At 69.6% G+C, this 57671-nt stretch carries 42 protein-coding genes (1 of these 42 running past the window's edge); 27 read left to right on the top strand and 15 right to left on the bottom strand.

What is annotated here, in order from left to right:
* The 7 genes from yjgA to HFP89_RS15215 all read left to right on the top strand — a co-directional run.
* Positions 1-363: the 3' portion of a ribosome biogenesis factor YjgA gene (gene yjgA, locus HFP89_RS15245; RefSeq protein ID WP_168718535.1), read on the top strand. 156 nt of this gene lie to the left of the window's left edge; 363 of the gene's 519 nt are visible here — the last part of the coding sequence; its start codon lies beyond the left edge, outside the window; the stop codon is at positions 361-363.
* A gap of 64 nt (positions 364-427) precedes the next feature.
* Positions 428-1420 carry a nitrilase-related carbon-nitrogen hydrolase gene (locus HFP89_RS15240; protein WP_206212408.1) on the top strand — a complete coding sequence of 331 codons (993 nt, stop codon included), beginning with the start codon at positions 428-430 and terminating at the stop codon, positions 1418-1420.
* The gene (locus HFP89_RS15235) at positions 1417-4719 is read left to right on the top strand and encodes a tetratricopeptide repeat protein (RefSeq protein WP_168718534.1); all 3303 of its coding nucleotides are present in this window, start codon (positions 1417-1419) and stop codon (positions 4717-4719) included. Before HFP89_RS15240 ends, HFP89_RS15235 begins: the two co-directional genes overlap by 4 nt.
* Positions 4719-7574, top strand: a complete 2856-nt coding sequence (locus HFP89_RS15230) for a multiheme c-type cytochrome (protein ID WP_168718533.1) — start codon at positions 4719-4721, stop codon at positions 7572-7574. The genes HFP89_RS15235 and HFP89_RS15230 overlap by 1 nt, the downstream gene beginning before the upstream one ends.
* On the top strand, positions 7571-9436 hold the full coding sequence (locus HFP89_RS15225; protein WP_168718532.1) for an FG-GAP-like repeat-containing protein: 1866 nt from the start codon (positions 7571-7573) through the stop codon (positions 9434-9436). Before HFP89_RS15230 ends, HFP89_RS15225 begins: the two co-directional genes overlap by 4 nt.
* Positions 9437-9536: 100 nt before the next feature.
* Complete coding sequence (locus tag HFP89_RS15220; protein ID WP_168718531.1) at positions 9537-10070, top strand: sigma-70 family RNA polymerase sigma factor; 534 nt, start codon at positions 9537-9539, stop codon at positions 10068-10070.
* Between the two features lie 2 nt (positions 10071-10072).
* Complete coding sequence (locus HFP89_RS15215) at positions 10073-10459, top strand: DUF6768 family protein (protein ID WP_168718530.1); 387 nt, start codon at positions 10073-10075, stop codon at positions 10457-10459.
* Positions 10460-10477: 18 nt separating this feature from the next.
* Here the strand turns inward: HFP89_RS15215 and HFP89_RS15210 are convergent, their stop codons facing one another.
* On the bottom strand, positions 10478-11584 hold the full coding sequence (locus HFP89_RS15210) for a DegT/DnrJ/EryC1/StrS family aminotransferase (protein ID WP_168718529.1): 1107 nt from the start codon (positions 11582-11584) through the stop codon (positions 10478-10480).
* Positions 11581-12798 (bottom strand): UDP-N-acetylglucosamine 2-epimerase, encoded by a 1218-nt coding sequence (gene neuC, locus HFP89_RS15205; RefSeq protein WP_168718528.1) that lies wholly within the window; start codon positions 12796-12798, stop codon positions 11581-11583. The genes HFP89_RS15210 and neuC overlap by 4 nt, the downstream gene beginning before the upstream one ends.
* A 91-nt stretch (positions 12799-12889) precedes the next feature.
* On the opposite strand from neuC, the gene HFP89_RS15200 reads away from it, so the two are divergent.
* Both HFP89_RS15200 and HFP89_RS15195 read left to right on the top strand, forming a co-directional pair.
* Positions 12890-14608, top strand: a complete 1719-nt coding sequence (locus HFP89_RS15200) for a CRTAC1 family protein (RefSeq protein WP_168718527.1) — start codon at positions 12890-12892, stop codon at positions 14606-14608.
* 4 nt (positions 14609-14612) lie between these two features.
* On the top strand, positions 14613-16211 hold the full coding sequence (locus HFP89_RS15195) for a tetratricopeptide repeat protein (RefSeq protein WP_168718526.1): 1599 nt from the start codon (positions 14613-14615) through the stop codon (positions 16209-16211).
* 89 nt (positions 16212-16300) lie between these two features.
* Here HFP89_RS15195 and HFP89_RS15190 read toward each other — a convergent pair whose 3' ends face one another.
* A complete protein-coding gene (locus HFP89_RS15190; protein WP_168718525.1) occupies positions 16301-20143 on the bottom strand; it encodes an IPTL-CTERM sorting domain-containing protein in 3843 nt (1280 codons plus the stop codon).
* A gap of 129 nt (positions 20144-20272) precedes the next feature.
* Between HFP89_RS15190 and HFP89_RS15185 the strand changes: the two genes are divergently transcribed.
* Complete coding sequence (locus tag HFP89_RS15185; protein WP_168718524.1) at positions 20273-22132, top strand: sulfotransferase; 1860 nt, start codon at positions 20273-20275, stop codon at positions 22130-22132.
* A gap of 12 nt (positions 22133-22144) precedes the next feature.
* On the opposite strand, the gene HFP89_RS15180 is transcribed toward HFP89_RS15185, so the two are convergent.
* Positions 22145-23461, bottom strand: coding sequence for an Nramp family divalent metal transporter (locus HFP89_RS15180; protein ID WP_240956451.1), 1317 nt, complete (start codon positions 23459-23461; stop codon positions 22145-22147).
* Between the two features lie 394 nt (positions 23462-23855).
* Between HFP89_RS15180 and HFP89_RS15175 the strand changes: the two genes are divergently transcribed.
* The 6 genes from HFP89_RS15175 (at position 23856) to HFP89_RS15150 (ending at position 34264) form a co-directional block, all read left to right on the top strand.
* Positions 23856-26018, top strand: a complete 2163-nt coding sequence (locus HFP89_RS15175; protein ID WP_168718523.1) for an Ig-like domain-containing protein — start codon at positions 23856-23858, stop codon at positions 26016-26018.
* A gap of 17 nt (positions 26019-26035) precedes the next feature.
* Positions 26036-27874, top strand: coding sequence for a DUF1302 domain-containing protein (locus HFP89_RS15170; RefSeq protein ID WP_168718522.1), 1839 nt, complete (start codon positions 26036-26038; stop codon positions 27872-27874).
* A 26-nt stretch (positions 27875-27900) separates the two neighbouring features.
* Complete coding sequence (locus HFP89_RS15880) at positions 27901-29844, top strand: DUF1329 domain-containing protein (protein ID WP_206212407.1); 1944 nt, start codon at positions 27901-27903, stop codon at positions 29842-29844.
* 86 nt (positions 29845-29930) lie between these two features.
* Positions 29931-31013: a hypothetical protein gene (locus HFP89_RS15160; RefSeq protein ID WP_168718521.1), complete on the top strand. Its 1083-nt coding sequence runs from the start codon at positions 29931-29933 to the stop codon at positions 31011-31013.
* Positions 31006-33468 carry an MMPL family transporter gene (locus HFP89_RS15155; protein ID WP_168718520.1) on the top strand — a complete coding sequence of 821 codons (2463 nt, stop codon included), beginning with the start codon at positions 31006-31008 and terminating at the stop codon, positions 33466-33468. The genes HFP89_RS15160 and HFP89_RS15155 overlap by 8 nt, the downstream gene beginning before the upstream one ends.
* Before the next feature lie 127 nt (positions 33469-33595).
* Positions 33596-34264: an ATP-binding protein gene (locus HFP89_RS15150; RefSeq protein WP_168718519.1), complete on the top strand. Its 669-nt coding sequence runs from the start codon at positions 33596-33598 to the stop codon at positions 34262-34264.
* Here the strand turns inward: HFP89_RS15150 and HFP89_RS15145 are convergent.
* Together HFP89_RS15145 and HFP89_RS15140 are read right to left on the bottom strand one after the other, a co-directional pair.
* Positions 34221-35093 carry a helical backbone metal receptor gene (locus HFP89_RS15145; protein WP_168718518.1) on the bottom strand — a complete coding sequence of 291 codons (873 nt, stop codon included), beginning with the start codon at positions 35091-35093 and terminating at the stop codon, positions 34221-34223. The genes HFP89_RS15150 and HFP89_RS15145 overlap by 44 nt on opposite strands.
* On the bottom strand, positions 35090-37180 hold the full coding sequence (locus HFP89_RS15140) for a DUF255 domain-containing protein (RefSeq protein ID WP_168718517.1): 2091 nt from the start codon (positions 37178-37180) through the stop codon (positions 35090-35092). The genes HFP89_RS15145 and HFP89_RS15140 overlap by 4 nt, the downstream gene beginning before the upstream one ends.
* Before the next feature lie 134 nt (positions 37181-37314).
* Between HFP89_RS15140 and lgt the strand changes: the two genes are divergently transcribed.
* The 4 genes from lgt to HFP89_RS15120 are packed head-to-tail and all read left to right on the top strand — an operon-like array spanning position 37315 to position 39988.
* Entirely contained in the window at positions 37315-38163 is an 849-nt protein-coding gene (gene lgt / locus HFP89_RS15135) for a prolipoprotein diacylglyceryl transferase (RefSeq protein ID WP_168718516.1), read from the top strand.
* Positions 38160-38993, top strand: a complete 834-nt coding sequence (locus HFP89_RS15130; protein WP_168718515.1) for a thymidylate synthase — start codon at positions 38160-38162, stop codon at positions 38991-38993. Before lgt ends, HFP89_RS15130 begins: the two co-directional genes overlap by 4 nt.
* A 13-nt stretch (positions 38994-39006) precedes the next feature.
* The gene (folA, locus tag HFP89_RS15125) at positions 39007-39540 is read left to right on the top strand and encodes a type 3 dihydrofolate reductase (protein ID WP_168718514.1); all 534 of its coding nucleotides are present in this window, start codon (positions 39007-39009) and stop codon (positions 39538-39540) included.
* Positions 39533-39988, top strand: coding sequence for a DUF192 domain-containing protein (locus tag HFP89_RS15120; RefSeq protein WP_168718513.1), 456 nt, complete (start codon positions 39533-39535; stop codon positions 39986-39988). The genes folA and HFP89_RS15120 overlap by 8 nt, the downstream gene beginning before the upstream one ends.
* 4 nt (positions 39989-39992) lie before the next feature.
* On the opposite strand, the gene HFP89_RS15115 is transcribed toward HFP89_RS15120, so the two are convergent.
* Entirely contained in the window at positions 39993-40220 is a 228-nt protein-coding gene (locus tag HFP89_RS15115) for a DUF6116 family protein (RefSeq protein WP_168718512.1), read from the bottom strand.
* A gap of 82 nt (positions 40221-40302) precedes the next feature.
* Between HFP89_RS15115 and HFP89_RS15110 the strand changes: the two genes are divergently transcribed.
* Together HFP89_RS15110 and HFP89_RS15105 are read left to right on the top strand one after the other, a co-directional pair.
* Positions 40303-41502 (top strand): hypothetical protein, encoded by a 1200-nt coding sequence (locus HFP89_RS15110; protein ID WP_168718511.1) that lies wholly within the window; start codon positions 40303-40305, stop codon positions 41500-41502.
* A complete protein-coding gene (locus tag HFP89_RS15105) occupies positions 41499-42248 on the top strand; it encodes a metallophosphoesterase (RefSeq protein WP_168718510.1) in 750 nt (249 codons plus the stop codon). The genes HFP89_RS15110 and HFP89_RS15105 overlap by 4 nt, the downstream gene beginning before the upstream one ends.
* Positions 42249-42304: 56 nt before the next feature.
* Here HFP89_RS15105 and HFP89_RS15100 read toward each other — a convergent pair whose 3' ends face one another.
* Positions 42305-42457 (bottom strand): rubredoxin, encoded by a 153-nt coding sequence (locus HFP89_RS15100; RefSeq protein WP_240956459.1) that lies wholly within the window; start codon positions 42455-42457, stop codon positions 42305-42307.
* Between the two features lie 366 nt (positions 42458-42823).
* Between HFP89_RS15100 and hemL the strand changes: the two genes are divergently transcribed.
* Positions 42824-44110, top strand: a complete 1287-nt coding sequence (hemL, locus tag HFP89_RS15095) for a glutamate-1-semialdehyde 2,1-aminomutase (RefSeq protein ID WP_168718508.1) — start codon at positions 42824-42826, stop codon at positions 44108-44110.
* A gap of 16 nt (positions 44111-44126) precedes the next feature.
* Here the strand turns inward: hemL and HFP89_RS15090 are convergent, their stop codons facing one another.
* Entirely contained in the window at positions 44127-44948 is an 822-nt protein-coding gene (locus HFP89_RS15090) for an NAD(P)-dependent oxidoreductase (protein ID WP_168718507.1), read from the bottom strand.
* 69 nt (positions 44949-45017) lie between these two features.
* On the opposite strand from HFP89_RS15090, the gene HFP89_RS15085 reads away from it, so the two are divergent.
* Positions 45018-47015: a VTT domain-containing protein gene (locus HFP89_RS15085; RefSeq protein ID WP_168718506.1), complete on the top strand. Its 1998-nt coding sequence runs from the start codon at positions 45018-45020 to the stop codon at positions 47013-47015.
* Here HFP89_RS15085 and HFP89_RS15080 read toward each other — a convergent pair.
* The 5 genes from HFP89_RS15080 to HFP89_RS15060 all read right to left on the bottom strand — a co-directional run bounded on the left by HFP89_RS15080 (position 47005) and on the right by HFP89_RS15060 (position 52982).
* A complete protein-coding gene (locus HFP89_RS15080) occupies positions 47005-48108 on the bottom strand; it encodes an AAA family ATPase (RefSeq protein WP_168718505.1) in 1104 nt (367 codons plus the stop codon). The genes HFP89_RS15085 and HFP89_RS15080 overlap by 11 nt on opposite strands.
* The gene (locus HFP89_RS15075; protein WP_206212406.1) at positions 48105-50372 is read right to left on the bottom strand and encodes an ATPase, T2SS/T4P/T4SS family; all 2268 of its coding nucleotides are present in this window, start codon (positions 50370-50372) and stop codon (positions 48105-48107) included. The genes HFP89_RS15080 and HFP89_RS15075 overlap by 4 nt, the downstream gene beginning before the upstream one ends.
* Positions 50373-50501: 129 nt before the next feature.
* Positions 50502-51131, bottom strand: coding sequence for an LON peptidase substrate-binding domain-containing protein (locus HFP89_RS15070; protein ID WP_168718504.1), 630 nt, complete (start codon positions 51129-51131; stop codon positions 50502-50504).
* Positions 51124-52491 (bottom strand): UDP-N-acetylmuramate:L-alanyl-gamma-D-glutamyl-meso-diaminopimelate ligase, encoded by a 1368-nt coding sequence (mpl, locus tag HFP89_RS15065; RefSeq protein WP_168718503.1) that lies wholly within the window; start codon positions 52489-52491, stop codon positions 51124-51126. The genes HFP89_RS15070 and mpl overlap by 8 nt, the downstream gene beginning before the upstream one ends.
* On the bottom strand, positions 52488-52982 hold the full coding sequence (locus HFP89_RS15060) for a hypothetical protein (protein WP_168718502.1): 495 nt from the start codon (positions 52980-52982) through the stop codon (positions 52488-52490). Before HFP89_RS15060 ends, mpl begins: the two co-directional genes overlap by 4 nt.
* 73 nt (positions 52983-53055) lie before the next feature.
* Between HFP89_RS15060 and HFP89_RS15055 the strand changes: the two genes are divergently transcribed.
* Complete coding sequence (locus HFP89_RS15055) at positions 53056-53349, top strand: sulfurtransferase TusA family protein (RefSeq protein ID WP_168718501.1); 294 nt, start codon at positions 53056-53058, stop codon at positions 53347-53349.
* 4 nt (positions 53350-53353) lie between these two features.
* Here HFP89_RS15055 and HFP89_RS15050 read toward each other — a convergent pair whose 3' ends face one another.
* The gene (locus tag HFP89_RS15050; RefSeq protein ID WP_168718500.1) at positions 53354-53920 is read right to left on the bottom strand and encodes an adenylate kinase; all 567 of its coding nucleotides are present in this window, start codon (positions 53918-53920) and stop codon (positions 53354-53356) included.
* A 204-nt stretch (positions 53921-54124) separates the two neighbouring features.
* On the opposite strand from HFP89_RS15050, the gene HFP89_RS15045 reads away from it, so the two are divergent.
* Positions 54125-55390, top strand: a complete 1266-nt coding sequence (locus HFP89_RS15045) for a 6-phosphofructokinase (protein ID WP_168718499.1) — start codon at positions 54125-54127, stop codon at positions 55388-55390.
* Positions 55299-57206 carry a phosphoenolpyruvate carboxykinase (GTP) gene (locus HFP89_RS15040; RefSeq protein ID WP_346775268.1) on the top strand — a complete coding sequence of 636 codons (1908 nt, stop codon included), beginning with the start codon at positions 55299-55301 and terminating at the stop codon, positions 57204-57206. Before HFP89_RS15045 ends, HFP89_RS15040 begins: the two co-directional genes overlap by 92 nt.
* Positions 57207-57671: the final 465 nt, after the last annotated feature.

Raw genomic sequence — 57671 nt, 5'->3', positions numbered from 1 at the left:
CGCGATGCGATCGAGCGCTACAACGCGACCCGCGCACACGGCGCGAAGAAGCGCGAACTGCAGTACCTCGGCAAGCAGATGCGTCGGGTCGACCCCGCGCCGATCCGCGAACTCGTCGAGGCCCGAGCCGCCGGTCGCCAGGCCGATGCCGCGCACCTGCACCGACTGGAGCGCTGGCGGGACCGCCTGATCGAGGACGACGAGGCGGTCACCGAATGGATCGACGACCATCCGGGCTGCGACGTCCAGCAGTTGCGCAGCCTGGTTCGCGCGGCTCGCCGCGAGGGCGGCGGCGACCCCGAACAACGCCAGGGAAAGAGCTATCGAGCGCTGTTCCGGTTCCTGCGCGAATCCACCGGCTGAGTCGACCGGACGCTGTAACGGCGGTGCTATTCTTCGCTCGATCACCCCGCCGTCGATTGAGCCCGTGTACTACGCCGCCGCCTGCCAGACCGACTTTCCCGCCCCGCGTCACCGCGACGAGATCGCTGCGCGGACCAGGCGCATGTGCGAGCTCGCCGAGCAGACTCTGGTCGGCTACGAACCGTTCTTCGACGTCCGTCTTCTGGCCTTTCCGGAGTTCGCCCACGCGGTGCCGATCCACGACGATCCGGCCAGGCTGCTGGCCGACCTGGCGGTCGAAGTGCCCAACGAGCACACCGAGGCCTACGCGAGGCTGGCGAAGAACTACGGCTGCTGGATCCAGACCGGCAGTTTTCTCGAGCGCGACGAGCGCTTCCCGGGCGCGGTGTTCAACACCACGGCGCTGGTCGGTCCCGCCGGCGTGCTGGCGAAATACCGCAAGCTCAATACCTGGATTCCGTGGGAAGTCCACACCAGTCCGCATGACCTGCCGGACTACCCCGACGAGATCTTTCCGGTCGTCGATACCGAGATCGGCAAGCTCGGCGTGGCGATCTGCTACGACTGGCTGTTCCCCGAGACGATCCGCGAGCTGGCCTTCCGCGGCGCCGAGGTGCTGATCCGGGTGTCGGCCTACATGGACCCCTGGGGCACCCAGCAGCCGATGGACTGGTGGACGCTGATCAATCGGACCCGGGCGCTGGAGAACACCGCCTACGTGCTGGCCGCCAACCAGGGCGCGCGGATGGAACACTACCCGCCGTTCTCGTGGCCCGGCGGCAGCATGGTGGTGGACTACGACGGCCGCATCCTGGCCCAGGTCGACCCGGGCCCGGGCGAGAAGGTGGTCGTCGCGCCGATCGACATCGATACGCTGCGCGCCGAGCGGCAGCGGCGGCGCGGGCACGACATGCGCAGCCACCTGCGCACCTCGGCCCATCGCTACATGAGCCGCGACTACCTGCAACCGAACGGCCCCGGCCCGATCTCGATCGACGGCCTGAACGAGCGCATCGCCGCCGGCCGGCGGAGCCTGGACGAGACCGACGACGAATGAGCCATCGAAACCGCCTCGCGGTGCTGGTCGCCGCCCTGATGCTGCTGGCCGGCTGCGCCGAGCGCACGCCGCCGATTTCCGACGCGGAGATTGCGCGCAACAACGAAGGCGTGGCGTTGATGGGGCAGTACCTCAACGAGGAGGCCCGCCAGCGCTTCGCCGCGCTGGCCGAGGCTCGTCCCGACTGGCACGAGGTCCGCGTCAACGAGGCCATCGCCACGCTGAATCGCCAGACCGAGGGCGACGAGCAGCGGGCGCTGGCGATGGCGCAGGAGGTCCTGGCCGCCGACCCCGGCAACGCCCGCGCGGCCTACGTCGCCGGATTGATGCACTTCTACCTCGGCGACGCCGAGGCCGCGCTGCCGCGCTTCGAGACCGTCCGCGCCGCCGCGCCCGGCGACGCCCACGTGGCCTATTTCACCGCCCAGGCGCTGGGCCAGCTCGGCCGCCACGACGAGGCGCTGGCGCTGTATCGCGAAGCGATGGACATCGATCCCTACCTGCGCAGCGCCTACTACGGCGCCGCGCTGACGCTGCGCCAGCTCGGCGACGCCGACGGCGCGCGCGCCATGCTCGAGGACTACCAGCGCTTCGCCAACAACCCGCGTGCGCACCTGGCCGAATTCCGTTACACCCGGATGGGGCCGCTGGCCGAGGCGCAGGCGGTCAGCCGAGTCGCCGGCGATGCCGCGCCGGTCGCGCCGGACGGGCCGCTGTTCGGCGAGCCGATCGACGCCGGCGACGGCGGCCCGGTCGGTCGGCCGGTCAGTCTGACCACGGCCGATATCGACGGAGACGGCGCGCAGGACCTGCTGCTGGCGGCCGGCAGCGGACAGGGCACGCGGGTGTGGCTGCAGCGCGACGGCCGCTTCGAATCGGTCGAGGATCACCCGCTGGCCGGGATCGAGGCGGTCGATGCGGCGGCGTGGGGGATTCCCGACGTGACCGAGAACCCGTCCGTCTACCTCTGTCGACAGGGCGAGAACCGGATGCTCCAGCGCATCGACGGCGCCTGGCAGGACGTCCGGGACGCAACGCTGGCCGACGCCGGTGCCTGCGCCGATGTCGCGGTTCTCGACGCCGATCACGACGGCGACCTGGACTGGTGGCTGGCCAACGCGGACGGCCCCAACGACCTGCTGTCGAACAACCTCGACGGCAGTTGGCGCAGCCTGGCGACCGAGGCCGAGCCCCTGCTGGCCGGCCCGGCGCGGGCTTCGTCGCAGCTGTTGGCCGCCGATGTGGACGGCGATGGCGACGTCGACTTGATCACGCTGCAGGCCCAGCCGCCGCACCAGGTGCTGGTCAACGATCGCTTGTGGCGGTATCGCGAAGTCGAAGGGTTCGAGGCCTTCCTGGCCCATCCGGTCACCGCGGTCGTCGCCGGTGATCCGCAGGCCGTCGGTCGAACCCGCCTGTTTTCCGTGGATTCGGCCGGGGACCTGCACGCCTGGTCGGCCGGTGACGACGACCGGTGGACGGCGACACTGCTGGTCGAGGACGTGAGTCGGGACCCGGCGCACGCAGCGCTGGCGCTGCAGGACTTCGACGGCGACGGGCGGCCCGATCTGCTGCTGCACGATGGCGACGGCTTCCGGGTGTTCGACCTGGGCGCCGAGGCCACGACGATGATTGCTCGTGTCGAGGCACCGCTGCGCGCGCTGGTCCCGGTCCTGCTGGATCCGGCCCGCGGTCCGGCGCTGGTCGGCCTGGTCGCCGACGGCGAACAGAACCGGCTGACCGTCTGGCCGGACGGACCGGGGCGACATGCGTTCCTTGCCATCGCCCCGAGCGGCCGGTCCGATGTCGCCGACGGGATGCGCTCCAATCCGTCGGGCATCGGCACCGAACTCCTGCTGCGGGTCGGCGATCGCTGGACCCGGGTCGACGCGTACGGAAACCATTCCGCACCGGGCCAGAGCCTGCAGCCGATTTCGCTGGGCCTGGGCGGCGCCGAGCGGGCCGACTTCGTCCGGCTGCGCTGGACCGACGGCGTGCTGCAGACCGAAATGGCGCTGGCCGGCGGCGAGCTGCACGCGATCGCCGAGTACCAGCGGCAGCTGTCGAGCTGTCCGGTGCTGTTCGCCTTCAACGGCGAACGCTTCGAGTTCGTCAGCGACGTGCTCGGCGTCGGCGGGATCGGCTTCTTCGTCGAACCCGGGGTCTACGCCGAGCCGCGGCCGTGGGAGTTCTTCCGTTTCCCCGACGGCACGATGGAGCCGATGGACGGGGCCTACCGGCTGAAGATCACCGAGCCGATGCAGGAAATCGCCTACATCGACACCGCCCGGCTCGACCTGTACGACCTGGCGCCGGGCTGGAACCTGGTGATGAACGAGCGGATGCCGACCGGCGAACCCGTGGCCGATGGCCGTCCGATCTTCTACCGCGAGGCCGCGTCGCTCGCGCCGATCCGGGCGACCAACGACCGCGGCGACGAGGTCGGCGGCGCGCTGGCGGCGGGCGACTTCGAGGCCGCCGACCCGGGCCGGCGCGACCCGCGCTTCCTCGGCCTGCTCGAGCGCGAGCACGTGCTGACGCTGGACTTCGGCGAGGTCATCAACCCGCCGGGAACGCGACCGGTGCTGAAGGCCTTCGGCTGGGTCGAGTATCCGTATTCGCAGACCGTGTTCGCCGCCTGGCAGGCCGGTGAGCGCTATCGCTCGCCGACGCTGGAGGCGCGCACGGCCGAAGGCTGGCAGGTGGTTCACCCGCAGTTCGGCTACCCGGCCGGCATGCCGCGCGAGATGGCGCTGCCGCTCGACGCACTGCCCGAGGGCACCACGGCACTGCGCCTGCGATCGAACCTGGAGATCTACTGGGACCGCATCGCGCTGGTCTATGCCGAGGAGCCGGGCGAGGCGCTGCTCGGCGTCCACCGGCTGGCCCCGGAGCGGGCCCGACTGGCCAAGACCGGCTTCGCCCGGCGCGACACGCTGGCCCAGCGCCGGCCGTTCTACGACTACCAGGACCGCGCGGCGTTCTGGGACACCGAGTACCCGACCGGCTACTACACCCGGCTCGGCCCGGTCGAGGCGCTGGTCGGCGAGGCCAACGATGCCTTCGCGCTGATCGGTCCCGGCGAGGAGCTGGACCTGGTCTACCCGGCGCCGCCGGTGGTCGACGGCGCGCGGCGGGTCGTGGTGCTCGACGTGCGCGGCTTCGCCAAGGACATGGACCTCTATACGGACACCGGCGGTCGGGTCGGCCCGCTGCCGTCGACGCCCGGGGTCGGCGACCCGGCGAAGCGCGACGCGCTGCATGCCGAGACGCTGACGCGCTTCAAGGGCGGCTATTGATGAGCGGACCGGCTGTCGCGACGCGGAAGCGGCCGAAGAAAGCGGTCGGCCCGCGCCTTCGCATCCTGCTGGTCGCGCTGCTGGTCGCCTTCGCACTGCTGGCGATCAACTCCGGCTACCTCGCGTCGGTCACGTTATCGGAATGGTGGACCGGCGAGACCTTCCAGGGCTACGCCTACCAGGTGATGTTCCTGTTCCACCTGGCCGTCGGGCTGCTGATCATCGTGCCGCTGCTGGTGTTCATGGGCATCCACGCCGCGCGCGCCTGGAAACGGCCGAACCGCCGCGCGGTCTACGCCGGGCTGGGGCTGATGGCGATCGTGCTGGTGCTGCTGGTCTCCGGGCTGCTGCTGGTCCGCTTCGACTTCTTCGCGATCAACGACCCGCTGGTCCGCAACGCGGCCTACTGGGCCCACGTGATCACGCCGCTGCTGGCGGTCTGGGCCTTCGTGCTGCACCGGCTGGCCGGCCCGAAGATCCGCTGGGGCATGGGGCTGAAGGTCGCCGGCGTCGGCGCCGTGTTCGTGGCCGCCATCGTCGTGCTCGAGACCCAGGACCCGCGCCAGTGGAACCGGCCCGGAGCCGAAGGCGAGGTCGACTTCACGCCGGCGCTGACCCGCTCGGCCACCGGCCGGCACATCCCGGCCGAGACCCTGATGATGGACGGCTACTGCCAGCAGTGCCATGTCGACGCCCACGCCCAGTGGAGCCAGAGCGTGCATCGCTTCTCGTCGTTCAACAACCCGGTCTACCTGTTCGCCGTGCGCAACACGCGCGAACGCTCGATGGAGATCGACGGCACGATGGACGCCGCGCGCTTCTGCGCCGGCTGCCACGACCCGGTTCCGCTGCTGTCCGGCGCCTTCGACGACCCGGACTACGACGACGTCAACGATCCGACCTCCCAGGCCGGCATCACCTGCACCGGCTGCCACGCGATCACCCACGTCAACAGCCCCAAGGGCAACGGCGACTTCACCATCGAGGAGCCGATCCACTACCCGTTCGCGCAGTCCGACAACGCGTTCCTGCAGTGGGTCAACGGCCAGTTGATCAAGGCCAATCCGGGCTTCCACCAGCGCACCTTCCTGAAGCCGTTCCACGAGTCGCCGGAATTCTGCGGGACCTGCCACAAGGTCAGCATCCCGGAGCAGCTGAACCAGTACAAGTGGTTGCGGGGCCAGAACCACTACGACTCGTTCCTGCTCAGCGGTGTGTCCGGTCACGGCGTGACCAGCTTCTACTATCCCCAGCAGGCCGAGCCGGGCTGCAACGGCTGCCACATGCCGCTGGTGGCGTCCGACGACTTTGCCGCCGATCGCAACGACGACAGCGGCCGGCTGACCGTCCACGACCACATGTTCCCCAGCGCCAATACCGCGATTCCGCACCTGCTGGGCCTCGACGAGGCGACCATCGAGGCGCACCGCGCGTTCCTCGACGGATCCGTGCGCGTCGACCTGGTCGCCCTGCGCGCCGACGGCGAGATCGACGGAAAACTGATCGGCCCGGTCCGGCCGAGCGTCCCGGCGCTGGAGCCGGGCCGGGCCTACCTGCTGCAGGCCGTGCTGAGGACGACGACGCTCGGTCACCTGTTCACCCAGGGCACGACCGACTCCAACGAGGTCTGGGTCGAGGTCGAGGTGCTGCACGAGGGCCGCCGGATCGGCCACAGCGGCGGGCTGGAGCCGGAGCGCCACGCGGTCGATCCGTGGACCCATTTCGTCAACGTCTACATGCTCGACCGGTTCGGCAACCGGATCGAGCGGCGCAATGCCGAGGACATCTTCACGCCGCTGTACAACCACCAGATCCCGCCGGGTGCGGCCGACGTCGTGCACTACCGGCTCGAGGTGCCCGAGGGCCTGACCGGGGAACTGGACGTGCGGATCCGGCTGAACTACCGCAAGTTCGATGCCACGATCATGGCCCACGTCTACGGCGACGACTACGTCAACGACCTGCCGATCAGTGTCATCGACGAGGACCGCGTGGTGTTCCCGATCGGCAGCGGACCCGACGCCGGCCGGGCCGTGGCGCCGCGCGACATTCCCGAGTGGCAGCGCTGGAACGATTACGGCATCGCGCTGCTGCGCAAGCCCGAGCGCCGCCAGTTGCGCCAGGCCGAGGAGGTCTTCGCCCGGGTCGAAGCGCTGGGCAACGCCAACGGACCGATGAATCTCGCCCGGGTCTACCTCGCCGAGGGCCGGCTCGACGAGGCGGCCGATGCGCTGGCGCGCGCCGGCGCGCACGAGAACCCGCCGCCGCCGTGGTCGCTGGCCTGGTTCTCCGGCCGGCTGCTGTTCGAGCGCGGACGGTTCGCCGAAGCCATCGAGCAGTTCACCGCGCTGGCGGAGACCCGGTTCAACGAAGCCCGACGGCGCGGCTTCGACTTCTCGCGGGACTACCGGCTGCTCAACCAGCTGGGCCTGACCTGGCTCGAAGTGGCCGGTCAGCAGGGCAACGAGGAAGACCGGCAGCTGGCGCTGGCCGAGGCGTCCCGCTGGTTCGAGGCCGCGCTGGTCCAGGACCCGGAGAACGCCGAGGCCCACTACAACCGGGCGCGCGCCCAGCGAGGCCTGGGCGATGTGGAGGCGGCGGACCGGCACGCCCAGGCGTACGAGAAATACCGCATCGACGACAACGCGCGCGACCGGGCCGTCGCCGCGGCCCGGCGCGCCGATCCGGCGGCCGATCACCTCGCCGACCCGGTCGTGATCCTCGACCTGCAGCGCGAGGGTCGCGCGATGTTTCCGCTGACCGCGCCGGAGGTCGGGCGGCGCCGCGCGCCGCGGGCCGAACCGGCCCTGGTCCAGGACGGCCGCTCGTCCGACGACGGAGTCTCCGGACCGTGACCGACCCACGGCGCGATTCCGATCCCGATGACGACGCGGTCCAGGACGACCGGGTCATCGGCATCGCCTTCCGGCGCTCGCTGATCGCGCTGGCGGCGATCGTCGCCGTCGCGCTGACCGCGTGGGCCGTGCTGACCTTGCGCACCGGCCGCGAGGATGCACCGGTCGAAGAATCGTCGCCGGACCTGGCCCGTCTGCTCGAGCGCGACGCGACCCCGGACGCCCCGCCGGCCCGTTACATCGACATCGCCGCCGAGGCCGGCATCGACTTCGTCCACGTCAACGGCGCGACCGGCGACCGGTTGCTGCCCGAAACCATGGGCGGCGGCGTGGCGGTGTTGGATTTCGACCTCGACGGCGATCCCGACCTGCTGTTCGTCAACTCCGGCCACTGGCCCGATGCCCCGGACGGGACCGCTGCGGTCGACACGCTGCGGCTGTACCGCAACGACGGCGGGCGGTTCGCCGAGGTGACGGCCGAAAGCGGGCTGGCCGGCGCCCACGGTTACGGCATGGGGGTCGCGGTCGGCGATGTCGACGGCGACGGCCGCGACGACGTGTTCCTGACCGCCGTCGGGCCCAATCGGCTGTTCCTGAACCGACCGGACGGCTTCGTCGAGGCCGGCGATGCGGCCGGCGTGGTCGGGGGCGAGACCGCCTGGAGCACCAGCGCCGGCTTCTTCGACGCCGACGCCGACGGCGACCTGGACCTGCTGGTGCTGAACTACGTCGAGTGGTCGCGCGCCATCGACTTCGAGGTCGACTACCGACTCACGGGCATCGGCCGCGCCTACGGCCCGCCGACCAACTTCGCCGGCACCCAGCCGTACTTCTACCGCAACCGCGGCGACGGGACCTTCGACGAGGTCGCCGAGGCCGCCGGCCTGCACGTGACCAACAGCGCGACCGGGACCGCCGTCGGCAAGGGCCTGGCGCTGATGCCGACCGATCTCGACGGCGACGGCGACCTGGACGTGGTCGTGGCCAACGACACGGTGCGCAACTTCGCCTACATCAACCGCGGCGACGGCACCTTCGAGGAGGCCGGCACGCTGCTCGGCCTGGGCTTCGACCGCAACGGTATGGCGACCGGCGCGATGGGCATCGACGCGGTCCGGCTCGACGATGCGCTGGCGATCGGCATCGGCAACTTCGCCAACGAAATGAGCTCGCTGTACGTGAGCCGCGACGGCACGACCTTCGCCGACGAGGCGATCGGCCGCGGCATCGGCGCGCCGTCGCGCGCGGCGCTGACCTTCGGCCTGTTCTTCTTCGACTACGACCTCGACGGCCGGCTGGACTTCATGCAGGCCAATGGACACGTCGAGAACGAGATCCACCGGGTCCAGGCCTCGCAGCGCTACGCCCAGTCGGCCCAGCTGTTCTGGAACTGCGGGCCGGACTGCCGGCCGCCGTTCGTGCAGGTTCCGGCCACGGCGATCGGTGACCTGGCGCGTCCGATCGTCGGTCGCGCGGCGGCCTACGCCGACTTCGACGGCGACGGCCGGCTGGAGCTGGTCCTGACCCAGATCGGCGGTGCGCCGTTGCTGCTCGACGGCGACCCGGCGCCCGAGGCCGGCTGGCTGCGGGTGTCGCTCGAGGGCCCGCCCGGCAACCCGCGCGGCATCGGCGCCGAGATCACGGTCACGATCGACGGGCGCGACCAGCAGCGCACGATCATGCCGACGCGCAGCTACCTGTCGCAGGTCGAGCCGGTGGCCAGCTTCGGGCTGGGCAATGCCGAGCGCGTCGATCGCATCCGGGTCCGCTGGCCGGACGGCCGGGTCGGTGAGCGGAGCGACGTCGCCGCCGACCGGACCATCACGCTCGTCCATCCGGGATCGGCATCGGCCTCCCCCTGAACCGGGTTCGCGGCCCGGACGCCGGGTCGATCTCGCGCCGGGCCGTGAACCGATCCGTCGTTTCGCCCGTCGTCTGAACGAGACCGGACCCGAGGCCGCCATGCGCGACGCCGAACACGACCTGCTCGTCCTCGACGCCCAGCGCGGCCGCCGCGCGGCGCTGGATGCGCTGGTGCGTCATCACCACGCCGACCTGGTCCGCTACGCGCACAGCCTGTGCCGGGAGCCGGCGATGGCGCGCGATGCGGTCCAGGATGCCTGGCTGACCGTGAGCCGGCGGCTGCGCCGGCTCGATGATCCGCGGGCGTTCCGCAGCTGGGTGTACCACGCGGTGCGCTGGCGCACGCTCGACGCGCTGCGCGGACGACAGCGCCGGGCCGAAACACCGTTGGACGGCGTGGACGCCGACGTGCTGGCCGGTCCGGACGACAGCGAGCGGCGCGAGCAGCGTCTGAGCATCCGGACGGCGCTGGACGCGCTGCCCGAACTCGAGCGCGAGACCCTCGAGCTGTTCTATCGCCGGGGCCTGGCGGTGCGCGAGATCGCGCACGTCCAGGACGTCCCGGCAGGCACCGTCAAGTCGCGGTTGTTCCGCGCGCGGCGGCAACTGCAACAGACCCTGGAAGGAGAATGACCATGAACGTCGATGACAGGATCCGCGAAGAACTGGTGCGGCGCGACGAAGCGCTGGGCGATCTCGGCACGGCCGAGCACGGCGTGTTCGGCGCCCTGTACCGGGTGTTCACCGGCACCTGGCGCCGCTGGGCGGCGTTCGCGATGCTGCTCACGCTGGCCCTGTTCGGGATCACGCTGTGGAGCGGCTTCGAGTTCTTCACCGCCGCCAGCGTCGACGACCGCGTGTTCTGGGGCGTGATCGCGCTGGCCGCGTCCAGTGGGCTCAGCGCGCTGAAGCTCTGGTTCTTCCTCGAGATGAACCTGGAGCGCGATCGCAACTGGACGGCGCGCGAGTTCAAGCGCCTCGAGCTGGCGCTGACCCGCGACCCGGGCCGCGCGCGGGACTGAGCCCGGCTTCGATCACCGTCAGAGCGCGTCGCGCAGCGCCTCGCAGACCCGGTCCTGGTCGTCCTCGGCCAGGTCCGGATACAGCGGCAGCGCCAGGCCGCGATCGCCGATGGACTCGGTGACCGGCAGGGCATGGCGCAGCTTCGTCCGGTCGTACGGCGAGAGTCGATGGGCCGGCTCGAAGTAGATGCCGGTCTCGATGCCGCGCTCGGCCAGCCGGCTCCGGACCCGGTCGCGGGCGGACCGGTCCGGCACCCGGATCGGAAAGGTGAACCAGCTGATCGTGCAGTCGGCGCCGGCCGGTGCCGGCAGTTCCAGCCCGGCGCACCCGTCCAGCCGCTCGAGGTAGCGCAACGCCACGCGCTCGCGGTCGGCCAGCGACGAGGCCAGCCGGGCCACCTGGATGCGGCCGACCGCGGCCTGCAGCTCCGACAGCCGCGTGCTCAGACCGGGCCGGGTCGGGTGGCGGGTGCCGGTCGCCGGATCCAGGCCCTGGTTGCGCAGCTGCCGGCAGCGGGTGGCCAGCTCGGTGTCGTCGAGCGTGATCACGCCGCCTTCGCCGGTCGCGATCGGCTTGTTCGGATAGAAGCCGAAGGTGCCGGCCTCGCCGAGGCCGCCGACCGGCCGCCCGCGCCAGCGCGCGCCGATCGCCTCGCAGGCGTCCTCGACGATCGCCAGGCCGGCCGGTTCGGTACTGGCCCGGATCGCGTCCATCGGCGCCGGGCGACCGAACAGGTGGACGACCAGCACCGCGCGGGTTCGCTCGGTGATGGCTTCGGCCAGGCGGGCCGGGTCGAGGTTCAGGCTGTCCGGCGCCACGTCGATCAGCACCGGCTCGGCGCCGGTCCGGGCAATTGCGTTGAGCGTCCCGATGAAGGTGTAGCTGACCGTGATCACCTCGTCGCCGGCCCCGATGCCGAGCGCTTCGAGCGCGATCTGCAGCGCGCTGGTGCCGGAATTGACGCCGACCGCGCTCCGGGTGCCGGCCACCCGGGCCAGGTCGGCCTCGAAGCCGGTCAGGGCCTCGCCGCGGCTGAGCACGCCCGAGCGAAGGGTTTCGGCCAGCGCCTGGAGTTCCTCGTCCCCCAGACGCGGCCGCGCGAGCCCGATGCGTGGCCTGCTCACTGGATGAACGCCGGCCGGTCGCCGTCGGCCAGGTCCAGCGCGCGCTTGATCCGCAGCCGGTCGTCGATCGGCGTCTCGGCCAGCACCTGCGCGATCAGCGCGCCGGCCGTGCCGTCGCCGTAGGGATTGCTCATGCCGGCCAGACCGGCCCGGAACGCCGGGTCCAGCGCGTGTTGGATCGCGGCCCGGATCGATGCGGCCTCGCCGGGGCAGTCGATGATGTTGGCGGCCCGCTCGCGTTTTTCCTGGCGCATGCCGATATTCACGCAGGGCAGGGCCAGCGACGGCGTTTCCATGATGCCGCTGGAGGAATTGCCGAGCAGCGCGGCGGCGTGCGTCAACAGTGCCCAGTAGTCGAGGTGGGCGAGGTTGGTCACCAGTCGTCGATCCGGTCGATCGCCGCAGAAGTCGCGGGTGGCCGCGACGATCCGGGCGTAGCCGGCATCGGCGTTCGGGTAGCAGAACACGATCGGTCGATCGACGGGTTCGAGTGCTTCGAGCAGCGCGCGGGCGTCGGCGGTCTCGTCGGCGGCCAGCGTGACCGGATGCATCGCGACGACCAGCGGCGCGGGGTCCAGCGGCAGGGCCAGCCGCTGTTCCAGGCCGGCCCGGTCGGGCAGGGTGCTGCGAACCAGGTGGTCCAGCGACGGCGCGCCGCTGACGTGAACCCGCCAGTCGGCCTCGCCCATCGCCAGCACCCGCCGGCGCGCGGTCGCGGTCGGTACGAAGTGAAGGTGCGCCATCTTGGTCAGTGCATTGCGTACCGCGTCGTCGATCGCGCCCTCGCTGACGTCGCCGCCCTCGATGTGGGCGATCGGAATCCTCAGCGCCAGCGCGACCGCCGCCGGGGCCAGCATCTCGTAGCGATCGGCGATCAGCAGCAGCAGGTCGGGCCGCAGCCGGCCGAACAGGTCGGCCAGCGACAGCACGCCGACGCCGATGGTCTTGGCCATGCCGACGTCGCTGTCGGAATCGAGCAGGCATTCCGGCGCGGCCTCCAGCGTGAAACCGTCGGCCTCGAAGGCCTCCACGGTGTGGCCGAAGCCGGGCGACAGGTGCGCGCCGGTGGCGACGATGCGCAGATCGACTTCCGGGCGTTCCTCGAGCGCGCGGAGTACCCAGTAGAGGTGCCCGTAGTCGGCGCGCGAGCTGCTGACCACGGCGATCCGGCGTCGTGCGGTCGGTTCGGGCTGGGCGGGCGTGGGGTTCGGCAAGGCGGTTCCGGGGCCGGGTGGGGCGTGTGATCGACTGCACGATTGTCCGGTATCCTGTCCGATGTCTGGTGAACATCGAGCCCGTCCTGTCATGCCCTCCCGTTTCTCGGCCGCCGTGCTGGTCCTGTCGCTGTCCTCGGGGGTCGCCGCGACTGCTGCGGCCGAGGACTGGTTCATCGACGTCACCGAGTCGGCGGGCGTGGACTTCGAGTACCTCAACGGCGCCGAGGGCCGATTCTGGTTTCCGGAGATCATGGGCGGCGGTGCGGCGCTGCTGGACTACGACGGCGACGGCCGGATGGACCTGTACCTGGTCCAGGGCGGCCGCTTCGCGCCCGACGTCGGGCCGACCGAACGGACCCGCGGCGACCGGCTCTACCGCAACGTCACCGAACCGGGCGGAGCGATCCGCTTCGTCGACGTCACCGAGGCCAGCGGCATCGATGCACGCGGCTACGGCCAGGGTGTGGCGGTTGCCGACTACGATGCTGACGGCGACCCGGATCTCTACCTGCTCAACGTCGGCGACAACCAGCTGTGGCGCAACGACGGCGGCGGCCGGTTCACCGACGTGACCGCGGAGGCCGGCGTCAACGACCCGCGCTGGAGCGTCAGCGCGAGCTTCGCCGACGTGACCGGCGACGGCCGGCTCGACCTGTTCGTCGTCAACTACGTCGACTGGAGCTTCGATTCGCACCGCGACTGTCGCGCCGCCGGCAGCAGCCGGCTCGACTACTGCTCGCCATCGGCCTATCCGCCGGCCGCCGATTCGCTGTTCGTCAACAACGGCGACGGCACGTTCCGCGACCGGTCCGGCCCGGTCGGCCTGCTCGACGATCCGCAGCCCGGGCTCGGCGTGGTGGCGGCCGATTTCAACGACGACGGGCGGGTGGATCTCTACGTGGCCAATGACGGGGAGCCGAACCATTACTGGCTGAACCAGGGCAGCGAACACGGCGTGCCGCGCTTCATCGAGGACGCCTTCCTGGCCGGCAACGCGGTCAACGGCGGCGGATCGGCCGAAGCCAGCATGGGCGTGGATGCCGGCGATTTCGACAACGACGGCGCGATCGACCTGTTCATGACCCACCTGATCCGCGAGACCAACACGCTGTACCGCAACGACGGCTCGGGCTGGTTCACCGACGTCACCGCGCAGCGCGGCCTCGGCGCGCCCAGCCTGCCGCGGACCGGCTTCGGCACCGCGTTCGCCGACCTCGACCGCGATGGCGGGCTGGATCTCTATGTCGCCAACGGTGCGGTCGTGCTGGAAAGCGCGCTGGCCGAGGCCGGCGACCCGTGGCCGTATCATCAGCCCGACCAGCTGTTCGTGCTGCGCGACGGCGACTACATCGACCTCAGCGCGGGCGCCGGAGCGGCGTTGCAGGCCTCGCACACCGGGCGCGGCGCGGCGTTCGGCGACCTCGACAACGACGGGCGGATCGACGTGGTGGTCGCCAACAATCGCGGCCGGCCGCAGCTGCTCCGGAACGTCACGCCCGATGAGCCGCACTGGATCGGCATCGAACTGCGCGGACCCGATGGCCAGCTCGACGTCCTGCCGGCCCGGGTCGAGCGGATCGGCCCGGACGGCGCGGTGGCGGCAACGGTTCGGGCACGCACCGACGGATCCTACGCCTCGGCCAACGATCCCCGGGCGGTCCTCGGACTCGGTCCGGCCAACGCGCCGGTGACCCTGCAGGTGCGCTGGCCGAACGGTCAGCGGGAACGGTTTGCCGATCTCGAGGTCGATCGCTACCATGTCCTGATCCGGGGTCAGGGCGTTCCCGAACCATCCTCCGACGAGTGATTCCATGATTCGAGCACTGATTCTTGCCACCGCCCTGCTGGGCGGCGTTTCCGTTTTCGCCCAGAGCGATGACCCGCTGCCGGAAGTCCCGGCCCCCGACCTCGGCGACGCGGCTGCACCGGTCCGCGATGCGCTGGCCGAGGCCCGCTCGGCGATGATCGATCTGCGCGCGCAGACCGACGACCCGATCACCCTGGCCAACGCCTGGCTGGCCCTTGGCGATACCTATTTTGCCCACGACTTCCAGCGCCAGGCCGAGGCGGCATGGCAGCAGACACTGGCCCTGCAGCCGGCCCGCTCCGACCTGCTCTATCGGCTCGGCGTGCTGGCCCTGCTCAACGGCGATTCCGCGACCGCGATCCAGCGCCTGAACGCGGCGCTGGAACTGGCCCACCCGGACGTGCTGGTGCCGGCCCGGATCCGGCGCGGTCGGGCGCACCTGAACGAAGGCAACATCGATGCGGCGCGTTCCGATTTCCAGACCGCGCTGCGGCTGCAGCCCGAGTCGCCGGCCGCGCTGGGTGGCCTGGGCCGGGTCGCGCTGGCCGATGGACGCGGCGAGGAGGCGGTCGACCTGCTCGGCCGGGCGCTGTCGCTCGATCCGGCCGGAACGCGGCTGTATTTTTCGCTGGGCCAGGCGCTGCGCGAACTCGGCCGGGTCGACGAGGCGCGCGAAGCGCTGCTCCGGGCCGGGGAGGGCGAGCCGCAGATCGAGGATCCGATCATGCTGCAGATCCAGCAGCGGTCCCGCAGCCCGCAGTTCTACCTCGAAGCCGGCCTGGCCCAGGCCGATCGCGGTGACTTCGAGGCCGCCGCCCAGATGCTCAGCCGGGCCAGCCTGCTGGACCGGGACAATCCGACCGTGGTCGCCGCCTACGGCAAGGTGCTGGCCCGCAACGGTCAGTACGAACTGGCCCGGGCGGCGCTGCGCCGTCTTCGTGAGCTCGGCTCGCTATCGGCCGAGGACTGGGTCGTGCTCGGTCAGGTCGAGGCGCGCACCGGCGCGATGGACCAGGCCCTGGGCGCCTATGCCGGTGCGCTGACGCTGGAGCCGGGGCTGGCCGCGGCCCGCGAAGGCCGTGCTCGGGTCTGGCTGCACCAGGGCGACCTGGAGCGCGCCGCGGCGACCTTCGCCGAGCTGGCCGAGGCGGCCGAAGCGCCGGACGAGCGGGCGCGGCTGCGCTACTGGCAGGGGTTGACTCATCTCGCCGCCGGTGACTGCCGTGCCGCGCAGCCGGTCATGGAACAGGCCTTCGATGCCGTCGAACCGCGTGACGTCGCGCTGCTGGGCGCGATCGCCCGGATGCGGGCAAGCTGCCTCGACGCCGATCCGGACGCACTCGACGAGGCGCTGGAATGGAGCAAGCAGATCTACGATCTGCGGGGCGGCGTGGATGCGGCCGCGACGCTGGCGATGGTCTCCGCCGCCGTGGGTCGCTTCCAGGATGCCGTCGACCTGCAGGCGGCGGCCATCTTCGAAGCGCTGAAGGCCGGCGAACTCGAGCGCCGCTCGGACCTGCAACCGAACATGCGTCGTTACGAGAGCGAACAGCGAGCGACCCGCCCCTTCCCGCCGGACGATCCCCGCTTCCGCTTCGACTGAGCGCGCGATCGCGTCGGCCTGCCTCTTGAGTCAACGAAAGCGGCCGGGAGGTCCCGGCCGCATAGCGTGACTGCCTGGTCGACGAGCCGTCAGCCAGTCGATCCGGTCTCGCGCCTGCGGAAGCCGAACCAGCCCAGCAGGCCCATCAGGCCACCGAGCAGGACCAGTCCCCAGCGACTCAGGGTCGGAATGACCAGCGGCTCGCCGGCCGTGCCCTCCAGGTTCACCGTGTCCGGGCTGCTCGGCGCATTGCTCAGAACGTCGAAGCTGGCCGTGTACACACCGGTCGCGAGCGGATCGAAGTCGATCTGGATGTCGCAGCTCGCACCCGTGGACAGGACGAACGGAGGCGCTGCGCACAGCGCCGCGCCGCGGGTTCCGAAGGTCAGCGAGAACGGGGCCCCCGGATCGGTGATGCCGTTGATGTCCAGGTCCAGCGAGCCGGTGTTGGTCAGCGTCACGAAGGCCGAACCGCCGACGCCGAGCGAGACCAGGCCGAAGTCGAGGTCGTTGGTGCTGAGTCCCAGTGTCGCGCCGCCGGTGCCGGTGCCGGTCAGATCGAAGGCATCCGGCGAGCCGCTGCCGTCGCTGGTCACGTTGACCGACTGCGTGAACGGCCCGAGCGCCACCGGTGCAAAGGTGTAGTCCAGCGTGCAGGTCGCGGTCGGGGCCAGCGAGAAGGGCGCGGCACCACAGCTGCCGCCGGCGGCCGCGAACGGCGCTGCGGCGGCATCGACGGCGCTGACGTCGACGTCGACCGCGCCGATGTTCTCCAGCGTGACCGACAGCGGAGCCGAAACGGTATTGACCTCGACGCCGCCGAAGTCGGCCGGGTCGGGCGTGATGCTCAGCTGGCCGAGCGCGCCTTCGCCGGTCAGCGTGAACTGGTCGGGTCCGTCGGCGTCGTTGCTCGTCACCGAGATGGACAGGCTGTCCACGCCCACCGCCAGCGGCGTGAAGGTGAACTCCAGCGTGCAGTTCTCGCCGTCGGCCAGGTCGAACGGCACCGGGTCGCAGCTGCCACCGGCGGCGGCGAAGGCACCGCCCGCGGCGCTGATCCCCGAAACGCTCAACAGACCGCCGCTGTTCGAGATCGTCACCGCGCCCGCGGCGCTGGTCTCGCCGACCTTGACGACGCCGAAGTCGACCGGGTCGGGCGCGAGCGCGATGCTCGGCGGCAGGCCTTCGGTGGCGCCCATGTCGATCCGGCCGTTGGCCACGCGCGGGAAGCCGGTGCCGCGCTGGTCGAAGTCCGGCGGCGTGGTGAAGGCCGGGTCGCCGGCGTCGGTCGCGGGGCTGCCGGGGCCGAGCAGGTGGGTCTCGGTCGGTCCGCCGTTGTCGGCCAGCGGCTCGAGCAGCGGATCGCTGCCGATGATGTTGCTGGCGCCGGTGATCGTGGCCAGGCTGTCGTTCTCGATCAGCGTGAAGTCGGCCTCGGCGCTGCCCGAAAGGTCGTAGCCGTTGTCGGCAAGTACGCTGTTGGCCAGCACCGCCAGGTCGCCGTAGCCCAGGCTCAGGCCCGCGCTGCCGCCGCCCCGGACGCCGACCGAGGTGTTGTTCGCCAGGGTCAGGAAGTCGGCCGAGAGCGTCAGGCCGTAGCCACCGCGCACCGGGCCGTAGGGCTGGACGCCGTAGAGTTCGATCCCGCTGCCGCCGAACGCCGAACTGTTGGAGCTGACGGTGCTGTTGGTCAGCTGCAGCCCGCGCGTTCCGCTGGCGTTGGCCGCGAAGCCGCCGCCGACCAGCGCCTGATTGCCGCTCAGCGTCGAGCCTTCGACCAGGATCTCGCTGAGCAGGGTGGGGCCCCTGCCGCGCGCTTCGGCCCGCCGTTCGTCGGAACCGTCCGCGCCGCCGAAGCGACTGGGGTCGGCCACTCTCGCCACGCCGCGGACCGGTTGATTCAGGGCCTGGCGGCTGATCGCGCCGAACCCGCCGCCGGCGAGGTCGGCCGTATTCGCGCTGATCGTCGTATCGCGGACCGTGAGCGATCCGTAGGGCGGCCCGTCGTAGAAGGATTCTTCGTTGAACATCAGCACTCCGCCGCCGATGCCGCCGATGCCGTACCCCGGTCCGCCCTGTGGGCCGCCGGGACCGCCGATGGCCGAATTGCCGCTGATCGTACTGGTCTCCACGACCACGTCGGAGCCGAAGGATTCGAACACCACGGCAATGCCGCCGCCCAGCCCGGCGGTATTGCCCGAAATGCTGGTGTCGCGGACCGTCATTCCACCGATGCCGTAGTCGTTGGCGAACAGGATGCCGCCGCCGACGCTCCGGCCTGCGCCGCCGCCGCGCAACGGCGGCGGGCTGACGGTCTCGACGGTGTTGTCGAGGATCTGGCTGCCCTCGATCACGATGTCGGAGATGTCCTGCTCGCCGTACAGGAACAGCCCGCCGCCGCCGCGAGTGGCCGAGTTGCCCTGGATCGTGGTGGTGCTGACCGTCAGCGTGCCGCGCGCGATGCCGGTGCCGTAGCTTCGGGTGCTCAGCGAATCGGCGTACAGCGCCAGGCCGCCACCGGACGAGGCGGAGTTCGACGAGATCGTCGAATCGGTGACCGTAAAGGCGCCACCGTAGTTGAAGACCTCGATGTGAACCCCACCGCCGTCACCGCCGCCGTAGTAGATGCCGCCGCCGTCGCCGGCCACGTTGCCGGTGACCGTCGACTGGCTGATCTGCAGCAGATCATCGCTCGCATTGCTGAAGAACCAGATGCCGCCGCCGTCGTACTTGGCCGTGTTGTTCTGGATCGTCGTTCCGGTGATGACCAATTCGCCCTGGGTCTGGGCGATTGCGCCGCCGTTCCCTCCGCCGCCGTAGTAGTACCCGCGCCCAGCGTCGCCCCGGACCGGTCCGTACGCGCTTTCGGCACGGTTGCCGGTCAGGATCGAATCGGCGATCGTCAGCCGGCTGGTCGCGAAGCTCTCGATCGCGCCGCCATTGCTGCCGTCGGCGAATCCGCCGGTCAGCGTCAGGTCGGAGATCGAGACCGTGGCCGCCTGGCTGGTGATGACGAAGATCTGCGAGTTGTCGTTGCCGTCGATCGTCAGGTCGGCGGCGCCGGGCCCTTCGATGCTGACGTCGTCGGTGATGGTCAGCTCGCCGTAGCTCAGCGTGATGGTCGACCCCGACAGCCCGGCGTCGAACTCGATGATGTCGGCACCCGGCGTGTTGTTGGCGTCGACGACGGCCTGGCGCAGTGTGCCCGGACCGCTGTCGCCGGCATCGGTCACCGTGAACGTCGCCAGCAGGCCCTCGAACTCGGACCGTGCGGCCTCGCCGAACAGCGGCGCGCGGGCGGCCAGTGCGGTCGAGCGTTCCAGCGTCCAGTCACCGCCGCTGGCGGCCGCGCCGGTCGGATCGTCTGACGCCGAAATCCGGGCGCGGGTGTGGCGCGCCAGCGCATCGATGAAGGCCAGGCCCCGTTCGTCGGCCGCCACGTCGCAGCCGTACAGCACGATCTCCGGACGCTCGACGCCGTCGAACCACCGCGCCAGTCGGTCGGCCGAGGCGGCCAGCGCGTCGGCATCGACCGCGCCGCCTGCGAAGTCGAGCCGGCCCGGTCCGCCGTGCGACACCACGTGCAGTTCGCGGGTGCCCGGGTGGGCCTCCAGCAGCATCTCGAGGCCGCGCAGCGGCGCCACGTCGGCCGGCAGCCGAGCGACCCGAACGCCGGTCGGCAGGTCGCGGGTCAGCACCTCGGCATTCTCGACGCCGGCGTCGAGCACCAGCAGCGCGCCGGCGTGCTGCCGCGCGTGGCTGCCGACCGTCGTAGCCGCGAGATCGACGTCGAGCGCCAGCGCCGGCAGCGCGGTCGCGCCGGCGCCGGTGGCCAGGCTGATCGAGGCCAGTGCGGCCGGTCGGCGCATGCCGGCCAGCGCGCTGCGGACGGCCTGATGCAGCCGCGTGGTGCGGAAGGATTCGGAGGTCATCTGGATGCGTACTCCCTGCTGAATTCACGGCCGAAGTCGGCCTGTTCGTGGAGCGAAAAAGTTTGAATTTCGTCACACTCCCCAGCGTGGATAATAGGCGAATTCTTCCGCCGAGACAATTTCATCGCGATGAAACTGCCCGCCGAGTTCCTGCAGCTGCCGCTGCAGTTCGATGCCGAGCGCCTGCAGGCCGAGATCGACGCCGTGCCCCACGAGGCCTGGCGTCCGCATCCGCAAGGGTTCCGCGACAACGACGCGCTGCTGCTGGTGACCACCGGCGGAGGGCAGAACGATGATCTGGCGGGCGCGATGGCGCCGACGCCGGCGCTGGCCGCCTGTCCGTATCTGCAGCAGGTCATGGAGGCCTTCGCCACGGTCATCGGTCGGTCGCGCCTGATGCGCATCGGTGGCGCGGCCGAGGCCAGCCCGCACTTCGACCAGAACTACTACTGGCATCAGCGCATGCGCGTCCACGTGCCGATCCGGACGTCACCGGGCGTGCGTTTCCACTGCGGCGACCGCGACGTCCACATGCAGCCCGGCGAATGCTGGGTGTTCGATACCTGGAAGGTGCACAGGGTCACCAACCCGTCGGCCGAGCCGCGTGTCCACCTGGTCTGCGATACGGTTGGATCCGGCCCGTTCTGGGACCTGCTGGCCGGGGCCCGGAATCCGTTCGCCGACGACGGCGGGTCGTTCCGGCCGCGCGCCGTTCCGTTCCTGCCCGAGCGCCGGCCGAAGCTGCACTTCGAGCGCAGCAACCGGCCGGCGGTGATGAGCCCGTGGGAACAGGAGAGCCTGCTGGCCAACCTGTTCGACGACCTGGTCGCCAGCGGCGCACCGCGCGAGACGAGCCGCCAGCTCCAGGCCCGGATGGAGCGGTTCCGCTTCCAGTGGCGCGGCCTGTGGGCGCGCTTCGGCCCGACAGCGGAAGGGCGGCCGGCCTATGCCCGCGCGCTGGATACGCTGAGTCGCGACCTCGATGCCTTCGAAGGGCAGCTGTCGTTTCCCAACGGTGCCGACGTGGCCGCGATGATCCGCGTGGTGATCGTCGACAGTGGCCTGGCCGAGGAGGTGGCTCCGGCCACGGCCGCCGGGCCGGCGCGTCCGGAGGCGTCGCCGGGCGCCGGGTCGGCCGCGCCGGTCCGGCCGCGCGTCCGGCTCGGTCGGACGGTCGTGATCGCCGCGGCGCCGCGTTCCGGCAGTACGCTGCTGTTCGAGTGCCTGGCGCGTTGCCCCGAAACCGTGTCGATCGGTGGTGAAAGCCATGGGGTGATCGAGGGAATCGAGGCGTTGAACCCGGCCGCCCGCGGCTTCGAATCCAATGCGCTGGCCGCCGCCGATGCCCGGCCGGCCCTGGTCGACGCATTGCGCAGCCGGTTCGCCGATGCGGTGGTCCGCCACGAGGGGATGGAGCGGCTGCAGGCGATCGATGCGCCGCGGCTGCTGGAGAAGACGCCGAAGAACGCGCTGCGCCTGCCGTTCCTGAAACAGGTCTTTCCGGGGATGCAGCTGGTCTACCTGGTCCGCCGGCCGCGCGAGAACATCAGCAGCATCATCGACGCCTGGGGGTCGGGGCGTTTCGTGACCTACCCGGAACTCCCGGGTTGGCAGGGTCCGCCCTGGTCCTTGCTGCTGATCCCGGGCTGGCGGGACCTGCCGGTCGATGATGTCGCGATGATGGCCGCCCGCCAGTGGCAGGTCGCGCACGAGGCCATCCTGGACGCGCTGGACGGCGGCGCGTTCGCCGATGCGGTGCCGGTGGTCTACGAGTCGCTGATCGAACAGCCCGAGGCGACGCTGAGTGCGCTGTGCGACCGCCTGGGCCTGACGCCGCCGCCGTTCGACGGCCAACTGCCGTTGTCCCGTCACACCCTCGACCGTCCGGCCCCGGACAAGTGGAAGCGCAATGCCGAGGCGCTGGAGCGTGTGCTGCCGCTGGTCGAGCCGACCCGGGCACGGATCGAGGGCTGGCTGGCCCGCCGCTGATGCGGCGCGGCGTCAGGCCGCGCCGACCAGTTGCCAGCCGACCCAGACCACCGACAGCAGCACCAGGAAGACCAGTCCGGCCCGGGCCAGCGCCCGCAGCGCCGGCCCGGGTCGCGCGGCCTCGGGCGTCCAGCGACCGGTCAGCAGGCGCAGGTTCAGCCAGGCGATGACCGGCGCGGCGAGGAACGATACCGTGGTGATGAAGTCGATCAGCTGGGTGAACGCACCGCCGAAGCGATCGATGATCACCAGCGCACCGAACGCGATCAGGACCAGGCCGGCCAGGTAGCGGGCCCGGTGCCCGGGTCGATCGGCAGCGCCGTGCTCCGGGTCGCCGGCATCGCCGGCGTCCTCGAGGATCGCGCGCAGCACCCGAGGGAACGCGTCGAGCACGGTCAGCGTGGTCGAGAACATGGTGGCCAGTGCAGCGGTCACGATCAGCGGCCGCCAGCCGTCGCCGAGTGCGGCGCCGTAGAGATCGGCGAACTGGGCGGCGAATGCGACCGCGCCGCCGGCGAACTCGCTGCCGCGGCCGTACATCGTCAACGCGCCGAGCAGCAGGAACGCCACCGCCAGCAGGGTTGCGCCGAGGTAGCCGAGCCGGAAGTCGAAGCCGGCCTCGTGCAGCGACGGGCGATGGCCGGTCTGGCGGGCCCGCTCCAGGGTCCACAGCGAGTGCCAGGCGGCAGCGTCCAGCGGGATCGGCATCCAGCCGAGCAGCGCCAGCACGAAGCCCAGCGTGACCCCGGTCCACAATCGCTCGTGCAGCAGACTGTCGCCGAGTCGGTCGATCGCGGCCGGCTCGCCGAGCGTCGCGGCCAGCGCCAGACCGACGGCCAGCACGGTGACCAGCGCCAGGCCGGCCATGACCAGTTTCATCACCCGGTCCAGCGTGCGGTAATGGCCGAGCGCCAGCAGCAGAGCGCAGACTGCCAGCACCAGCGCCGACAGCGTCGTGATCGACAGTTCGAGGCCGAGCAGGAGACCGGTCAGCCCCGCCGTCACCAGGGTCACCGCGGCGGTCACGATGAACATGGTGCTGACCGTGATCAGCGCGAACAGGCCCAGCGCCCAGCGGCCCATCCTGCGATAGCCGGCGATCAGGCTCTCGCCGGTGGCTGCAGCGTAGCGCGGGCCGAATTCGAGAAACGGGAACTTCAGCAGACAGCCGATCAGGACCAGCGCGACCAGGGCCAGGCCGTATTCGGCGCCGGCCCGGGTCGACTGCACCAGGTGCGAAACGCCGACCGCCGCGCCGGCCATCAGCAGACCGGGTCCGATCGCCGCGCGCAGGGCCGGCGTCGTGGGCCCGCGAAACGAATCCGTCATGGTTGTCCTCGTTTGGTCAGGAGCCGAAAGCGCATGGATCGGGCAGCGCGCGGCAAGTGTACGCGGGCCGGCTCGACGGGGTGCGGGATTGCCCGGGCCGGGCGGTGGCGAGCGGGGGCGCGGGTGGATTCGGGGCGGTCCGGCCCGATCGCCGCCTGCAGCGCAACCCGGTCGCAGTCCTGTGCGCTGGCGCACGAACTTCGGCTCACGTCGGTCTGCACGATGGGGTAGGCTGGTTTCCGATGAAAAGGGGAGGCTCGATAAACGCTTCGCGCGCTTGCATTCATGCAAAGCCTGTTCATATCATACGAGGGCGATTCCGTGCCGCTGCCCGTTTTCGGCCGGAGCCTTAAATATAACGACCGACAAGCTCATGCTTCGGGGAGAAAATCTGATGAAGTACCGTCTGATCCCGGCGTTCGCGCTGGCGTTGACCGTTCTTGCCGGCTGCGGCGGCAGCTCGAGCAGTGATCGCGCCGAGCCGACCACGCCCGCAACGAATCCGGACGGTGGGTTGACCACCGACGTCATCACCGCCAACTTCGATCCGTCCAATGGCGTCCTGCCGTTCCCGATCAACCTGCTGTTGCTGGGAACCACCGACCTGACCCTGAATCCCCCGGTCGCGGACCCGACGGACTTCGGCGATCCGGCCGTTGCGCTGAGTGCGCTCGACGGGTTCAGCACGGTCACGCCGTGGACCTTCACCTTTTCCGATCCGGTCAACCCGAACACGGTGATTCCGGGGTCCTCGGTCCGTCTGTTCGAAGTCCAGCTGGTCCAGGGCAGCATCGGCGTCCAGCAGGTCAATCGTGAACTGACGCCGGGGTCCGAATACGTGGCCACCGTCGCGTCGACCGATCCGACCGGCCGCACCATCGCCATCGTGCCGCTGGTGCCGCTGCAGGAAATGACCGCCTACATGGCCGTGGTCACCAACGGCGTCCAGGATCCGGCCGGCAACGTCGCGACCCCGTCGCAGACCTACTTCCTGACCAAGCGCACCGAGCCGCTGGTGACCGCCGGCGGCGTCAGCACCGAGCCGTTGCTCGACAACGCCACGGCCCAGGCGCTGGAACCGCTGCGCCAGATCGTCAATTCGCAGGAAGGCGCCGCGGCCGCGGCCACCGGCATCTCGCGCGACGACATCGTGCTGTCCTGGACGGCCACGACCCAGTCGATCACGCCGGTGCTGAGCGTGGTCCGCTCGACGCTGTCGCCGACCTCGGCCCAGGTCGCCCCGACCGGCCTCACCACGGCCGACGTGCTGCCGCCGGGCGCTTCGCCGGGGATCGCCGACGTGCTGATCGGGGTCGTCGAGCTGCCGTACTTCCTCGGTGTGCCGAGCCCGGACAACCCGACCGCGCCGCTGAACCAGTTCTGGCAGGCCGCGCCGGGCAATTACGTGCCGCCGTTCGACCAGTTCGGCCTGGATCCGACCTCGACGAACATCACGGTCGCCAACCCGCTGCCGGTCGAGCGTGATCGTCAGACGGTGCCGATCCTGGTCACCGTGCCGAACCAGTTCTCCGGCCAGGTCAGGCCGGCCGGCGGCTGGCCGGTGGTCATCTTCCAGCACGGCATCACGGGCAATCGTTCGCAGGCCTTGGCCCTGGCCGACACCATGGCCTCGATCGGCTACGCCGTCGTCTCGATGGACCTGCCGCTGCACGGCATCACCCAGACCGATCCGCTGGATCCGTCGCAGCCGCTGGCCGCGCTGTACGTCGACAACACCCCGTTCGGCCCGATCGCCAACGAGCGCACCTTCGACCTCGACCTGCAGGACAACGCCACCGGCGCGCCCGGTCCGGATGGTCGGATCGACGGCTCGGGCACCTACTTCATCAACCTGCAGAGCCTGCTGACCGCGCGTGACAACAACCGCCAGGCCCAGGTCGACCTGTCGACGCTGGCGCTGAACATTCCGGGCATCGATATCGACGGCGACACCGTGGCCGACTTCGACGGATCGAACATCAACTTCGTCGGCCTGTCGCTGGGCTCGATCGTCGGCACCGCCTTCCTGGCCGTCGAGCCGACCGTCAACAACGCCGTGCTGTCGGTCCCGGGTGGCGGGATCGCCAACCTGCTGGCCGGCTCGCAGACCTTCGGCCCGGTGATCCGCGCCGGCCTGCAGGCCGCCGGCGTCGAACCGGATTCGGCCGACTTCTTCCAGTTCCTGACCATTGCCCAGGCCGCGGTCGACTCGGCCGATCCGATCAACTGGGCAGGCAACGCCGTCCAGGCCAACTCGATCCTGCTCCACCAGGTCGCCGGCGACACGGTGGTTCCGAATGCCGTGCCGGGTGCACCGCTGTCGGGCACCGAGCCGCTGATCCGCGTCATGGGGCTGGACCCGATTACCGGCACCACGCAGGACGCGGCCGGCATCCGCGGTGCCACCCGATTCATCTCGGGTGGTCACGGATCCCTGCTCGACCCGACGGCCGATCCGGCCGTGACCGCCGAAATGCAGGGCCAGGCCGCGAGCCTGATCCAGACCGGCGGCACGACGGTGGTCGTGAACAACCCGTCCGTTATCGAGACCGACTGAGCGAGGGAGATCGATCCATGAAGAACATCAACAACAAGACAGGGCTGCCGCGTCGTTCGCTGCTGGCCTCTGCCATTGCTCTCGGTCTGGTCGCCGGACCGGCGGCCGCGATCGACCTCAGTACCGACGAGGTCAGCATTACCCTGGACACGACGATCTCGTATTCCATGGGTATGCGTGTCGAGGAGCGGGACGACGACCTGATCGCCAAGTCGGTCTTCAACCCGGCCATCTCGACCCTGCCGATCGAACAGCAGATCGCCGCGCCGGGTCGGTTCTCGGCCAACTCCGATGACGGTAACCTGAACTTCGATCAGTACGACCTGATCTTCAACCAGGCCCGCATCACTTCGGAGCTGGACATTGCCTACAAGAACTACGGCGCGTTCGTCCGCGGCAACTACTTCTACGACTTCACGCTGGACAACAAGAACCGCCTCAGCGACGACGCCAAGGACTTCGTCGGTCAGCGCGCTCGCCTGCTCGACGCCTACGTCTACGGCGACTTCACCGTCGCCGACAAACTGCTGACGGTGCGCGTCGGTCGCCAGGTGGTCAGCTGGGGCGAGTCGACCTTCCTGCCGGGCGGCATCAACGTGATCAACCCGGTCGACGTCTCGGCCATCCGGACCGCCGGCGCCGAACTGCGCGATGCCTTCATCCCGATCGGCATGGTCTACAGCTCGCTGGAGCTGACGCCGAACCTGTCGGTCGAAGGGATCTACATGTACGAATGGGACCGGGTCGAGCCCGAGCCGGCCGGTTCGTACTTCTCGACCAACGACTTCGCCACCGACGGCGGCCAGTACGCCATGCTCGGCTTCGGCCTTGTCCCGGACGACCCGCTGCCGATTCCCGGCTGCGGCGTCGATCCGCTGCCGCAGACCTGCTTCCCGCCCGGCAACCTGCCGCGCGGCCTGGACGAGCGGCCGAGTGATACCGGGCAGTACGGGCTGGCGCTTCGCTACTTCGCGCCCTGGCTCAACGACACCGAGTTCGGCCTGTACTACATCCGCTACCACAGCCGCCTGCCGGTGCTGAACGGCCAGTCCGTGACCAGCACGGACACCTCGACCGGTCGCGTCAACGTGGTCTATCCGGAAGACATCGACTCGTTCGGCCTGAGCTTCAACACCACGGTGTTCGAGACCTGGGCGCTGCAGGGCGAGATCAGCTACCGGCCGAACCTGCCGCTGCAGATCGACGACGTCGAGCTGCTGTTCGCGGGGCTTTCGCCGCTCAACGCGGTGCTGCCCGAGCCGGCGCTGCGCTTCAACAGCCAGCTCGGTCAGTTCGGCCCCGGCGAGTCGATCACCGGCTTTTCGCGTCGCGAAGTGTCGCAGGCCCAGTTCACACTGACCAAGCTGTTCGGCCCGAACAACCCGATCAACGCCGACCAGGTCGCGTTCGTGACCGAGTTCGGCGCGACCCACGTCTGGGACCTGCCGAGCCAGAACGAACTCCGGTTCGAAGGACCGGGCACCGACACCGGCGGCGGCATCGGAAACCAGCTCACCGGCGGAGACCTGCGCAACCCGGTCACCACGACCGACGGGTTCGCCACGCCGTTCAGCTGGGGCTATCGCCTCGTGATCGCTCCGACCTACAACGCGGTGTTCGACTCGGCGTGGAACATGACGCCGCGTCTGGCGTTCAACCACGATGTCACCGGAACGTCCCCCGGGCCGGGCGGTAACTTCGTCGAAGGCCGCAAGTCCCTGTCGCTGGGGCTGGGTTTCTCGTACCTGGCGAACTGGCGGGTCGATTTCGGCTACACCAGCTTCTTCGGTGCCGGCATCAACAACCTGATCGGGGACCGTGACTTCGTCTCGGGCTCGATCAGCTACTCGTTCTGACGCGGAGGATTCAACGGATGACGACCATGACCAAGAACCTGATTGCCCTGCTGGCAGCAGCGGGTCTCGCCATCACGCTCACCGCGTGCGGTACGACGCCGGATGACGGGATGAACACGGAGCAGGCCGCTGCCGAGCAGGCCGACGCCGAACAAGCAGCGCGCGCCGAAGCCGAGCGTCGCGCAGCGGCCGAAGCCGAAGCCGAAGCACGCGCAGCCGCCGAAGCCGAACGTCGCGCAGCGGCCGAAGCCGAAGCACGCGCAGCGGCCGAAGCCGAAGCCGAACGCCGCGCCGCCGAAGAGGCCGCCCGGGCCGAAGCCGAGCGGCGTGCCGCCGAAGCGGCTGCGGCTGCCGAAGCCGAGCGCGCGGCCGCCGAGCAGGCCGCTGCCGAAGCCGCCGCTGCGGCCGAAGAGCAGGCCGCCGCCGGCCGGATGGCTGCCGAGCAGGCGGCCGCGGAGGAAGCCGAGCGGGTGGCCGCCGAGGCCGCGGCCGCGGAGGAAGCCGAACGGGTCGCGGCGGAAGCCGCGGCTGCCGAGGACGCTGCCCGCGCTGAGGCCGAACGCCTGGCTGCCGAACAAGCCGCTGCGGCCGAGGCCGCTGCTGCACGCGCTTCTGCGACCACGCAGGCCACCGGTACGGCGGCCGATTCGGCTGCGGCCGAGGGCGTGATTCCGCGTACCCCGGAGAACATCGCGCGGCTCGGCAACGACCTGACGCCGATGGGTTCGGTCCGTGCCGGCAATGCCGAGGGTACGATTCCGGCCTGGACCGGCGGTATCACGCGGGACGACTGGCCGGCCGGCTTCGAGCCCGGCGACCGTCACCCGAACCCGTTCCCGAACGATCGGCCGGAGTTCGTGATCACCGGCGAGAACTACATGGACTACGCCGACCAGCTGTCGGCCGGCCAGATCGCCACCTTCCAGCGTTACCCCGATACCTATTACATGCGCATCTATCCGACGCGTCGCTCGGCGTCGTTCCCGGAACGCACCTATGAGATGAGCATCCGGAACGCCAGCACCGCGCAGCTGGTGTCGGACGGCGAAGGGATCACCAATGCCGCTGAAGGTTTCCCGTTCCCGATCCCGCAGAACGCCTACGAGCTGATGTGGAACCACAAGCTCAAGTACAAGGGCACCGGCGGCACGCGTTACAACAACCAGGTGGCGCCGACGGCCGGAGGCAATTTCCAGCTGGTGAAGCTGCGCGAGGAAATCCTGGGCCTGTACTACAAGGAAGGCGTGACCATCGCCGATACCAACAACATCCTGCTGTACTTCTTCCAGGAAGTGGAGTCACCGGCCCGCCTGGCGGGCAACATCCTGCTGGTCCACGAAACTCTCGACCAGATCCAGCAGCCGCGTCAGGCCTGGATCTACAACCCCGGCCAGCGTCGCGTGCGTCGCGCTCCGAACGTCGCCTACGACAACCCGGGCACGGCGTCCGACGGGCTGCGCACCAATGACATGACCGACATGTTCAACGGCGCCATGGATCGCTTCGACTGGCGGATCGTCGGCAAGAAGGAAATGTACGTACCGTACAACTCCTACGACGCACACGGTTCCGACGTGACGCCGGAGGACCTGGTCATGGCCGGTCACCTGAACCCGGAATACATGCGCTACGAGCTGCATCGGGTCTGGATCGTCGACGCCACGCTGAAGGAAGGCACGCGGCACATCAACTCGCGTCGTACCTTCTACATGGACGAGGATTCCTACCAGATCCTGCTGATCGACCACTACGACCAGAACAACGAGCTGTGGCGCGCGTCGGAAGCCCACTCGATCAACTACTACGAAGTGCCGACCTTCTGGAGCACGATCGAGACCCACATGGACCTGCTGTCCGGCCGCTACGTGGCGGTAGGGATCGACAACCAGGATCCGGTCAACACCTTCAACGTCGAGCTGGCGCCGAGCAACTACACGCCGCAGGCGCTGAGGACGCGCGGTCGCCGCTGATCGCGCTGCTCGTTTCGGGCATGCCTCTTGCGGCCGGTCCCCCGGGCCGGCCGCTTCCGTAGTGCAGTTTCCCTCGGAGTGCGGTGATGAAACACCTGTCCTGTCTCTTTGTTTCGATCGGTCTGCTGCTGTGGGCCGGTTCGACGTCGGCCCAGCAGGTCGAAACGACGATCGAACCGGAACCGGCGCTCGAGGCCCGTCTTGCCGACGAAAGCCTGTTGCTCGACCTGACCCGGTTCAACGGTGGCTTCGTCGCGGTCGGGCAGCGCGGCCACGTTCTGTTGTCCGACGACGGTCGGACGTGGACCCAGGCCGACCAGGTCCCGGTCCAGTCCACGCTGACTCGCATTGCCCGCGAGGGGCGCCGGATGTGGGCCGCTGGCCACGACAGCGTGATCCTGTCCAGTGCCGACGGCGGTCGCACCTGGTTCATCCAGAACTGGGACCCGGAAGCCGAGGAGCCGCTGCTCGATATCGAGTTCCTGACCGCGTTGAAGGGCTTCGCGGTCGGCGCCTACGGGCGCTTCATGAGCACCGCCGACGGCGGAGTGACCTGGGAGACCGAGCATATCCAGGACCGCCTGTCCGGCGAGGCGATCGACTGGGCGGCGATCGCCCGCGCGCAGGGCGGCATCGATACGATGTCCGGTGATATCGATGTTCCCGCCAACCAGGAAACCGCGGCCGGCGAGGAGATCTTCATCGACAAGGGCTGTTACGAGTTCCTCGAGTGCCACCTCAACGATCTGCTGGTCCTCGAAGACGAGCGGATGATGATCGCCGCGGAGCGCGGATACGGGTATCGCAGTACCGATCTCGGTGCGACCTGGGAAAGCTTCCGCTTCCCCTACAGCGGCTCGATGTTCGGGTTGATCGAGCTCGACGGCTGCATCATCGCCTACGGGTTGCGCGGCAACATCCAGAAGAGCTGCGATTTCGGCGACAGCTGGGAACGCCTCGACTACCCCGGCGACCAGACCCTGATGGGTGCGACCTACCTGCCGGACGGACGCGTGCTGATGGTTGGCGCCGCGGCCACCCGGGTGACGCTGGACGCCGATGGCAATCTCGAGATCGAAAGTGATCGGCTGGGCAGCGACTATGCCGCCGTGCTGGTCGACGACGGCCACCGGATTCTCGTCGGCGAGGACGGAGTGCGTTATGACTGAACCGAAAGGCTTTGCGGCCCGCGTGGCGGATGCGATCTTTTCGATCCGTCCGCTGATCCTGCTGATCTTCCTTCTCGGCAGTGCGGTGATGGCGTATTCGATGCTGCAGTTGCGCGTCGATGCCGGTTTCAAGAAGCAGCTGCCGCTCGATCACGAGTATATGCAGACCTTCCTCGACTACGAGCGCGAATTCGGCGGCGCCAACCGCATCATGGTGGCGTTGATGGCGCGCGACGGCGAGATGTTCACGCCGGAGTTCATCCAGGCCTTCGAGGAAGTCAGCAACGAGGTCTTCCTGCTGCCCGGCGTCGATCGCGCCAGCGTGCGGTCGATCTTTACTCCGAACGTTCGTTTCGTCGAGGTCGTCGAGGACGGCTTCGCCGGCGGCAACGTGATTCCGGCCGATTTCGAGCCGAGCGAGGAGATGTTCGACCGCGTTCGCTCGAACATCATCAAGTCCGGGGAGGTCGGCCGACTGGTCGCCGAGGATTTCTCCGGCGCGATGGTCTGGGCCAACCTGCTCGAGGAAGACCCTTCGACCGGTGAAACACTCGACTACCAGGATGTCGCCGACCGATTGGAAGCCATCCGAACCGACTACGAGAACGAAGCGCACACGGTCCACATCATCGGCTTCGCCAAGATCGTCGGCGACGTGGCCGACGGGGCGCGCGGCGTGGTGGTGTATTTCGGCGTCGCGTTCGCGATTACCGCGATCCTGCTGTTGCTGTATTCGAAGTCGGTCTGGTTGACGGTTCTTCCCCTGGTCTGCTCGACCGTCGCCGTGATCTGGCAGCTGGGTGCGCTCAGCCTGCTCGGGTTCGGCATCGATCCGATGAACATCCTGACGCCGTTCCTGGTGTTCGCGATCGGGGTCAGCCACGGGGTACAGATGATTTCCGGCTGGCAGGCGGAGAAGTTCTTCGGCGGTCGATCTCCGGCCGGTCTGCACCATGACGGCATCGATCTCGGCGCGATCGAGATCGCCAGCAGTCTCGATGCGGCCAAGGCGACCTTCGCCCGCCTGCTGGCACCGGGCTCGATCGCGCTGTTGTCCGACACCATCGGCTTCCTGACCATCCTGCTGATCAACATCCGGATCATCCAGGAGCTGGCGATCACCGCCTCGATCGGGGTTGCGATCATCATCTTCACCAACCTGGTCCTGCTGCCGATCCTGCTGTCCTACGTGCGCATGCGCAACGGAGAGAAGTACCGCCAACGCGCCTTCGCCAAGGCCGCGACCACCTCGTTGATCTGGCGCTTCGTCGCTTCGTTCACCCGCCCCGGCGTGGCGGCCGTGACCATCGTGGCCGGTGTCGTTCTGTTCGCCGGGGCGCTGTACAAGTCCCAGGACATGCAGATCGGCGATTCCGAGGCCGGCGTGCCGGAACTTCGCCAGGACGCCCGCTACAACCAGGATGCACGGTTGATCTCGGATCGGTTCTCGCTGGGTACCGACCTGATCTCGGTGATTGCCGAGACGGTTCCGCAGGCCTGTACCGAGAACCCCGAGATCATGGACGCGATCGACGACTTCTCGTGGCAGATGCAGCAGGTCGAGGGCGTCCAGCAGGTGATTTCACTGCCGATGGCCGCGAAGATCATCAACGCCGGCTGGAACGAGGGCAACCTGCGCTGGAAGGTCCTGCCGCGCAATGTCTTCATCATGCGCCAGAACCTGCAGAACATCGAGACCGACTCCGGCCTGCTGAACCGCGATTGCAGCGCGATGCCGATCATGATCTTCACCGAGGACCACAAGGCCGAGACGATTGCCCGGGTGGTCCAGCGGGTCAAGGAGCTGCGCGCGGAGTTCGCGGTCGACGGCCTCGAGTTCCACGGGTCCGGTGAAGTGGTCGAAGGCCTGCTCGAACAGGACGCACCGGTCTGCGAGGAGGATGTCTGCTTCCGCCTGGCCACCGGCAATGTCGGCGTCATGGCCGCGACCAACGAAGAGGTGCGGGCTGCACAGACGCCGATGCTGCTCTACGTCTACGGTGCGATCATCCTGCTGTGCCTGATCACCTTCCGTTCGGTGCGCGGCACGATCTGCATCGTGTTGCCGCTGGTGCTGGTCAGTTACATGGCCTACTCGTTGATGGCCTTCATGGGCATCGGCCTGAAGGTCAACACGCTGCCGGTGGTCGCGCTCGGCGTCGGCATCGGCGTCGACTACGGCATCTACATCTACAGCCGAATGGCCGGCCACCTGAAGGAAGGCATGTCGCTGGATGCGGCCTACATGCAGACGCTTCGGCTGACCGGCAAGGCCGTGTTCTTCACCGCCATCACCCTGGCCGTGGGCGTCGGGACCTGGCTGTTCTCGGACCTCAAGTTCCAGGCCGACATGGGCGTGCTGCTGGCGTTCATGTTCATCTTCAACATGATCGGCGCCATGCTGCTGCTGCCGGCGCTGGCCCGCTGGTTGCTGCGCCCGCGCGAAGCGGCCTGATCGCGGTCCAGATCAACATCCTGATCAACGTACTGATCCGCACCCGGGCCGGCCGCCGGCCCGGGTGCTCCTCTTCGAATCACAGTCGCCCGAGCCTCCGCAGCGCCGTCCTTGCTACGGGAACCCGATGAAGTACGCCGACGACCTTGCGCTGATGTTCAGCGGCGGAAAGGACTCGATGGCTGCGTTCATGACGCTGGCCGAGACCGCCGCCCCGCGCTGGCTGGTCACGACCTGCAGCGACCACGATCGCAGGATCGCGATCCACGGAACGCGGGTCGAACTGGTCCAGCGCCAGGCCGAACGGATGGGCTGTGAACTGGTGATCGTCGGGCTGCCCGACGGCTGCGACAACGCGACCTATCGGACCCGGATCGCCGCTGCCGCGGAACCGCTGCTCGAACAGGGCCTGCGCCGACTCGCCTTCGGCGACCTGTTTCTCGGCGATATCCGCGCGTTCCGAGAGACCCAGTGCGCGGCGCTGGGCCTGAAGGCCGAGTTTCCGATCTGGGGTCGCGACCCGCGCGACCTCGCCGAGCGACTTCCCGGCGAAGGACTCGACGCCCGGGTCTGCAGCGTCGATGCCGAGCGCATCGACCCGGCCGAGCTCGGTGCGCGCTGGTCGCCGGACTGGCTGGCCCGGCTCGATTCCTCGATCGACCCCTGCGGCGAGAACGGTGAATTTCACACCCTGGTGGTCGACGCGCCGCTGTTCCATTCACCGATTCGTGTGACGCCCGGCGAGGTCCGGATCAGCGTCCAGCGTTTCCACATGCTGGATCTGTGTCCGACCTGAAGGGTGCCAGCGCAGCACACAGCCGGTCGGCCGCATCGAGAATGCGCGGCGTCGGGCGGACCAGCGGTGCGGCCTCGACCCCGACAACCGGCCTGCACTCGGTCCCGAGGGCCGGATTGACTCGGGCCCGGGCGCGTTCGCCGGGCCCTTGGGGGGTGTCGCCGGCCGGCTCCAGGCCCACCAGCAGGAGGTCCGGCGATGCGTCGAGCACGGCTTCGGCTCCGACCGGAGCGGCCTCGACGTCGAGGCCGGCGAACACGTTCCGTGCACCACACAAGCCGAACACCTCGTTGATCACGTGTCGCCCGCCGAGGGTGAACAGCGGTCGCGCACTGACCTGGTAGAAGATCCGTAGCGGCGCCCGGTCGGGCCGGTCGGCTTGCCGACGTTCCTCGAGCGCCTCCCGGTAACGCCGGGCCGCCCGTCGTCCGACTTCGGGCCGCTGTCCGAGCGCGCCGAGCGTTTCCAGCGCGTCGCCGATCTGGTCCAGCGTCCGGGTCTCGATCGAAAGCACCGTGATGCCGAGGTTCTCGATCTGCTCGATCGCCGCGGCCGGCGTTCCGCCGGTCCAGGCCAGCGCGTGGGTCGCGTCGAGGGCCAGGATGCGCTCGGCGTCGAAGCGGAACGCATCGCCGATCCGAGGCAGTTGGCGTGCCGCCGCGGGGTGGTCGCTCCATTCCACCGCGCCGACCAGGTGATCGCCGATGCCGGCCTGGTAGGCCAGTTCGGTCAGGTGCGGTGCCAGGCTGACCACGCGCGGCGATTCGGCGCGCGCGCCGGCCGCCAGCGCCAGCGCCAGCGCAAGCACGACCCCGAGCCGGGCCGTCACCGCAGCGCCTCGAGCTGTTCGATCAGTGCTTCGAGCCGATCGGCCGGCGCCAGGCAGCCGTCGACCGTACACGCCCAGGCCGTCGCCGCGGTGCAGTCCGCGGCCTGCTGAAGCAACGACGGCAGGCCGGTCTGTCCGGCCGGAACGACCAGTACGTCCAGGTCGACTCGCCGGCGCAGGCGCCGCGCCCAGTCACGGGTGATCTCCAGCGGTCCGCCGAGCACGACCCGCGGTCGCGGTCGATCGAGCGTGCGCAGGGCCCGCAGCCAGGTGGCGTGCGCGCTCGGCTGGGTGCCCAGATCGGCCCGGATCGCATCGATCGCCGATCGGGCGCGGTCCAGCTGCTCGAACTCGTCGGTCAGCCGGGCCAGGTCGATCCAGCCGCGCACGGCCAGCGCCGCGCCAGCCGGTTGGGCGTCGTCCTGGTCGGCGCGTGGGCGCATGACCACGACCGGCTGGCCGAACGGCGTCAGCGAGAAGCGTGAGGCATCGGCGTCGAAATGCAGGCGTTCGATCGCGCCGGCCTGGTCCCGGGCCCGCTCGAGCCGATCGGGATCGAACCGGGCATGCAGCAGGGCCAGCTCGGCGTCCAGCAGCGCGGCCCGGTCGTCGAGCAACAGCGGATGTTCGGCGCGATCGCCGCGGAGCACGGCACGCGGTGGTCGGTGGGCCAGCAGCGCGGAATGGATGCGGTCGAGCGTCCTGGCCGCGGCGTCGATCCAGTCGTCCCGGTCCATCCGCGCACCGGCCCGGGCCAGGGCCGCGGCCGTCAGCGCGTTGTAGCCGGCGCGCAGCTGTTCGTCGCGGGCCGGCGGCGGCCGCCGGGCCCGGAAGCGCTGGAGGCGGCCGCGGACGCGGTCCAGTCCTTCGCGGATGGCCTCGGCCGGTCGACCGGGGCCGACCAGTTCGTCGACGCTGCGCGCCAGCACCGGATGCCAGCCTCCGTCGGGGCGGTTGCTCGGCCCGTCGAAGCCGAACCGGGCCGCGGCCAGTTCGGCGTCGTCGGGTTCGAGCGCGCTGTCGACGTCGCTGCGGTACCAGCGATAGAACGCGCCCTCGGCCATCGGCACCTGGCCGGGCCGGAGCGGCGAATCCGGGTCGCGATGTTCGGTCGGCATCGGGCTGTCGGCATCCAGGCTGGTCGCGAAGCCGCCGCCCGGCAGGCCGAGATCGCGCAGCAGGAAATCGGCCGTCCGGGTGGCGGCCTCCCGCAGGCCGGCGTCGCCCCAGCGCGCTGCTGCGTCGGCCAGCAGGGCCAGCAGCTGGGCGTTGTCGGTGAGCATTTTCTCGTAGTGGGGGATTTCCCAGGCCGCGTCGGTGCAGTAGCGGAAGAAGCCGCCGCCGATCTGGTCGCACAGGCCGTTGCGGACGATCGCCTGGAGCGCGTCGGACAGCATCCGCTCGGCCGTCGGATCGTCGTCGGCGCGCTCGGCCAGCCACGCCAGCAGCGGTGCCTGGGGGAACTTCGGTGCGGTCCCGAACCCACCGTGGCGTTCGTCCTCGCGGGCCTCGAGCTGGCCGACCAGGCGATCCTCGGGGTCGTCGTGCGCGTCGGTCGACGCGGCGTGCGCGGAGCGGGCCTCGACCAGCGACAGCGCTTCGGTCATCCGGCGGTTCTGCTCGCGCAGGGTGTCGCGCTGCGCCAGCCAGGCGGCGTGGACCCGCTCGAGGAATTCGCCGAAACCGATCCGGCCGCCGCGCGATTCCGGCGGAAAGTAGGTGCCGGCGACGAACGGCACCAGGTCGGTCGGGTCGAGCACCGCGGTCAGCGGCCAGCCGCCGCCGCGGCCGGTCAGCAGCTGGTGGGCCAGCTGGTAGGTGCGATCGAGATCCGGCCGGGCCTCGCGGTCGACCTTGATATTGACGAACCAGTCGTTCATCTTCCGCGCGATCGCGGCGTCGTCGAAGCTTTCGTGCGCCATCACGTGGCACCAGTGGCAGGCCGCATAGCCGATCGACAGCAGGATCGGCTTGTCGTCGTCGCGCGCCTCGCGCAGCGCGGCGTCGTCCCAGGGCTGCCAGGCGACCGGCTGGTCGGCGTGCTGTTCGAGGTACGGGCTGGTGCTGCCCCGCAGGCGATTGGGCATGGTGCGGCTCGGCGTGACGGGTTCGGCGACTCGGTCCGCGAGGATACCGCAGCCCGGGTCGGGACCGGGCCGGCGGCCCGAGCCGGACACGCCTCCAGTACAATCCGGACTGGTTCCGCGTGGACGCCCGGCGCATGTCGCTCCCGTACCTCGTCGATTTCGATCCGGTCGCGCTCGACCTGGGCATGATCCAGGTCCACTGGTACGGCATCACCTACCTGCTGGCCTTTGCCTCGGCCTGGGCGCTGCTGCGCCATCGCGCCCGCCAGCCGCACTGGCCGATCGAGCCGGTCCAGGTCGGCGACTACCTGTTCTGGGGCATCGTCGGCGTGATCGCCGGCGGACGGCTCGGCTACGTGTTGTTCTACGGCCTCGACCGCTGGGCCGACGACCTGCTGTTCCCGTTCAAGCTGCAGGACGGCGGCATGTCGTTCCACGGCGGCCTGGTCGGCGTGCTGGTGGCCATGGCGCTGTACGCCCGCCACCTCGGGATCGGCTTCCTCAAGCTCGGCGACTTCACCGCCCAGGTCGTGCCGCTGGGGCTGGCCTTCGGCCGGATCGGCAACTTCATCGGCGGCGAACTGTGGGGCCGGGTCAGCGATGCGCCGTGGGCCATGGTGTTCCCGGCCGCGCTCGATCGGGCGTATTCCAGCCCGGCCGCGCTCGAGGCCGCATGGCGTGCCGGTGAGCTCAGCGACCAGGCCCGCCATCCCTCGCAGCTCTACCAGGCCGCGCTCGAGGGCCTGCTGCTGTTCGCCATCGTCTGGATCTTCGCCCGCAAGCCGCGCCCGACCGGCGCGGTCGGCGGGTTGTTCCTGGTCGGCTACGCGCTGTTCCGGATCTTCGCCGAGTGGTTCCGCGAGCCCGACGCACACCTGGGCTTCGTCGCGTTCCAGGCGCTGACCATGGGCATGCTGCTGTCGCTGCCGATGCTGGCCGCCGGCGTCGCACTGCTCGTGTACGCCTACAGGAAATCGGCATGAAGACCTACCACGACCTGCTCCGGCACGTCCGCGATCACGGCGTGCGCAAGTCCGACCGCACCGGCACCGGCACGCTCAGCGTGTTCGGCTACCAGATGCGCTTCGACCTCGACGACGGCTTTCCGCTGGTCACCACCAAGAAGCTGCACCTGCGCTCGATCATCCACGAACTGTTGTGGTTCATCCGAGGCGACACCAACGTCGGCTACCTCAACGAGCACGGCGTGACGATCTGGGACGAGTGGGCCGATGCGCAGGGCAGGCTGGGGCCGGTCTACGGCGAACAGTGGCGCTGCTGGCCGACGCCGGACGGCGCGTCGATCGACCAGCTGGCGCAGATCCTGGAGCGCATCCGCCGTTGCCCGGATTCACGCCGCCACGTGATCTCGGCCTGGAACCCGACCGTGCTGCCCGACGAGAACCTGGCCCCGCACGAGAACCCGGCCCGGGGTCGCATGGCGCTGGCGCCGTGCCACACGATGTTCCAGTTCTGGGTCGCCGACGGCCGGATCAGTCTGCAGCTCTACCAGCGTTCGGCCGACTGCTTCCTCGGCGTGCCGTTCAACATCGCCTCGTATGCCTTGCTGCTGATGATGGTCGGCCAGGTCACCGGCCTGAAGCCCTGGGAGTTCATCCATACCTTCGGCGACGCCCACCTGTACCTGAACCACCTCGACCAGGTCGAAGAACAGCTCGCGCGCGACCCGTATCCGCTGCCGGAAATGCGCCTGAATCCCGAGCGGACCCGGCTGGAGGACTTCGTGTTCGACGACTTCGAGCTGGTCGGCTACCGGGCCCATCCGTCGATCAAGGCGCCGATCGCGGTATGAGTGCAGCTGTCGTATGAGAGATTCCGACGACCGCCCTTCCATCGTCCTGGTCGCCGCGCTGGCGCGCAACCGGGTGATCGGCGCCGACGGCGCGATGCCGTGGCACCTGCCCGCCGACCTGGCGCACTTCAAGCGGGTCACGCTCGGCCACCCGGTGATCATGGGTCGGGCCACCTTCGAATCGATCGGCCGGCCGCTGCCGGGACGGCGTAACATCGTGCTGAGCCGTTCGGGCTTCGAGGCACCGCGCGGCGTGGAGTGCGTGGAGTCGCTGGATGACGCCCTGGACCGGCTCGAGCCGGACCGGTCGGCGATGGTGATCGGCGGCGGCCAGGTCTACGCCGAGGCGCTGCCGCGGGCCGCTCGCATGGAGCTGACGCTGGTCGATGCGCGACCCGACGGTGACACGCTGTTCCCGGACTGGCCGAAGTCCGACTGGCGGCTGCAGGCCAGCGAGGCCCGGCCGGCCGATCCAGACAATCCGCACCGGCTGGTGTTCGTCACGCTGGTCCGGCGCGAGGCCTCACAGGAGAGCGAGGATGATTGAACGAGGGTTCGCCTGGCCCGTTGCGCTGCTGGCGCTGCTGCTGACCGCCGGTTGTCAGGCCGATGGGCCGTGGGTCGAGGTGGCCGGCAAGCGCTACCAGGTCGAGATCGCCGACGACGACGCCAGCCGGGCGCGTGGCCTGATGTTCGTCGATTCGATGGCCGACGACGCCGGCATGCTGTTCCTGTGGCGAAACGCCGAGCCGCGCGCGTTCTGGATGCGCAATACCCGGATTCCGCTCGACATTCTCTACATCGGCGCCGACCGGACCATCGTCTCGTGGTCGCTGGACACGCCGCCGTGCCGCACCCGGCGCTGCCCGAGTTACCCCAGCGGCAAGCCGGCGAAATACGTGCTGGAAGTCAACGGCGGCCAGATGGAGACGCTGGGCGCGAAGATCGGCGACCCGGTGGTGTTCGGCAACGTGCCCGGCGAGGCCGACGGCTGATCGTTCAGTCGCGGTCGGCCGCCTCGTCGGTACCGCGTTCGGCCGAGCCATCCTTCCGCCCGCGGTCGCGGAAACTGCCGACGATCAGCGTTCCGATCAGCAGCAGGATCTCGTCGATGAACGGCAGGGGATCGGGCACCGCAAGGTTGATCAGGAACAGCACCGCGCCGATCAGCATCAGCGTCGGGAACCGTCGTCGGCGCAGGAAGCGGCGGATCGCGGGCAACAGCATGGCGTCTCCTTGGTGTCGGGAACGGCAGTTCCTCTCGAATACGCTACTAGAATAGGTCATCGATTCCATCGGAGAGTGCTCGATGTCCGGATTCCGTTTCGTGGCCGTGCTGGTCACGGTCCTCTGGCTGGCCGGCTGCGGCGGGCGCGACGATGGACGCATCGCGCTGGGTCCGGACGACCAGGCGGCTGCCGAGGACGAGCTGTACCCGGCATTCCGCGCCATCCAGGTCGATGTCGAGCCGCCCGGCGAGGCGCTGGACGCGCTGTTCCGGGCGGCCTTCGAGCCGCTCCAGGCAGGCCTGCCCGAAGGCGCTTCACCGGTGCTCTGGACCACCGGCGAAGCCGACGCCGATGCCGGCTGCCTGGCCGGTGGCCGGATCTTCGTGACTCAGGGCCTGCTGGCCTGGATCGAACACCCCGATGAACTGACCGGTGCACTGGCCGCGGCGCTCGGCCAGTGCCCGGCGGCACGCCGCGCCTGGGAAGCGCGCGACCGCGCCGAGCTGGCGCCGGTCGACGGTGAGCACGCGCTGCTGGCTCGCTACCGTGATTACCGGCTGCCCGAGAACGCCGCGCTGATGGCTCAGCTGATGCTGCGCGGCTGCGGCGGGCGCGACTGCTTCGCCGCGGCGACCGAGCGGCTGGAGGCGGCCGGGCGCAGCGCCGACGGCCTGGCCCGGCTCGGCCAGCGGCTTGCCGCTCAGCGCCCGGACGCGGCCTGGCTCGACCGCCTGGGCCGACGCGCGTTTCCGCCGGCCGCGGCCGCCGTCGGCAACGGCCTGGCCGGTGTACTCGACGACGTTCATGCCAAGCGCGAGGGGCTCGGGCAGCTGGCCGAGGTCAAGCGTGCGATGTACGCCGGCGAGCTGGGCGATGCCTATCGACGGGTCCTGCGGGCGCGGCGGGCGCTGGACAACGAGTTCGAAGCCGAGTTGGTGTTCGCCGAGCTGAGCCTGCTGAACTACCACCCCGATTCGGCCGAGCGCTCGATCGAGCGACTGCTCGCCACCGGGCGCGAGCTTCCGCAGGCCGATTTCCTGTGGGGCGTGCAGGCGGCACAGTCGCGCCGGGTCGAGCTGGGCCGACAGCGGCTCGAGGCCAGCCTGTCGACGTTGCCGCGGGTCTTCGCGCATTTCCAGCTGGCAATCCTGCTGCACCGGTCCTGGGAGACCGACGCGGCGCTGCCGCACTATCGGATCGTCGCCGCGGCCGAGCCGGGCCATCCCAGCTCGGCGCCGGCGGCGTCGTACATCGCACAGATCGAGGGTCAGGGCCAGTGACCGCGGTCACCCGCGTGCTGCAGGTCTCCGACTGCCACCTGGCCGCCGACCCCGACGCGCGCTACCGCGACCAGTCGGCCGACCGGAACCTGGCGGCGCTGACGCCGGCCGTGCGGGCCTTTGCGCCGGACTGGCTGGTGCTGAGCGGGGACCTGTCCGAGGACGCCAGTCCGGCCAGCTACGCTCGGCTCATCGACTGGGCTGTGCAGTTCGGCAGCCAGGTGGCGTGGTTGCCGGGCAACCACGACGATCGATCGGTCATGGAGCCCTTGTTCACGGCGGCCGGATTCGAGGCCGGTCCGCTGGTCGAGCCGGTCGGGCCGGGCGAGGGCTGGCAGCTGGTCCTGCTGGATTCGGCCCGGGTCGACGACCCGGCCGGCCGGCTGAGCCCGGATCGGCTTGCGCCGCTGTCGGGCGTCGATCCGGCCCGTCCGCTCGGGGTGTTCGTGCATCATCAGCCGCTGCCGGTCGGCGCGGCATGGATCGACAAGGTGCCGCTGCGCGAGCCGCAGGCCTTCTGGGCGGCCGTGGAGACGGCCGGCGGGGCGGACTTCGTCGCCTTCGGACACGTCCACCAGCGCTTCCGGGCCCGCTATCGCGGCACGCGCTGCCTGGCGGCCCCGTCGACGGCGGCCAACAGTTACCCGCGCACGTCACGGTTCACGCCGGGCGAGACGACGCCGATGGCGCGGGGCTATCTGCTGGCCGACGACGGCCGCTGGAAAAGCGGCCTGGTGGGCGGCTGATTCAGGGTGAATTGCCGACGGGATGACCGATCGGAGTGCCGATCAGGCGCCGGAAATCAGAACTCCACCATTTCGAAATCTTCCTTGCCCGCCGCGCAATCGGGGCAGACCCAGGACTCGGGCACGTCCTCCCAGCGGGTGCCGGGCGCCAGGCCGGAGTCGGGGTCGCCGAGTTCCTCGTCGTAGATCCAGCCGCAGATCACGCACATCCACTTCTTGTACGGTTCGGATTCGCTCACGGATTCTTTCCAGAGATCGAACAAGCCGGGCATTCTAGTGCACCCCGCCATTCATCGTGTGACGTATAGCGAGCCGGAGAGCATTCATCTGCGGCGTTCTGTCTCCTGGAAAGGACGCTGCCATTCCCTGCGAGACAGGCCTGGCAGCCAAACGCGCTCCGGCTCGCTATACGTCACACGATGAATGGCGGGGTACACCAGTGGATGCGGCGTCATGCTGCCGAGCACCATCCCGGCCCGGAACGCACGCCGGTGCAGTACCCTGTGCCCCGAACCGCTGTTCTCTCTTTCGCGTGCCGATCCTGCGGCGGCGATGAATCACAGGACGAACCCTCCATGAACCACGCCATCAGCCACGAACTCTTCCTCCGCGCCTGCGCCCGCATTCCCGGCGGCGTCAACTCGCCGGTCCGCGCCTTTGCCGGCGTCGGCGGCGACCCGGTATTCTTCGAGCGCGCCGAGGGCGCTTGTCTCTACGATGTCGACGGCACCCGCTACATCGACTACATCGGCTCCTGGGGGCCGATGATCTGCGGCCATGCCCACCCGGCGATCATCGAGGCGGTGCAGCGCGCCGCGGCGAAAGGCCTGAGTTTCGGCACGCCGAGCCCGGGCGAGGTGACGATGGCCGAACGGCTGTGCGAACTGGTGCCGTCGCTGGAGCGGGTCCGGATGACCAACTCCGGCACCGAGGCGGCGATGAGCGCGCTGCGCCTGGCCCGTGCCGCGACCGGGCGCAAGCGTTTCGTGAAGTTCGAGGGCAACTACCACGGCCACGCTGACAGCTTCCTCGTCAAGGCCGGCAGCGGCGCGCAGACGCTCGGCGTGCCCACTTCGCCCGGCGTGCCGCCTGAGCTCGCCGAACTGACCCTGAACGCGACCTACAACGACCTCGACTCGGTCCGCGCGCTGTTCGAGCGCTATCCCGACGAGATTGCCTGCGTGGCGGTCGAGCCGGTGGCCGGCAACATGAACTGCGTGCCGCCGGTCCCGGGATTTCTCGAAGGTCTGCGCGCGCTGTGCGACGAACACGGCGCCGTGTTGCTGTTCGACGAGGTCATGACCGGGTTCCGGGTGGCCCTGGGTGGCGCCCAGGAACTGTACGGCGTGACGCCGGACATCAGCTGTTTCGGCAAGGTGATCGGCGCCGGCATGCCGGTCGGTGCCTTCGGCGGCAAGGCCGAGGTCATGAAGTTGATCGCTCCCGAAGGCCCCGTCTACCAGGCCGGTACGCTGTCGGGCAACCCGGTCGCCATGGCCGCCGGCCTGGCCAACCTGGACCTGATTACCGAGCCGGGCTTCTACGATCGGTTGACGGCCAGCACGCTGCGCCTGGTCGACGGCATCCAGGCCGCCGCGAAGGAGGCCGGCGTGCCGATGGCCACGACCGCGGTCGGCGGCATGTTCGGGTTGTTCTTCACCGATCTGGAGCGTGTCGAGAACTTCGAACAGGCCGCGGCCTGCGATCTCGACGCGTTCAAGCGCTTCTTCCACGGCATGCTCGATGCCGGCGTCTACCTGGCCCCGTCGGCCTTCGAGGCCGGCTTCGTGTCCAGTGCCCACGGCGAGCGGGAGATCGACGACACCATCGCCGCGGCCCGCAGGGTCCTCGGCGCCGATTGACCGGTCGGCGTCCGGTTCAGTCCAGGAACAGGTCGGGCGCCAGCGGCTGTCCCGGTTCGACGGCGTAGCGCTCGAAGTCGGTCACGCCGGCCTCGCGCAGCACGTCCTCGTCGATCAGGAACTGGCCGGTGCGGTTCGACGGCGGGGCGCTCAGGATCGCGTGCGCTGCGTCGGCCATGATCTCCGGCGTGCGGCAGTTCTTCGGGTCGACCATGCCGCCGAGCATCTTCAGCGCCGCCGTCGCGATCACGGTCTTCGGCCACAGCGCGTTGACCGCGATGCCGCGGTCACGGAATTCCTCGGCGTGCCCGAGCACGCACAGGCTCATGCCGTACTTGGCCATGGTGTAGGCCACGTGCGGCGCGAACCACTTCGGGTCCATGTTCAGCGGCGGGGACAGATTTAGAATGTGCGGGTGGTCGCTCTTCTCGAGCCAGGGCAGGGCGGCCTGGGTGCAGACGAAGGTGCCGCGGACGTTGACGCCGAACATCAGGTCGAAGCGCTTCATCGGCACCTCCGGCGTCGGTGCGAGGTAGATCGCCGAGGCGTTGTTGACCACGATGTCGATGCCGCCGAAGGTCTCGGCCGTGGTCTTCATGGCATCGGCCACGGCCGCTTCGTCGCGGATGTCGAGTTTCAGTGCCAGCGCGCGGCCGCCGGCCTGCTCGATGGCCTCGGCTACGCTGTGGATGGTGCCGGGCAGCTTCGGGTGCTTGCGGTCGGTCTTGGCCGCGATCGCCACGTTGGCGCCGTCGGCGGCGGCGCGCAGCGCGATCGCCTCGCCGATGCCGCGCGAAGCGCCGGAGATGAACAGGGTCTTGCCGGACAGGGTGCTCATGACGCGTTTCCGTTCGAATCCGGGTTGGGTCGGTCAGTGTAGCCCGCCGCTGGAAAGGCCGGGTCGGCCGTGATGGACCGGCTCGGCCAGTTCATCGAGCCGCTGCTGGCCGATCCGGCGATGCTGCTCGCTGCCGGCTTCCTGATCGCCTTCCTCGAGGCGCTGGCGGTGGTCGGGTTGATCGTGCCCGGCATTCTCCTGCTGCTGCTGATCGGCGCCGGCATCGGCTGGGATCCGCCGCTGATGGCGGCCCTGAGCGCGGCCTTCGCGCTGGGCGCGATGCTCGGCGACGGGCTCAGCTACCTGCTCGGCCGTCGCTACCGCGACCGGCTGGCCGCGCTGCCGCCGGAGTCGCGCACCGGCCGCTGGCTGGGTCGGGGTCGTGCGTTCTTCCGTCGCCACGGCGGACGCAGCGTGTTCATCGCGCGCTTCGTCGGTCCGCTGCGCCCGATCGTGCCGGTGGTGGCCGGCTCGCTGGGCCTGCCGGCGCGCCACTTCCTGCCGCGGATGGTGATCGCCTGCCTGCTCTGGGCGCCGGCGATGGTCGTGCCCGGCGCGCTGTTCGGCGAGTCGCTGGAGCTGGCCGCCGAGTTCGGCGGGCGGCTGGTCGTGCTGCTGCTGGTGCTTCTGATCGGCGGCTGGCTCGCGATCAACGGTGTGCGGATCGGCTATGACCTGGCTTCGCGGCGGAGCACCTGGTGGCTGAAGCGGCTGGGCCAGTGGCTGCGCCGGCATCCGCGCCTGGGCCGCTTGGCCGGTCCGCTGCTGGTGCCCGGGCAGCGCGAGGTGATCCCGGTGCTCGGCCTGGCCGGCGTGCTGCTGCTTTCCTCGGCCGTGTTGCTGACCCTGCTGACGCTGGCGCTGCTGACGGCCTCGCCGATGCTGCCCGAGCGGGTGGCGGCGACCACCCTGTCCGGCAGCCTGCGCACGCCGCTGGCCGACCCGGTCTTCGTCGTCCTGGGCCTGGCCGGTTCACCGGTGGTGGTGCTGGTCGTCGGGCTGGGGCTGGCGGCATTCTTCGCCGCGGCCGGCCGCCGCCTGGCGTTGATCCACTGGGGCCTGGCCGTCGGCGTCGGCAGCCTGTTGGCCTATGGGCTGGCAGCGCTGCTGGGCGCACTTCCGATGTACGTGCCCGGTCCCGACCTGCCGTTCGCCGCCCTGGTCCTGCTGCACGGCTTCGCCGCGGTGATCGCGGCCAAGGACCTGCCGGCGACCCGGCGCAAGTGGCTGTACCTGGCGGTGACCGCGGCGCTGATGCTGTTCGGCTTCGCCCGGCTCTATCTCGGCCAGGCCCAGCTGTACTCGCTGGCCATCGCGCTGGCGCTGGCGGTCGGCTGGGTCACCCTGATCGGCATCGCCTACCGGGTTCGGGTGGGTCCGTCGCCCCGACGCTGGGCGCATCGGTTGATCGGCCTGTTCGTGATGTTCGGGCTGGGCGGCGCGGTGGCGGCCAACGCGCTGGGCTACGGAGCGCTGCTCGACACGCAGCAGCAGCCGTTGCCGAGCGTGGTCGTCGATGCCGAACGCTGGTGGACGACCGGGGCCCGGGCCTCCGGCGAGACGCTGTCGAGCCGCCGCACGGTGCTCGGCAGCGCCGCCGTGCAGCGCTTCGACGTCCAGCTGGCCGCCCGGGCCGAGACGTTCCGGCGCGCGCTCGACGCGGCCGGCTGGCAGCCGCTGCCGCCGCTGGACGCCAATGCCCTGCGCGCGGTGTTCCGCAGCCGGTTGGTGCCGGAGGCGCTGCCGCACCTGCCGCGCGACTACAACGGCCAGGCCCAGCAGATCGCACGGCGCCTGCCGCTCGGGGACGGCCGCTGGGTGGTGCTCCGGGCCTGGCGGTCGAGTTGGCGGCTGAGTCCCGACGAGCGGCCGGTCTGGCTGATCCAGATGCGCCTGGTCGAGCCGGTCACCGTAGCCGGCCTGTTCAACACCTGGCGGCGGCTGGACGACCCGGCCGATGAGGCGATGCAGCGGTTGCGCGCGGCCGGCGAGGCATGGCGCTGGCGATCGGGCGCGCCGGACGGACCGTGGCGCGCTGACGCACGCGGCTCCGACCTCAGCGGGTGATCAGGTCGCGCTGGGCGTAGGCGGCTTGCCAGTGGTCGCCGCGCTTGCGCACGACTTCGGTATCGAAGTAGTGGAGGAAGCGGCGCCGATCGTCCGGCGCGTCCTTCAGCGCGGTGCCCAGCACGAAGTGGATCAGGTTGGCCACCGTCATCCGACCTTCGCCGTAATAGTGCGCGTGCACGCTGAGTGCATGCGCGACGTTGACCGCCTCGGCGGTCGACATCGTGGCCGCTTCGAGCCGATCGGTGCTGCGGCCGTCCAGCGACTGACCGTTGCGCAGTTCGTGGAAGATCGTCACCAGCACCTCCATCACCTCCGGATCGATCTCGATCTCGATGCCGGAGCGGGCGTTGCGCTTGCCGACTTCCCGCACCACGATCTCGATCTCGGCGTCGAGCTGCCGGATCGGCTTGACCAGCTCGAAGTTCAGCCGTCGCTTCAGCGCCGCGCTCATCGCGTACAGCCCCGCATCGATGCTGTTCGACGTGGCAATGATGTTGAAGCCGTTGCGCGAGTGAACGGCCCCGTCCTCGCCGGCCAGTTCCGGAATGGTGATGACGCGGTCGGACAGAATGGTCAGCAGCGCGTCCTGCAGCGGCTGCGGGCAGCGCGCAAGCTCCTCGAAGCGCACGATCCTGCCTTCACGGATGCCGCGCAGGACCGGCCCCTCGACCAGCGCCTCGGGCACCGGTCCGCGTTCGCGCAGCATCGCCTCGTTCCAGGTGTAGAGCAGCTGGTCGATGCTCGACACCGCGCCGCCCTGGACGGTGATCGACGAATCGCCGGAGATGGCTGCGGCCAGCAGCTCGGAGAACCACGACTTGGCCGTGCCCGGCGGCCCGACCAGCAGGCAGCCGAGGTCGGTGCACAGCGAGATCACGACCCGGTTGACGATGGCCGGGTCGGTGACGAACTTGCGCTCGATGGCGAGCGCCGGGTCGCCGAGCACGAACTTCTCCACGGCGATCGGCGACAGCTGCCAGCCCGGCGGCTTCGGATGCGGATCCCAGTCGGCCAGCCGGCCCAGTTCGTCGGCATGCAGGATCTCGGCGGGGACGCGCTGCAGCCCCTTCGGTGGTTTGCGGGTAGTCATTCGGGTCGCAGTCCTCCGCGCTGTTCGGGCGCCATGCGTTCCTGCGGCAGCAGCCGCGGCAGTTCGCTGAGCGGGATCACCCCCTCGATGACGTGGTCGAGCGCGCTGTCGCGCATCGTGATCAGCCCCGAGTCCAGCGCACGCCAGCGCAGTTCGCCGATCGGGGGCTGTTTCGCGATGTGGTTGCGCACCGCATCGTTGACGTGGAGGTACTCGACGATCGCGATCCGGCCCCGGGTGCCGCGGCCGCCGCACTCGCTGCAGCCGCGGCCGATGTAGCTGCGGAACCCGGTCGGCGGGCCATCGGGGAACAGCTCGCGCAGGATCGCCGGGTCGGGTTCGACTTCCTCGCGGCACTTCGGGCAGATCCGTTTGGCCAGCCGCTGGGCGATCACCGCCAGCAGCTCACCGGCGATCGAGTTCGGGTGCACCCCCAGGTCGTACATGCGCTGCAGCGCATCGACCGCGTCGTTGCAGTGCAGGGTCGAGAGCACGATGTGGCCGGTCTGCGAGGCGCGGATGGCTTCCATTGCGGTTTCCATGTCGCGGATCTCGCCGACCAGGATCACGTCGGGGTCCTCGCGCACGAACGCGCGCATCGCGTCGGCGAAGTTGAAGCCGATCTCCGAGCGCACCCGGGTCTGCTGGATGTTGTCGATGGAATACTCGATCGGATCCTCGACGGTGATCACCTTGCGTCGCCCGTCATCGGCCAGCTGCTGCAGGCCCGCGTACAGCGTCGTGGACTTGCCCGAACCGGTCGGGCCGACCACCAGCACCAGTCCGGAGGGATTGTCGAGCAGCCGTTCGTAGGCGTCGGCGACCTGGCGCGACATGCCCAGTTCGCGCAGGCCCAGCGCCCGGCCGGTCTGCGACAGCAAGCGGATCACCGCGTGCTCGCCGTGCAGCGAGGGCTGGATCTGCACCCGCAGGTCGAACGCCGACTTGCCGACCCGCATCTGCGAGCGGCCGCCCTGCGGCAGCCGTCGTTCGGCGATGTTGATCTCGGCCTGGACCTTGATCACGTTGATCAGGCCGGCGTGGTCCTTCGGGCCGAGCTGGTAGTAGTCCAGGTCGTGCAGCTCACCGTCGATGCGCAGCCGGATCCGGATCCGGCGGCCGTAGCGCTCGATATGGATGTCGCTGGCTCCAGCGCTGACCGCGTCGAGCAGGATCGCCTCGTAGATCGAGACCAGATGGTGACTGAGCTCCCGTTCCGGATCGTTGGAGTCGAGCAGGTCCTTGATCCCGCCGTCTTCGGTGTCCCGGCCGCCCCACTGCAGCAGGTCGCTGCCGCGGCGGGTCAGGTCGATGTTCGACCACAGTCGGCGGAAGTCGGTCGGCGTGACCAGCACCTTGACCACGTCGTTGGCCGGTTGGATCGCGCGCAGGTCCTCGGTCTGCGCGTCCGGATCGTCGGTGGCCACCGTCAGTGCGTGGTCCTCGATGCGGATCGGGATCAGCCGCTGGTTCTCCAGAAACACCGACGAAAAGCTCTGGAACAGCCGGCTGTCGAGCCGGTTCAGCAGGTCGTCGGCGCGCGCGAACTCGATGCCGTGCTGGCGGGCCAGCGAGCGATACAGGCCGACGTCTTCGACCCGCAGGTTGCGCCGGATCACGTCGAGCACCGAGACCTGCCGACGCTGGGCTTCCTCGCGGGCCTTTTCCAGCGCGTCTTCGTCGATGTAGCCCAGATCGATCAGGATGTCGCCGGTCTTGCGTTCGAAGCTGATCGGGCCGAGCGAGCGTCGGATCACCTCGCCGTGATGCTTGCGGTACTGGACCAGTTCGGGCTCGTGCTGACCGACTCGCTCCAGTGCGATCAGGCTGCCGTTCAGGGTCAACTGTTCGATCAGCCGCGCGTTGCCGGCCAGGCTGCACATGGTCAGCACCAGGTCGAACGGGCCGGCGTCGGCCGCGCCGTCCTCGCCTTCGCCGACCCGCACCTCGACGTTGTCGATGCCGGCGGCTTCGAGACTGCGCCGTGCGATCCGGGCCACCGGCTCCTGGCGTTCGATCGCCACCACGTGCCGGGCCAGCCGCGACAGCACCCCGGCCAGGTAGCCCGAGCCGCAGCCGACCAGCATCACGTAGTAGCTCGATTTGACGCGCGGGATGCGTTCGAGGATCTGGCGGACGGTCTGCTCGCCGGGAATGCCGTGGCCGGAAAGCATGCCGCGCAGATCGTCGGAGGCCACGAACTGGCGGCGCGGCAGTCGCTGCAGCACGAGGTCGATGCGCGGATCGACGGTGAATTCGGACACTCGACGCCCCTTGTTCGTGGCGAGTTGCCAGCAGGTTTCGCGAGCCAGGCTCCGGCGCCCCCGCGCGGGCCGCGAAACGGTGAATGAGTGAAGTTTAATATACCGGCGCTGGGCACGTCGGGGTCGGGCTCAGGTGCTGTCGAAATCCTCCGGCTCGATTTCTTCTTCGGGCTCGTCGTCCGAATCCGGCGCCAGCAGCCAGCACAGCGCGCGCAAGCGCTCGATCGGGTCGGTCACGGCCAGCAGTTCCTGGGCCTGCGGCGGCTCCAGCGGCAGGATGCTGGCCAGCGCCATGCCGAGCTGGCTGGCGTTGTCGCCGTCGACGTCCGGCAGCTGGGCGTGGGCGACCTGCACGACGATCTCGCGGTAGAGCGAGTCCAGCGCGGCGTATTCCGGCCCGACCGAGCGCGCCGGCTCGGCGGCCAGCCACTCCACCTGGCCGATCAGCAGCCCGTTGTCGCGGGCCGAGGTGCCGTGGATGCGGAACCGCCGCCGGCCGCGCGCCTGGATGCCGAGCAGGCCGTCGTCCAGGGTCGAGAAGTCCTCGATCAGCGCCTCGGTCCCGATGCTGGCGTGGCGGGCCGGCCGGTCGTCGCCGGCCGGTTCGAGCAGGATCACGCCGAAGCCGCTGCCGGTGCGGCTGCACTCGCGGACCATTTCCAGGTAGCGCGCCTCGAAGATCCGAAGCGGCAGCGGTGCGCGCGGAAACAGCACCGTCTGCAGCGGGAACAACGGCAGTTCGTCCAGCCCCTCAGCCACGTCCGTCGCCGCCGTCGAGGAAGATCCGCTGGACGTTGCCGAAGCCGCGATTGCTCATGAACACCAGGTGGTCGCCCGGGCGGGCGTAGTCGCGCAGGTCGGCGACCAGGTTCGGGATCTGGCTGCGGAACCGGCCGTCGGCCTGCAGTTTGTCGAACACCTCGCCGGGGTCCCAGTCCAGGGTGTCGGACGAGTACATCGCGACGTAATCGGCGGCGGCCAGCGCCGGCGCCAGCTGGTCGAGGTGGTGACCCTCGCGCATGGTGTTGCTGGCCGGTTCCAGCGCCACCAGCAGGCGCGCCGAGCCGATCGAGCGGCGCAGCCCCTCCAGGGTCAGCCGGATCGCGGTGGGGTGGTGGGCGAAGTCGTCGTAGACGCGCACACCGCCGACTTCGCCGAGAAACTCCATCCGTCGCTTCACGCCCTGGAAGTCGGCCAGCGCCTCGACCGATGCGGCCGGGTCGACGCCGGCCGCCGCCGCAGCCGCCGTGGCAGCGATCGCGTTGAGCGCGTTGTGGCGACCGGTCTGCGTCCACTCGATCGCGCCGAACGATTCGCCGCCGTGGAACAGGGTCAGCCGGCGGCCGGCCGGGTCGTCCATCCGGACCTGCCACTGGGCATCGCATTCGCCGAAGAGGCCGAAGCCGGCGCGATCGCTCCAGCAGCCGCGCTCCAGGACCCGCTTGAGGTCCGGATCGTTCTGGTTGTGGATCACGCTGCCGTTGCCCGGCACGGTGCGCAGCAGGTGGTGGAACTGGGTCTCGATCGCGGCCAGGTCCGGATAGATGTCGGCGTGGTCGAACTCGAGGTTGTTCAGGATCGCCACCGACGGACGGTAGTGGACGAACTTGGCGCGCTTGTCGAAGAACGCGGTGTCGTACTCGTCGGCCTCGACCACGAACCACTCGCCGCCGGCGCGGGCCGAGATGCCGAAGTTGTTCGGGATGCCGCCGATCAGGAAACCCGGTTCGAGACCGGCCCGGTCGAGAATCCAGGCCAGCATGCTCGAGGTGGTGGTCTTGCCGTGGGTGCCGGCCACCGCCAGCACCCGGCGCCGGGCCAGGTAGTTGTCGCCCAGCCAGCGCGGCCCGGAGGTGTAGTCCATCCGCCGGTTCAGGACGTGCTCGATGGCCGGGTTGCCGCGGCTCAGCGCGTTGCCGATGATCACCCGATCGACATCGTCCGGCACGGCCTCGGCCGAGTAACCCTCGTGCAGCTCGATGCCCAGCGCCTCGAGCTGGGTGCTCATCGGCGGGTAGACGTTGGCGTCCTGGCCGGAGACTTCGTGACCGTCGTCGCGTGCCAGCGCCGCGATGCCGCCCATGAAGGTGCCGCAGATGCCGAGGATGTGAAGTTTCATGCGCCGAGTCCGATGGCTTGCAGGGTGACGATCTGGAGCAGGAAAACTAGCACAGCCACGGCCAGGCCGCCGGCGTACGGCAGCTCCAGCGAGTGCCGCCAGACGTGGCCGTCCACGGCCAGGCTCCAGCACAGGCCGGTCAGCGCCAGCAGCACCAGCGGCGCCGGGATCGGCGGGCCGGGCGCCAGCCACAGCGGCAGGTTCAGCAGGCCGATCAGCGCACCGGTGCCGAACAGCGCCTGGGCCGATTGCGCGAAACGCTGTGGCCGTCGGTTGACCAGCAGCACCAGGTGGATCAGCGCCAGCTGGATCGAGAAGGTCAGCAGCGCGTCGAAGAACGGCAGCGGCTCGGGCGCCAGCAGCAGCATCGGCGCGACCAGCAACCACCACATCAGCAGCGCGGCGATCAGCGGGGCCGAGCCGCCGGGCAGGTCCTGCGGGCCGGCGCGCAGCAGCGCGACCTGGACGATCCGTTCCAGCCAGGCCTTCATGATCGGACCGGTTGGGAAGGGCGAACCGGGCAAGCGGTCATCGATGGGGCTCTCGACAGGGCAGAATAGGGCAATGGACGATTCCGAAGTTCGCGGTGCCGGGGCCGACGACGGGCGAGCCTGCGACCGGCGGCTGGACGCGACCGGGCTGATCTGTCCGGAGCCGGTGCTGCGCGCCCGCGCGTGCCTGGCGCGGATGGCGGCCGGCGAGCGGCTGGAGATCCTGACCGATGACCCGATGGCCGAGCTCGATTTCCAGGTGTTCTGCGACCGCACCGGTCACGTGCTGGAAGCCAGCCGCCAGCGCGGCGAGGTCCGGGTCACCCGAATCCGCAGGCGTGCCGGGTCGGGTCCGGCACCGGACTGACGATTCAGCCGGCCTGCAGCGCATCCAGCAGGCGCTGCTGGACGTCGTCGATCGCGCCCATGCCGTCGATCTCGCGCAGCTGGCCGCGCGCGGCGTAGTGGCCGGCCACCGGCGCGGTCTGCTCGGCATAGACGCGCAGGCGATTGCGGATGACCTCTTCGGTGTCGTCGGAGCGGCCTTCCTCGATCGCACGCTTGCTGAGCCGGTCGACGATTTCCTGCTCGTTGACGGTCACCGAGATGGCGACGTCGACCGGTTGGCCGATCCGCTCGAGCACCGCGTCCAGCGCCTCGGCCTGGGCCAGGTTGCGCGGGTAGCCGTCGAGAATGAAGCCGTTGGCCACATCGGGCTGGCCGAGGCGTTCCTCGATCAGGCCCAGCATCAGGTCGTCGGGAACCAGGTTGCCGGCGTCCATGTAGCGCTGGGCCTGCTGGCCGAGTTCGGTCTGTTGATCGACCGCGTCGCGCAGCAGCGCGCCGGTGGAAATGTGGGCCAGGTCGAGCCGTTCGTGAAGGAGGGCCGCCTGGGTCCCCTTTCCGGAGCCCGGAGGGCCGAGAAGTACGATGCGCATCGGTCTGAGCTTACGGTGTGCGGGACAAGCGGTCAAAGGTAGCCCGCCCCCGTCGGCCTGTCAAATGCCCGAAGCCCTTCCGGCGCCGGCGATTCGCGCCGGTCGGTCCGGCCGCGCGCAGGAACGGGTCGGGGAACGGGGCGGGAAACGGGCCCCCGATTTCGATTATCCTTGCCGATCAAGCGATTCCAGCAGCGGCGGATCATGCCCCGGAACAACATCCTCTACGCGCAGTCGGGCGGCGTCACGCCGGTCATCAACGCCACCGCCGCGGCGGTGATCGAGACCGCGCGCGGCTTTCCGGACGATTTCGGCACCGTGTTCGGCGCCGCCGACGGCATCATCGGGGCGCTGGAGGAGCGGCTGATCGACACCGCCGCATTCTCCGCAGACGACCTCGTCGCCCTGGCCCACACCCCCGGCGGGGTGTTCGGCTCGTGCCGCTACAAGCTGAAATCGCTGGACGAAAGCCGGCGCGAGTACGAGCGGCTGATCGAGGTGTTCGATGCGCACGACATCGGCACCTTCCTCTACAACGGCGGCAATGACTCGGCCGACACCGCGCACAAGGTCGCGCGGATGGCCGAGCAGTTCGGGTATCCGCTGCGCGCGCTCGGCGTGCCCAAGACCATCGACAACGACCTGGCGGTGACCGACAACTGCCCCGGCTTCGGCTCGGTGGCCAAGTACGTGTCGGTGTCCATCCTCGAGGCCAGCCTCGACGTGATGTCGATGGCCTCCAGCTCCACGAAGGTCTTCATTCTCGAGGTCATGGGCCGGCACGCCGGCTGGATCGCCGCCGCGGCCGGGCTGGCCCAGCGCGGCGACGGCGACCCGCCGCAGATCATCCTGTTTCCGGAAGTGCCGTTCGATCGCGAGACCTTCTGCGCGGCGGTCGAACGGTCCGTGCGCGAGCACGGGTACTGCTCGGTGGTCGTCTCGGAAGGCGCGCGCGACGCGGCGGGCACCTTCCTGGCCGATGCCGGCAGCACCGACGCCTTCGGCCACAAGCAGCTCGGCGGCGTCGCCCCGGTGGTGGCCGACATCGTCGAGTCCGACCTCGGCCACAAGGTCCACTGGGCGGTCAGCGACTACCTGCAGCGCTCGGCCCGGCACATCGCCTCGGCCACCGACGTGGCCCAGGCTCGCGCCGTCGGCCGGGCCGCGGTGGAGTTCGCCCGCGCCGGTCAGAGCGGCGTGATGCCGGTGATCCGTCGCATCGCCGACGACCCGTATGACTGGGACATCGTCAGTGCGCCGCTGGCCGACATCGCCAATCACGAAAAGACCCTGCCGTCGGACTACATTGCCGACGACGGCTTCGGCATTACCGACAAGGCGCGGCGCTACCTCGAGCCGCTGATCCGCGGCGAGGACTATCCGCCCTACGACGGGCACGGCCGGCCCGACTACTTCCGGCCTGCGCTGGAAACGGTGCCCGGAAAGCTGGCCGGGTTCCGCCCGGCATGAGTTCGAACAAGGGGGCCGTGCCGGGCCCCGTCAACGCCAACGAAACCCACACCCTCTGGAAGATCGAATGACGACGAGCCTCACCGCCCTGGCCGAATGGGTCGATTCAGTAGCCGCACTCACCCGCCCGGAACGGATCCACTGGTGCACCGGCAGCGCCGAGGAGAATGCCGGGATGATCAACGGCATGCTCGACACCGGCGACCTGATCGAGTTGAACCAGGCCACGCACCCCGAGTGCTACCTGCACCGTTCCGATCCGCACGACGTCGCGCGCGTCGAACACCTGACCTTCGTGTGCACCACGCGCGAAGAGGACGCCGGACCGAACAACCACTGGATGAGTCCCGACGACGCCCATCGGAAGATGGACGCGCTGTTCCGTGGCTGCATGGAAGGCCGGACCCTGTACGTCATCCCGTACTGCATGGGCCCGATCGACTCGCCGTTCGCCCGGCTGGGCGTCGAGATCACCGACAGCGCCTACGTCGTGGCCAACATGCGCAAGATGACCCGGATGGGCGCCGACGCACTGGCCCGCATCGAGCAGGAAGGCAGCTTCGTTCGCGGTCTGCACTCCACCGGCGAGCTCGATCCGGATCGCCGCTTCATCATGCACTTCCCGGAAGAGCTCCAGATCCAGAGCTACGGTTCCGGCTACGGCGGCAACGCGCTGCTCGGCAAGAAGTGCCACGCCCTGCGCATCGCCAGCCACCAGGCCCGCAACGAGGGCTGGCTGGCCGAGCACATGCTGATCGTCGGCATCGAGAACCCGCAAGGCGAGACCCGCTACGTGGCCGCCGCCTTCCCGTCGGCCTGCGGCAAGACCAACCTGGCCATGCTGATCCCGCCCGAGCCGTATCGCTCGGCCGGCTGGAAGGTCCACACCGTCGGCGACGACATCTGCTGGCTGCACCCGGGCGAAGACGGCCGCCTGTACGCCATCAATCCCGAGGCCGGCTACTTCGGCGTCGCGCCGGGTACGTCGACCAGGACCAACCCGAACGCACTGGCGATGCTCGATCACGATGCGATCTTCACCAACGTGGCCGTGACCGACACCAACGAGCCGTGGTGGGAAGACCTTGACGACCGGATTCCCGCGCTGGACTGGAAGGGCAACAAGTTCGACCCGACCACGGGCGCCAGAGCCGCGCACCCGAACTCGCGCTTCACCGTGTCGATGACCCAGTGTCCGAGCTACACCGACGAGGCCGAGAACCCGAAGGGCGTGCCGATCGACGCGATCATCTTCGGCGGCCGCCGCGCCACCCTGGCGCCGCTGGTCATGGAGGCCCGCGACTGGACCCACGGCACCTTCCTCGGCGCGGCCATGGCCTCGGAAACCACCGCTGCGGCCACCGGCAAGGTCGGCGTCGTGCGCCGCGACCCGATGGCCATGAAACCGTTCTGCGGCTACAACTTCGGCGACTACTGGGCCCACTGGCTGAACGTCGGCGAAAAGCTCGAGCATCCACCGAAGATCTTCCAGGTCAACTGGTTCCGCCGCGACCAGGACGGCAAGTTCATCTGGCCGGGCTTCGGCGAGAACCTGCGCGTGCTGGAGTGGATCCTGAAGCGCTGCGCCGGCGATGCCGAGGCCGTCGACACCCCGGTCGGCCGCCTGCCGCAGCCCGACGCCATTTCCACCGACGGCCTGAACGCCACACCGGACATGGACACGCTGCTGGAAGTCGACCTGCCGGGCTGGAAGCACGAGCTCGAGGACGTCGAGAAGCACCTGGCGAAGTACTCGCCCCGCACCCCGAAGGCGCTGGTCGACGAACTGCACCGCATGCGCCACGAGATCGGCTGATCCGTGGCCGCGGGTGGACGCACGTGGGAAAGGCAACGGCTTTTACCGCAGATGGACGCGGATGAAGGCCTGAAAGAACAGCGCTGAAGCGCGGCTTCGTCGGACTCCGGGAAACGGCTCGCTCTTGCGGGCCGTTTCTTGTAAAGGCTGTTTGTCCACAGATGAACACGGATGAACACAGATGGGAAAAGCAGAAGCGAACCACGTTCACTGTCGATGAGATAAACGGCGGCGGACGACGTTTGCGGTCCACTGAATCAGTCGGTCATTCACCAATCGTCTTCCTGATTACGCACGTTTCTCAGCCACGATTGCACCTCGTCCCGCCAAGGGTGCGATGGAGCGGGCGAAGGCCTGAGCCGCCCCTTTCCGCGATCTGACCTTGCTCTTCGCGCGCAAGCGCCCTCCAACAGGTGGTGGCTTTGATGAGCACCCGGAACAACGCCCCGACTGTTGGAGGCCGCT

Origin of the sequence: Wenzhouxiangella sp. XN79A (genome assembly GCF_012272825.1) — a bacterium.
In the GTDB taxonomy this organism is placed as follows: domain Bacteria; phylum Pseudomonadota; class Gammaproteobacteria; order Xanthomonadales; family Wenzhouxiangellaceae.
The sequence above is the reverse complement of the archived record's forward strand: the minus strand, read 5'-3'. Positions and strand labels throughout refer to the sequence as shown.

Excerpts from the sequence above, each read along its gene's own strand:
- HFP89_RS15235 (WP_168718534.1), top strand. The coding sequence starts at position 1,417 with ATGAGCCATCGAAACCGCCTCGCGGTGCTGGTCGCCGCCCTGATGCTG.
- HFP89_RS15230 (WP_168718533.1), top strand. The coding sequence starts at position 4,719 with ATGAGCGGACCGGCTGTCGCGACGCGGAAGCGGCCGAAGAAAGCGGTC.
- HFP89_RS15220 (WP_168718531.1), top strand. The coding sequence starts at position 9,537 with ATGCGCGACGCCGAACACGACCTGCTCGTCCTCGACGCCCAGCGCGGC.
- HFP89_RS15215 (WP_168718530.1), top strand. The coding sequence starts at position 10,073 with ATGAACGTCGATGACAGGATCCGCGAAGAACTGGTGCGGCGCGACGAA.
- HFP89_RS15200 (WP_168718527.1), top strand. The coding sequence starts at position 12,890 with ATGCCCTCCCGTTTCTCGGCCGCCGTGCTGGTCCTGTCGCTGTCCTCG.
- HFP89_RS15195 (WP_168718526.1), top strand. The coding sequence starts at position 14,613 with ATGATTCGAGCACTGATTCTTGCCACCGCCCTGCTGGGCGGCGTTTCC.
- HFP89_RS15190 (WP_168718525.1), bottom strand. The coding sequence starts at position 20,143 with ATGACCTCCGAATCCTTCCGCACCACGCGGCTGCATCAGGCCGTCCGC.
- HFP89_RS15185 (WP_168718524.1), top strand. The coding sequence starts at position 20,273 with ATGAAACTGCCCGCCGAGTTCCTGCAGCTGCCGCTGCAGTTCGATGCC.
- HFP89_RS15180 (WP_240956451.1), bottom strand. The coding sequence starts at position 23,461 with ATGACGGATTCGTTTCGCGGGCCCACGACGCCGGCCCTGCGCGCGGCG.
- HFP89_RS15175 (WP_168718523.1), top strand. The coding sequence starts at position 23,856 with ATGAAGTACCGTCTGATCCCGGCGTTCGCGCTGGCGTTGACCGTTCTT.
- HFP89_RS15170 (WP_168718522.1), top strand. The coding sequence starts at position 26,036 with ATGAAGAACATCAACAACAAGACAGGGCTGCCGCGTCGTTCGCTGCTG.
- HFP89_RS15880 (WP_206212407.1), top strand. The coding sequence starts at position 27,901 with ATGACCAAGAACCTGATTGCCCTGCTGGCAGCAGCGGGTCTCGCCATC.
- HFP89_RS15160 (WP_168718521.1), top strand. The coding sequence starts at position 29,931 with ATGAAACACCTGTCCTGTCTCTTTGTTTCGATCGGTCTGCTGCTGTGG.
- HFP89_RS15155 (WP_168718520.1), top strand. The coding sequence starts at position 31,006 with ATGACTGAACCGAAAGGCTTTGCGGCCCGCGTGGCGGATGCGATCTTT.
- HFP89_RS15150 (WP_168718519.1), top strand. The coding sequence starts at position 33,596 with ATGAAGTACGCCGACGACCTTGCGCTGATGTTCAGCGGCGGAAAGGAC.
- HFP89_RS15140 (WP_168718517.1), bottom strand. The coding sequence starts at position 37,180 with ATGCCCAATCGCCTGCGGGGCAGCACCAGCCCGTACCTCGAACAGCAC.
- lgt (WP_168718516.1), top strand. The coding sequence starts at position 37,315 with ATGTCGCTCCCGTACCTCGTCGATTTCGATCCGGTCGCGCTCGACCTG.
- HFP89_RS15130 (WP_168718515.1), top strand. The coding sequence starts at position 38,160 with ATGAAGACCTACCACGACCTGCTCCGGCACGTCCGCGATCACGGCGTG.
- folA (WP_168718514.1), top strand. The coding sequence starts at position 39,007 with ATGAGAGATTCCGACGACCGCCCTTCCATCGTCCTGGTCGCCGCGCTG.
- HFP89_RS15120 (WP_168718513.1), top strand. The coding sequence starts at position 39,533 with ATGATTGAACGAGGGTTCGCCTGGCCCGTTGCGCTGCTGGCGCTGCTG.
- HFP89_RS15115 (WP_168718512.1), bottom strand. The coding sequence starts at position 40,220 with ATGCTGTTGCCCGCGATCCGCCGCTTCCTGCGCCGACGACGGTTCCCG.
- HFP89_RS15110 (WP_168718511.1), top strand. The coding sequence starts at position 40,303 with ATGTCCGGATTCCGTTTCGTGGCCGTGCTGGTCACGGTCCTCTGGCTG.
- HFP89_RS15100 (WP_240956459.1), bottom strand. The coding sequence starts at position 42,457 with ATGTGCGTGATCTGCGGCTGGATCTACGACGAGGAACTCGGCGACCCC.
- hemL (WP_168718508.1), top strand. The coding sequence starts at position 42,824 with ATGAACCACGCCATCAGCCACGAACTCTTCCTCCGCGCCTGCGCCCGC.
- HFP89_RS15090 (WP_168718507.1), bottom strand. The coding sequence starts at position 44,948 with ATGAGCACCCTGTCCGGCAAGACCCTGTTCATCTCCGGCGCTTCGCGC.
- HFP89_RS15080 (WP_168718505.1), bottom strand. The coding sequence starts at position 48,108 with ATGACTACCCGCAAACCACCGAAGGGGCTGCAGCGCGTCCCCGCCGAG.
- mpl (WP_168718503.1), bottom strand. The coding sequence starts at position 52,491 with ATGAAACTTCACATCCTCGGCATCTGCGGCACCTTCATGGGCGGCATC.
- HFP89_RS15060 (WP_168718502.1), bottom strand. The coding sequence starts at position 52,982 with ATGAAGGCCTGGCTGGAACGGATCGTCCAGGTCGCGCTGCTGCGCGCC.
- HFP89_RS15055 (WP_168718501.1), top strand. The coding sequence starts at position 53,056 with ATGGACGATTCCGAAGTTCGCGGTGCCGGGGCCGACGACGGGCGAGCC.
- HFP89_RS15050 (WP_168718500.1), bottom strand. The coding sequence starts at position 53,920 with ATGCGCATCGTACTTCTCGGCCCTCCGGGCTCCGGAAAGGGGACCCAG.
- HFP89_RS15045 (WP_168718499.1), top strand. The coding sequence starts at position 54,125 with ATGCCCCGGAACAACATCCTCTACGCGCAGTCGGGCGGCGTCACGCCG.